This is a genomic window from Cupriavidus sp. 291-E7 (genome assembly GCF_057798835.1).
On record NZ_JBYOJV010000009.1, the window covers coordinates 57,672 to 115,208 of the forward strand.

Genomic DNA, 57,537 nt, shown 5'->3' on the forward strand with positions numbered 1-57,537 from the left:
CCCGTCTTGCCTACTTCGCCCTCGATCACCGACATCGTCATCGGCAGGCGATAGCGGTCGAAGATTTCCCGGAGCAGCACGTCGCCGGAGAAGCCGCCGCCCGGTATCTCGGCCTTCGAGGCAAACCCGTCGCCATCGATATGGATCGTCAGCAGGCGGCGCCCGCTCTCGGTGGTGGTGTCGGGTACCGGCATCGGTCGCAGGCGCAATGCCTCGCGCAGGAAGTCGAGCGGCTGCACGATCCAGCGGTCCTGGTCACTGGAGGAATTCTGGCGAATGGCGTAGTTCTGGCGCACCGCGTAAGGGCCGGTCACATAGCCGCCCCACTTAGTAATGGCCGCGGCGTCGTAGGTCACGGCACCCGCGCGCAAGCGCAGCAGCGAGCGCGTGTTGGCGGCCCCGTCCTGTACCTGCACGGCGACCGCCTCGGTGGCATCCGGCGCCACGGGCTGCTCGAAGCCGAGCATCTTGTCCTGCGACACGATCTGCACGGGCCCCGACAGGCGCCCCTTGACCGTCTTCAAACCCAGGTTCCGCAACAGCGGACTGCTTGCGGGCATGCCGAACCCGTTCATGAACGCGACGGGCACGCCCTGCTCGGTCAGTTTTTCAAGCCAGGCCTGGAAGCGGCCCGCGTTGCGCGAGAAATAGCCGTTGGCCCAAACCACCACGCCCGCGTAGCGGTCCGGCGTGATCTCTGGCAGCGGATCTCTCGTCTCGGCAAAATCGACGCGATAACCAAGGTAGTTGAGCGGCATCGACACAAAGCGCACACCCTCGCTGTTATCGATCGACACGCCCGGCTGGCTTTCCTGCAAGACCAGCACGCGGCGCGGCATTACCTCGATCTGGCCCACGCCCACGGTCTGCAGCCCGGAATCGGTCACGTACGGCGTAATGCCGAGCGCACGGATGCGGCGCGCGGCATCGCGCTGGCATTTGCGGTCGGCCGGCGGGCAATAATCGATCGAGATAACCGGCAGCTTGTACTGGTCACGGATGATGCGGGCCTGGTTCAGCAGCCAGTCGCGGTCCTGCTGGCTGACCTCGGTGTAGGCGCCCTGCGCCTGGTTCCAGCCCCGGAACAGCGATTCGAACACCACGCCATAGGCCAGCGAATGCACCTGCGGCAGGATCTCGAAGCCTCGGTTGAACAACAGCTTCGCGTCGGGATAGCGCGCCTTGATCGCCTGGATCACGCGCACCATACCGGCTTCCTGCTTTGCGCGGTCGGCGTCGGTCTTGGCTACCAGGTGGTACGAATCCATCGTATCGATGAAAAAACCACGGTAGCCGCGGTCCCACAGCGGCGCGATGACCTTATCGACGTAAAAGGCGGGCCAGCCTTCGGCGGCCTGGTCAACCACGCGGGCATTCCATGCGTCGTTGCTGCCAGTGAGCCACGCCTTGGGGATGTCCTTGAAGTAGGCGCGGCTGGGCAGCACCTCGCCCAGGCTCACGTAGGCGAACCAGGCGGTATTCGGGGTCTTGGCCTTGCGCGGGTCGAAGCCGCTGTCAGGCTCGACGACAGCCACGTCGAACGCCTGCAGCAGGTCGACGGGCGGCTTGCTGCCGTAGTGGAAGGCCACGTTGGGAGCGGCCGGCGCCTGAACCGCCGGGGCCTGAACCACCGGGGCCGGGGCCTGGGCCAGGGCATCGGCCGAGGGCGTCAACGCGCCCAGCACGACCGCACCCAGCGATGCGACGACCGCGACAGCCAGCATCGCATGGCGGCAAGCATGCGATGCCGCACGCCCTGGCGCATGGTTGCCAACTTCATGGAAAAGCCCCCGGAAAGAACGCTGCAATCGCTTCACTCGCTGTTGTCCGCTTTTTTTCGGTGTTGGTTTGGCGCGCGGTTGTGCTGCGCGTCCGGACGCATCCGCCTGTGCGGCTCGCGCCCCGCATTATGCCGTCTGCCCGTATTCGAACTAGTGTTTTCGCTAATTCACGAGCAGGTCGGATGCTAGGTCATTCGCCACGGAGAGATTGTCAAAAATTGTGCCGAATGGTCCGTGACATATGCAGGACATGGGCGAGTGCTATCACGCCGGGTATTGGCACGGCACGAACCTGACCACTGCAGGAAAATGCGGCTGCAAGAATCGCCGGCGCAATACCGGCGGCGGGCGCCGCGGCCCGCGTGTCGCCATTTCTGGCTACAAATGCATGGACATTGGATTCCCCGTTCTATCGTTCGGCGCATGCGACGCCGCGTTTTCCGGCATGCGCGCGCATTCACGCGGCTGCCGGGTTGTGGTTATTGGCGCATTGTCATGGCATCACCCATTGGTAGCCATAGTCCATATGGAGTAGTCTTGCGCGGCCGAATCTGTGGCAGCGATGAAGCGTGCGCGGACCGGCGTTACCGGATCGTACGAACTGTCGGTACCACAGATATCGAAATGCGTGTCATGTGATCGGCTGGATTTGGTCTGATGTCCGACAAATGCTGAAATGATCTAGAAATCTCTAATATCTGCTGTTCGCATGCCGAAATACCGTTAGGGGCTAAGTCTGATTGACACGCGAAAAAAAACCGGCAGAATGGCTGCTCGCATGTGCACCGGCCTGTAGCGTTTTTGCTCCGGTTCGTTTGGGCAACATGCTTGGTCGGGCAATCACGCTCATCTGAAATTCAAGGTTGGATAGATATATGGAAACCGGTACCGTTAAGTGGTTCAACGACGCCAAGGGCTTTGGCTTCATCACCCCGGACGCAGGCGGCAACGACCTGTTCGCGCATTTCTCGGCGATTGAAGGCAATGGCTTCAAGTCGCTCAAGGAAGGCCAGAAGGTCCGCTACGTGAAGGCGATGGGCCAGAAGGGCGAGCAGGCCACGAAGATCCAGGCCATCTAAGCCTGAATCGCCGGGCCAGTTATCGGCCTGGGAAGCCCCGCTTCGGCGGGGCTTTCTGCTTTTATGTGGATCGATAATGTATTGCCTTGCTGACGTTTTGACCGCCCGGTCGATTAACTCGCGAATGGCATGGATTGTCGGGATTCCGCTTGTCGGCATATATATATGCGCGACAGAAGTTGCACATGCTCAATCGCTGAGCAACTTTGGCAACGATCCGTTTGCGCGGGTTTCTCATGCCATTGCCGACTGCCCCGAGCCGGCCGGACCGAGGGTTTCCGAGGCTGAATGGAAACGCGAGGCGCATCACCGCATCGAGGAAGGCAACCACTGCTATGCGGAAGGCCGTTGCCGTCTGGCCAACTCCTATCAGTACGACAAGGGCATTGCCGACGCCCTGCAACGGCGGTTGGCGGACCTGCGCCGGACCATGCCCGCCTGGCAGAACAGTTCGCTATGGATCATGGTGCGCGGGCGTTGGCTGACCGTGCAGGGTTGCGTGCCGGCGGATTTCAAACGCGCGACGTTCCTGTCGGCCCTGCGTGAAATCCCCGACGTGGAAAAGGTGATCGACCAGACCACCGCCACACCGGAACGTGGCGTGCCGTACGCAAGATACCCTGCTCCAGGTAATGTTTTCGGCACAAATCCGTCCAATCGGTGAAGTTGCTATAATCGCCCGACTCTAAAAACCCCGAAACCAGGCGCTTCCGCTTTCATATGGAGCCGCCTGTTATCAAGCGTGCCGAGGAAACCCGTGGCCGGTACTGAAATCGCAACGCCTGGCGCCCCGCCCGCCGGACCCGCCGTGTCTTCCGGAAGTTCGTTCCATACGGCCATGCGAATCCTGCCGCCGTCGCAGCGGCAGGCCATGTTCGAGATTTACGCGTTCTGCCGCGCCGTGGACGACATCGCCGACGGCGATACCCAGCATGCCGACCGCCTGGCAGCGCTGGAAGACTGGCGCAAGGACATCGCCGCCTGCTATGCGGGCAATGCGCCTGCCGCGCTGCGCTCGCTCGACGAGCAGATCAGGACGTTCAATCTCCAGCAGCAGGACTTCTCCGCCGTCATCGACGGCATGATCATGGACGTCGTGGCGACCATCGTCGCCCCCGACGCGGCCACGCTCGACCTCTATTGCGACCGCGTGGCAAGCGCCGTCGGGCGCCTGGCCGTACGTGTGTTCGGTCTGGAAGAAAAGCCCGGCATCGAACTGGCCCATCATCTGGGCCGCGCGCTGCAACTGACCAATATCCTGCGCGATCTGGACGAAGACGCCGAGATCGGCCGGCTCTACCTGCCCGCCGAGGCACTGGCCGCGGCCGGCATTCCGGTGAGCACGCCGCGCGCCGTCATCGACCACCCCGCGATCGACACGGTCTGCCGCGGCATCGCCCGCGATGCGCAGGCGCATTACGACGCATCGGCCGCCATCATGGCGCGCTGCCCGTCGCGCGTGGTGCGCTCGCCGCGCATCATGTACGAGGTCTATCACGAGATCCTGACGCGCCTGCTGACCCGTGGCTGGCTGGCACCGCGCACGCGCGTGCGCGTCAACAAGGCCAAGCTTGCCTGGATCGTGCTGCGGCATGCCATTGCATGATCCCCTGTTTTTTGCCGATGTCCGCGGCCCTGGCCGCGGCATCGCCATGAGAGAAGTGCCCCCGAATTGATGAATCAGGCTGCAACGATCACCCGCTCCCATGACGACGCGCTGAACCGGCGCGCCATCGAGGCGTCTCTACCCGATCCGCTCGACGACGGCATCGCGCAAGCCGTGGATGCCCTGCTGGCACAGCAACAGCAGGACGGCCATTGGGTCTACGAACTCGAAGCCGACGCCACCATCCCGGCTGAGTACATCCTGATGGTGCATTACCTGGGCGAGGCGCCCGACGTGGTGCTCGAAGGCAAGATCGCCAACTACCTGCGCCGCATCCAGAATGCCAACGGCGGCTGGCCGCTGTTCCATGCCGGCGCTTCCGATGTCAGCGCCAGCGTCAAGGCGTACTTTGCGCTGAAGATGGCCGGGGACGATCCCGAAGCCGAACACATGCGCCGTGCGCGCGCCCGCATTCATGCGATGGGCGGGGCCGAGGAAAGCAATGTGTTCACGCGCACGCTGCTGGCGCTGTACGGTGTCATGCCGTGGCAGGCCGTGCCGATGATGCCCGTGGAAATCATGCTGTTGCCCGAGTGGTTTCCGTTCCATCTGTCGAAGGTTTCGTACTGGGCGCGCACGGTCATCGTGCCGCTGCTGGTGCTGAACAGCCTGCGTCCGCAGGCGCGCAACCCTCGCAAGATCGGCATCGACGAGTTGTTCGTGCGGCCGTGCCAGGCCGCGCGCCTGCCGCGCCGCGCGCCGCACCAGAGTCCGCTGTGGGTAGGCGTGTTCCGTGCGCTGGACGCTGTGGTCCGGGTGGCCGAGCCGCTGTTTCCGCGCAGCATGCGCCAGCGTGCCATCGAGCGCGCGCGCGTGTTCACCGTCGAACGTCTGAACGGCGAGGACGGCCTGGGCGCGATCTTCCCGGCGATGGTCAACTCGGTGCTGATGTTCGACGTGCTCGGTGTACCGGCGGACGATCCGGACCGCGCGATAGCCCGCAAGTCCATCGACAAGCTGCTGGTGGTGCGCGACGACGAGGCCTATTGCCAGCCCTGCCTGTCGCCGGTCTGGGACACCTCGCTGGCCGCCCATGCGCTGCTGGAAGTGGGCGAGCCGCGCACCATTGCCGCGGCATCGCGCGGGCTGGACTGGCTGGTGCCGCTGCAGGAACTGGAACTGCGTGGCGACTGGACCGTGCGCCGCCCCAACGTGCGGCCCGGCGGGTGGGCTTTCCAGTACAACAACGCGCACTATCCCGACGTTGACGATACGGCCGTGGTGGCCGCCGCGATGGATCGCGCCGAACGGGGCGACTGCTCGAATCGCTACACGCCGGCCATTGCGCGCGCCTGCGAGTGGGTCATCGGCATGCAAAGCGGCAATGGCGGCTGGGGCGCGTTCGAACCCGAGAACACGCATCTCTACCTGAACAACATCCCGTTCGCCGATCACGGCGCGCTGCTGGACCCGCCCACCGCCGACGTGTCGGCACGCTGCCTGGCGATGCTCTGCCAGCTCGGCCAGATGCCTGCCAACAGCGAACCGGCCGCGCGTGCCCTGCGCTACCTGCTGGACGAACAGGAAGCCGACGGCAGCTGGTTTGGCCGCTGGGGCACCAACTATATCTATGGCACGTGGAGCGCGCTGTGCGGCCTCAATGCCGCCGGTATCGGCGCCAACGCGCCCGAGATGCAACGCGCCGCAAAGTGGCTGGCCTCGATCCAGAACGACGATGGCGGCTGGGGCGAAGCGGGCGACAGCTACAAGCTCGAATACCGCGGCTATGAAAAGGCGCCCAGCACCGCGTCGCAAACCGCATGGGCCATGCTGGGCCTGATGGCGGCCGGCGCGGGAGATCACCCGGCCGTCGCACGCGGCGTGGAATATCTGCTGCGCACGCAGGCCAGCGATGGTTTCTGGGATGAGCCGTATTTCACCGCGGTGGGTTTCCCGCGCGTGTTCTACCTGCGCTATCACGGCTATTCGCGCTTCTTCCCGCTCTGGGCACTGGCGCGCTTCCGCAACCTGCTGCGCGACGGCAACCACGCCGTGGCCTGGGGATTGTGAGCACCGTGGCGTCGCCGCAAGCGCCGGTGCTGGCCGTCTGCGGCATGGATTTCGAGGCGCGCATCGCGGCCGGGGCCGGCGTGGAGCCGTTGTACGGCCAGCGCGGCGTGATGCTGGCGCGCGCGCTGGACGTCCGCCTGATGCAAGGTTGCGCCGGCGTGATCAGTTTTGGCGTGGCCGGTGGCCTCGATCCCACACTGCAGCCCGGCACCATCATCGTGGCCACGGCGGTCCGCGGCGGTCAGACGTCGTACAGCACCGCCCCGTACTGGACCGCCGCACTGCGGCGCGCGCTGCCGCAAGCCGTATGCGGATTGCTGGCCGGCTCCGACACCCCCGTGCTGACCGTCGCCGACAAGGCCGCTCACCATGAAGCGCATGGTGCGCTGGCCGTCGACATGGAATCGCATATCGCCGCGCGTGCCGCCCAGGCACACGGCATTCCGTTTGCCGCACTGCGCGTGGTGATCGACCCCGCCGACCGGGCCGTACCGCCGCTGGCGTTCGCCGGCATGGCCGCCGATGGCAGCACCGATGTTGGCGCGGTGATCCTCGGCCTGCTCAAGGCGCCGCACCAGCTCGGCGGCCTGCTTCGGCTGGGACGCGATGCATCGCTCGCCAAGAAGGCACTCGCCGAGGCCCGCCATGCGGTGGGCACGGGATTCGCACTGCCTGCGCCTGTGGACGCCTGAGGCGGCGGCCACGTCTTTCGGCCCTCGCCCCCTCTCCCGCTCGTCGGTCTGATTGCTTGACGATGTTCTCCCCTGTCCCGCGTGCGGGAAAGGGGAGCCAAACATCGGCTGACGTCGCGGCGCTCGAAGTCATCACACGATTGCTCTCCCGCTCGGCCGCCTGACTCTGCCCGACTGTGTTCTCCCCTCTCCCGCGTGCGGGAGAGGGGCGGGGGAGAGGGCCGGCGGCTCAAGTCGAGACAAGTCGCAATTTGAACCTCAACGCCCTCTCCCCCAACCCCTCTCCCGCGCTGCGGGAGAGGGGAGCACACCCACGCCTACGCCTACACCCACGCCCACGCCCACGCACTCGCGCACCCGCACACCACCACACCCACACTCACACCCGCAGCCACACCACCAGCCACTCCCCTCACCAGCTCCCCGCCGAAAAGCGCAGCCTCATCCACGTTCATCCGCCTACGGTTTCCCCCTTCCCACACGCGGGAGACGGGCACCACCCTTTCAAATTCCTTACCCGCTTTCCCACAACTTGACAGCCCTCCCCTTCGCTCCTATTCTCACGATCATTCTTTCTTTAAGATCGATGTTCTGTCTAATAGAACATTAGAAACGGAGACACGCATGACGCCGCGCCGCACTTTCCTTCATTCGCTGCTTGCCCTGGCTGCCGCGCCGGTACTGATGACCGGTGCCATCGCCGCCGACGCCTACCCCGCGCAGCCCATCCGCCTGGTCGTGCCGTTCCCGCCGGCCGGCGGTACCGACGTGCTGTCGCGCCTGGTGTTCAACAAGGTGGGCATATCCACCAAGTGGACCGTTGTGGTGGAAAACCGCGCTGGCGCCGGCGGCAACATTGGCCTCGATCTGGTGGCCAAGGCCAAGAACGACGGCTATACGATCGGCATGGGCCAGACCGCCAACCTGGCGATCAACCCGACCCTGTACCCGAAGATGCCTTACGACGCGGTCAAGGATTTCACTCCCGTGGCGCTGGTGGCATCGCAGCCGGTGGTGCTGATCGTGCGGCAGGACGCGCCGTACAAGAACCTGGCGGATCTGGTGGCCGCAGCGAAGTCGAAGCAACTGTCGATGGCATCGGCCGGCACCGGCACGGTGGGCCACCTGACTGGCGAGATGTTCCAGCGCCGCGCCGGCATCAAGGCGCTGCACGTGCCGTACAAGGGGGCGTCGCCCGCGCTGACCGACCTGATGGGCGGCCAGACCGACTTCTACTTCGCCACGCCGCCCATCGCCATGCCGATGATCAAGGCCGGCAAGCTGCGCGCGCTGGCGGTGACTTCGGCCAAGCGTGTGGCGCTGCTGCCCAACGTGCCGACCGTGGCGGAACAGGGCTATGCTGGTTTCCAGGCTGAAGACTGGAAGGCACTGGTGGCACCGGCCGGCACGTCGGCCGACGTGGTCGCCAAGCTCAACGCCGAAGTCAACAAGGCGCTCAAGGACAAGGACACGATCGCCAAGCTCCACGACGAAGGCAGCGAACCGCGCGGCGGCACGCCGGCGGACCTGGCCACGTTCATCAAGAGCGAGAACACGCGCTGGGGTGCGATCGTCAAGGAATCGGGCGCCCGCGTCGAGTAACCATATCTGGCAGGACCCCATGCAAACGTCGCAGAATTCGCACAAGCCGCTACGCAATATCCGCGTGCTCGACCTCACCAACGTGCTGGCCGGCCCCTTCTGCTGCCACCAGCTGGCGCATATGGGCGCCGAGGTCATCAAGGTGGAAACACCGGGCACCGGCGATCTGGCGCGCCAGTTGGGCGCCGATGCCGAGCTGAACCGCAACCTGATGGGGGTGTCGTTCCTGGCGCAGAACCCCGGCAAGCGATCGATCACGATCAACCTCAAGCACGCGCGCGGCAAGGAGGTATTCCGCAAGCTCGTGCAGAGCGCCGACGTGGTCGTGGAGAACTTCCGCCCCGGCGTGATGACCCGGCTGGGCCTGGGCTACGACGAGCTGAAACTGGTCAACCCGCGCCTGATCTATTGCGCGATCTCGGGCTTCGGCCAGGACGGCCCGCTCTCGGACCTGCCGGCCTACGACCAGATCATCCAGGGCATGTCCGGCGTGATGAGTATTACCGGCGACAAGGAAACCGCGCCGCTGCGCGTGGGCTATCCGGTCTCCGACACCATCGGCGGCATGACGGCCGCGTTCGCGATTGCCGCGTCGCTGGCCGACCGCGATCGCACCGAGGGCTATTTCCTCGATGTGTCGATGCTCGAAGCCACGATGGCCACGATGGGCTGGGTCGTGTCGAACCACCTGGTCGCCGGCAAGAACCCGGTGCCGATGGGCAACGAGAACATGACCGCGAGCCCGTCCGGCACGTTCCGCACCGGCGACGGCCCGCTGAACATCGCCGCCAACAAGCAGGAACAATTCGAAGCCGTGTGCCGCGTGGTGGGCCGCCCCGACCTGGCCAGCGACGCGCGCTTTGCCGAACGCCAGTCACGGCTGGCCAACCGCGCGGCCTTGACCGCCGAACTCGAAGCCGAACTGGCAAAGAAGCCCGCTACCGAATGGTGGCAGCTGCTGAACCAGGCCGGCGTGCCGGCGGGTCCGGTGCTGAACGTGCCCGACGTGCTCGCGCATCCGCAGGTGCGTGATCGCGGCATGATCGGCGACTTTGCCAACGTGCCCGGCGTGGGCCGCGACATCCGCCTGGTTCGCACCGGCTTCAAGGTGAACGGCACCGCGCCGTCGGTCGATACGCCGCCGCCACAACTGGGCCAGCATACCGACGACATTCTTGGCGAACTCGGCTATGGCGCCGACGACATCGCCACCCTGAAACAGGAGCGTGCACTATGAGCGAAGCATTCCCGATGGACGCCGGCCGGCAGGCCTCGCAGGACTGGTGGCGCACGAAGATCATCGACATGAAGCCCGGCGAGATCCGCTACCGTGGCTACCCGATCGAACAGTTGATCGGCAACGTGTCGTTCGCGCAGATGATCTGGCTGATGCTGCGCGGCGAATTGCCTGAGAAACGCGAAGGCGAACTGCTGGACGCGGCGCTGATGGCGGCCGTCGACCACGGCCCGCAGGCCCCCAGCATCGCCATCGCCCGCATGGCCGCCACGTGCGGCGTGGGCCTGAACAATGCGATGGCCTCGGCCGTCAACGTACTTGGCGACGTGCATGGCGGCGCCGGCGAACAGGCCGTCGAGCTGTATCAGGACATCGCCCGCCGCTTCGATGAGGGCGTGCCGTTCGACGACGCCGTGGCTGCCGGGCTGGCCCACTACCGCGACCTGCACGGCAAGTTCGTCTCGGGCTTCGGCCACCGCTTTCACCCGCTCGACCCGCGCGCGCCGCGCCTGCTGGCGCTGGTGGATCAGGCGGCCGACGCCGGCGTGGTCTCGGGCCGCTATGCCGCCATCGCCCGTGCCGTGGAAAAGAAGCTTGGCGAAGGACGCGAGAAGCCGATCCCGATGAACATCGACGGCGCCACGGCCGTCATCTACGCGGAGCTGGGCTTCCCGGCACCGCTGGCGCGCGGGCTGTTCTGCCTGTCTCGCTCGGTCGGCATTCTGTCGCACGCCTGGGAACAAACCCAGCAGGGCGGCCGCAACAAGGGGCCGATCCCACGGCAGTTCCTGTGGACGTACGACGGCGAGCCGCAACGGGATGTGCCGACGGCGTGACAACGGTTGATCTCCCTCTCCCGCATGCGCGAGAGGGAGATCGCACGCGCGCCGGGCGTCAGTGAAAATCCCGACTCCCCACCAGCAGCTTGCCCAGTAGCGGGCTCAAGTCCACCAGTTCCTGCGCCACCAGGTGCCTGACATCGCCCTGCCGCTGCCAGGTGCCGATCACGCCCAGCAACGTGGCACCCAGCACCTCCTTGCGCTGGCGTTCGACCAGGTCGGGCCAGATGATCACGTTCACGGAACCCGTTTCGTCCTCGATCGAGGTAAAGATCGTGCCGCTGGCCGTCGACGGACGCTGGCGTACCGTGACGATGCCGCACGCGCGCACGAGGCGGCCATTCCCCAGGCGGGAAAGCTGTTGCGCCGTGACGTACTTGAGCGCGGACAGCCGGCGCCGTAGCAGCGTCAGCGGGTGGCACTTCAGCGACAGCCCCATGCTCGCGTAGTCGGCCGCCACATCCTCGCCGATCCTCGGCTCCGGCAATGCCAGTGCAAGTTCCTGCGGCGGCGCTTCGTGCAACAGGTCGCGGTGCGCGGTCTGCACGGCGGCGCCGCGCGCATGCCAGCGCGCCTGGCGCCGATGGCCGGCCAGCGAGACCAGTGCATCGGATGCGGCCAGCACATCGATATCGTGCGCGTCCAGCGCGGCGCGGCGCGCCAGGTCTTCCACGCTGATGAACGGCTGCGTCATGCGCGCGCGTTCGATGCGCAGCGCGGCCTCTTCGCGCATGCCCTTTACACGATTCATGCCCAGGCGCACATCCCGATGACGCTGCCCTTCCCTGCGCGGCTCCAGCGAGCTTTCCCACCCGCTGATCGTGACGTCCACCGGCTGCGTCACCACGCCATGCCGGCGCGCATCCTGCACCAGTTGCGAAGGCGAATAGAAACCCATCGGCTGGCTGTTGAGCAGCGCGCACAGGAAGGCATCGGGATAGTGGCACTTGATCCACGCACTGACATAGACCAGCTTGGCAAAGCTGGCCGCGTGGCTTTCCGGAAAACCATACTCGCCAAATCCCTCGATCTGCTTGCAGATGGCCAGCGCAAACTGTTCGGGGTAGCCGCGCGAAGTCAGAGCGCGCACCAGCGCGTCCTGATGTTTCTTGAGATCGCCGCGGCGCCGCCACGCCGCCATTGAACGACGCAGTTGATCGGCCTGCCCCGGCGTGAATCCGCCCGCTTCGATGGCCAGCTGCATCACCTGTTCCTGGAAGATCGGAATGCCCAGCGTGCGGCCCAGCACGCGGCGAATCACGTCGTTGAAGTAAGTCGGCAGCTTGCCGGTGCGGCGCAGGTCTTCACGCCGCTTCAGGTAGGGATGCACCATGCCGCCCTGAATCGGCCCGGGTCGCACGATGGCTACCTCCACGACCAGGTCGTAATACTGGCGCGGCTGCAGACGCGGCAGCATCGATTGCTGCGCGCGCGATTCGATCTGGAACACGCCGATCGTATCGGCCTTGCAGATCATCTCGTAGGTGGCGTCGTCGGTCTCGGGCAGGTCCTCCATGCGCGTGGGCAAGCCCGCGCGCTCGGGCTCGGGATTCGGGATCATCGCCAGTGCGCGGCGAATCGCGGTCAGCATGCCCAGCGCCAGTACATCCACCTTGAGCAAGCCCAGAGACTCCAGGTCGTCCTTGTCCCACTGGATCACGCTGCGGTCCTTCATCGCCGCGTTCTCGATCGGCACCAGCCGCGACAGCTTGTGCCGCGCGATCACAAAACCGCCCACGTGTTGCGACAGATGGCGCGGGAATCCGCGCAACTGTTCGGTCAGGCTGGCCCACTGCTGCACCGCCGGCGAATCGGGATCGAGTCCGTAGCGCGAGATCCGCTCGATAAACGCGGTGCCGCCATCCCACCACGCCTGACCCTTGACCACCTGCTCCACCACGCTCGGGTCGATACCGAGCGCGCGCCCCACGTCGCGCAACGCGCTGCGCGAGCGGTACGTGATCAGCGACGCCGCCAATGCCGCGCGGTGACGGCCGTACTTGTCGTAGATGTACTGGATGACCTCTTCGCGCCGCTGGTGCTCGAAGTCGACGTCGATATCGGGCGGCTCGTCACGTTCACGCGACAGAAAGCGGCCGAACAGCAGGTTGGCCTGCTCGGGGCTGACCTCGGTGATATGCAGGCAGTAACAGACCAGCGAGTTGGCCGCCGAGCCGCGCCCCTGGCACAGGATGCCGCGCTGCCGCGCAAAGCGGACGATATCGTGCACGGTCAGGAAGAACGGCTCGTAATGCTTTTCCTCGATCAGCGCAAGCTCGCCTTCGAGCTGCTTTTCCCACTCGTGCTCCATGCCGTGCGGAAAGCGTTCATGGCGCCCTTTCTCGACCTCCTGCCGCAGATACCCAATCGGCGTCAGGCCATCGGGCACCAGTTCTTCCGGGTACTCGTAGCGCAACGCATCGAGCGAGAACCTGCATTGGTCGGCAATCTTCAGCGTCCGCGCCAGCGTCTCGCGGGGATAAATCCTCGACAGCACCTGCCGCATGCGCAGGTGCGCCTCCGCGTTTGGCGCGAGCGCCATGCCGCATTGCGGCAGCGGCCGGCCCAGGCGGATCGCGGTCAGCACGTCTGAAAGCGGCTTGCGCGACCGCACATGCATATTGACCGCGCCAGCCGCCACCAGCGGCACGCCGGTGGCCCGCGAAACCTCCTGAAGGCGCGTGCGATGCAGCGTCTCGGCATGGCCCTGCAACAGTTCGAGTGCGATCGATACGCGCTCGCCAAACACATCGCGGCACCATTGCGCCTGCGCGTGCAGTACATCGGCATCGGCACAGTAGTCGGGCAACAGGATGGCCTGGCAATCGGGCAGGCCGCGCAGATGGCGCTCGTCGGGCTGCGGGTCCGCGATGTCGGACGGATACAGCAGATAGCTGCCCTTGTCCGCGCGCCGGCGGCCGAGCGTGATGAACTCGCTGAGATTGCCAAAGCCGTCGCGGTTCTGCGCCAGCAGCACCAGGCGCGGCGGCGGCATGGCGTCGTCGGGGGCAGCCGTCAGCGTGAAGCGGCTGCCGATGATCAGGTTGAATCCGTCGGCCGCGGCGGCCAGCGTTTCCAGCATCGCGTGGCGGCGCGCGGCGGCATCGGGATCGTCGCCGAAATCCGCCGGTTCTTCATGCTCCTCGTCGTCTTCCTCGACGAAAGCCACGATGTCGTCGACGTCGTCAATCTCGCCGTCCGCCTGCCCCGCTGCCAGCCGGCGAGCGCTGCGCGCCACCGCCTCCCACATGTCTTCGCGCAGCACCTTGATCGCGTGGTGAGCGCGCGCGGTACCGGCCACGGAGCACTCGTCGGTCAGCGCCAGCCCGCTATATCCGAGCTGGAACGCGCGGGTGATCAGTTCCTGCGGATGCGAGGCGCCGTCCAGGAACGTGAAATTGGAAATGCAGTGCAGCTCGACGTAGTCGGGCAGCGATGGCAGCAATGAAGACAATCCGGGCAACATCGCCAATCCTTCAGGCAAACAGGCCGTGCAGGAACCAGCGGTATTCGCCGCCGTCTTCCTGCCCGTCGCGCATGGGACGGCCGGGGCGTTCGCGATAGACCCAGCAGCGCAACCCGTCGGCGCGTTCGGCAATGAAATAGTCGCGCGTGGCCAGGCCGCCGTCCCACCAGCCGGCCTCGATGCGTTCGGGGCGCGTCAGCATGACCAGCGGCCCCTGATACACGGGACGGTGCTTTTCCACGCGCAGCGGCTGCGGCGATTCCAGCAACCACAGCGGACGTTCCGGCGGCAGCACGCCAGCAGCCGGCGCGCGCGCCGGGGCTTCGCCAACCGGGCACCACTGGTTGGCGCACTCGGGGCGATGGTCGGCCAGCGGTTGTGGCTGCAGCACGTTGTCGCGGCCCAGGCGGGCCACCAGCGTGTCGAGCAGCCGGCCCAGTTCGGCCGGCTCGGCACCGGGTTCCGGAAACAACGAACCGCTCTGCGGCACGCAGGTTTCCATCGTTTCCACACGAAGGCCCAGGCCGCCCACCGGTGCCTGGAAGCGGACCTTGTCGAGCTTTTCACGCAGCAGCTTCGACAGGTGCACCGGATCGCGGCTCGGTTGCGCCAGGGCCAGTGCTACCGGCGTGCTCTCGGTCTCCTCGCCCAGACGGTAGCGCTCGTGTTCCAACACCAGCACGCAGCGCGTGACGCCCGCCTGCTGCGCCGCCAGCCAGCCGGAGAGCGCCAGCAGCAGCCGCTGCGCGCCGGCCAGCACGCCTTCGGCCGATTCGATGCGGCCCGGCAACTCCATGCGCTGCGCAAAAGTGGGCGGTGCCTCGAACCAGGCAAAGCCCGTTGGAGATCTGCCATAGGCCTGGTCCAGCCGTGACAGCAGGTCGGTGCCGATACGGCGCGACAGGCCGGCGCGCGGCAGGCGCCGCACCTGCCCCAGCGTGCGGCAGCCGATGCCTTCGAGCCATTCCGGATCGGTGTACGCATGCAGGCATTCCACGGGCAGCTGGTCCAGCAGCCGCGTCATGCGCGCCGCCTTGACCGCGCGACGGGCGGGCCGGACGATGCCGCGCGGCGTCTTGCGAATGGGCTGGCGCGCCAGCCAGGCCGCACCCTGCGCCGTGGTGCCGCTGCCGATTTGCGCGAACGTGCCCAGTTGCCGCACACGAGTGCGGATCTGCCGGCAAAGCGCGCGATGGCCGTCGAACAGTCGCAGGCTGGCCGTCACATCGAGCATCACCGTGGCCGACTCGGGTTCGGTATCGATCGTCACGGCCGGCGTGAAGTGCAACAGCGTCAGTGCCACGGAGGTCAGCAGGTCCGCTTCGGCTGTCAGGTCGCGCTCGATCTGCACCACATCGGCCGATAACGCCTGCACGCCGCCGCGCCGCATGCCATAGCGCACGCCCAGCGCCATCGCCGGGCCATTGGCCAGCACCACGCGCTCGTGCTCCACCACCGCCACCGGCAGCTGTTGCAGCGTGCCGTTGCCGGGTGTGGCGGGCGCACCGGCCGGCTCAGGCCAGCTCGGCTGCAGCGCGTCCAGCGACAGGCGCGGCAGATGCACCGCGATCCAGTACGTCATCGGCAACATGATCAACGCCCGCGGGCGTGGCAGGCAAAACAACGGGCATGCCCGTGCGCCGCGGCACATGGGCCATGCCTTCGAGCGGCAGGAGCAACGGCGTATCGCGCACCGGGCCGCGCCGCTTGTGAAAATCGATCGACATCAGATTGCCCGGCTGCGGCGACAGCGCCAGCCGCAGCACCGCGGGCGACGATTCATGCAGCACCCGGATCGGGCGCAACACCCACACCACGGTATCGCCGGCTTGCGCCAGCACCTGCAGGCGCCGCATCGCCTCGGGCCGCGCACGGGCCAGCCAGACCAGCACCGCCCCAAACGCCTGGCTGCGCAGCATCTGCTCGGCGGCCCACAGCATGTCCGTGCGCTGCGACGCCATCGTGGCCGCCGCGGGCGGGCGCACCCAGTACAGCTGGCGCGCCGGCAGCCGGCCCTCCGCCAGACTGGCGGCATTGGGCAGGTAAGGCGGATTGATCAGGCCGATGCGCCGGCCACTGGCGGCCAGCGTGCGCAACGCCGGCATCAGCAGGCGCATTTCGCCCGCGCCGTGCTGCGCCAGCAGCAACTCCGTCACGGCACCGGCCGGCCAGCCACCGCCAGGCAGCTCGGCGGTCAGCGCGTCATAGCCCGTCGGACACACCGGCAGCCGCCCGGCACGGCCCAGTTGGCCCGCGCGCCACAGGCCGGGGTAACGCTGCTCGAGTTCGCGCACCGATTCGCGGAGCGCATCGGGATGCGTTCCGGGGTGCGGCATGGTGGATGGGGGCACATGGTCCTCCGCCAGAAGCGGCGGCTGCCCATGCGGAAATGCGGTCATTGGTGGCAATCGGTCCGCGCTGCGGTCGGCGGCGCGGATATGGGATTTGATCGAATACTGTATGTTTATACAGTATCAGGGCGAGCGCAAGAGACAGCTCACCCAAGTGCCTGTTTCAACGCTTTTCAGCGGATTTTTGCGCGCTTGCCACAGTTCCAGGCGGAGGATTGCAAACAAGTGTCAAGTGTCATTGTGAAGTGTCAGGCAGTGCGGAAAAATGCGCGGCATGAAAAGGAATACGCGCGAATGCGTGCATCTGCTGATCGAAGGCTTGCAGCGTCAAGGCCCATTACGCCGTGACGCGCTGGCGGACGGGTGCGGCCTCACCGCCGAGGAGACCACGCGCGCCCTGAAAGCCGCGCGGCAGATGAGCGTGATCGACCATGTGCCGTATGGGCCGGGCACGCCGCCAGCCGCCGTCTTTTATCAATTGACCGGCCGCCAGCTGCCGGCGGCCCGCAAGAGCACGCGCGTGCCGCCCGCGCCCGATGACCGCTTCCAGCCACTGCTGGAAGCCTGGTGGAACAGCAGCGAACTCGATCGGGCCTGAATCCGGCGGGCCGGCCAGTCAGGCTGGCCGCAAGGTAACCGGCTGCACCGTCACGATGGGAGCCTCGGCCCCATGACAGGCCGCGTAGTGATCGCAGCCCTCGCACGACGGCTCGGGACAGGGATGGATATCCAGCCGCTCACAGACGCGGTGATAGAAGAACTTCTTCCACTTCATATCCGTGGTATTGGCCGCGAAAACCGGCGCAAAGACCTGTTGCAGCAGCGTCGACACATCGTCGCGCCCTGACAGTCCCATGTCCTGCCACAGGTGCGTATGGCCGAAGCAGCCCGATGCCAGCGCGTGCGCGGCCCAGTGGACGTCCGGACCGTACTGCCCGGATGTGTGGCCATCCTCAAGCATCTCGACCAGATCCGCGAATTCGCACGGCAGCGATGCCGGGTCCTGCGGCGGGACATCGGGCTCCCAGCCAGCCGCCGCCGCGCCAGGAAAATGGTGGTCGAGCATGCGGCGGAATTCCACGGGCGGCAAACCCAGCCACTGCGCAAAGCGCGGCAGGCGGCCCGCGCAGGCACTTTCCAGTACGCCCGCCAGCGCCCGCGTGACAGGGTCAGCGGGGTGGGCGGCAAAGGCATCCAGCAACAGTAACGAGCGGTTCATCTTGGGACGGCATGTAAGGCCTTCCCGCGCGGACGGCGGGTATCGCAACGCAATATAGTCTCGTATATAGCGGTGCGTCAATTCACGATTGGTGCCGGGCCGGCGACACTTCACCTCAGCGATGCTCCAGCTCGAATCCGTAAAGCGCGGAGGCATTGCGCCAGCCCACTGCCTCGGCAAGATCGGGGTGCCGGGCAAGCCAGTCCACCACCGCCCTGCACTCCTCGGCTCGCGCCGGCGCTTCGTGGTTGGTCCAGGGCCAGTCGCTGCCCCACAGCAACCGGTCCGGCCCCGCCACCGCCATCCATTGCATGGCCAGGGCGGGCCAGTCCTGCGGCGAAGTCAGCCGGTACGGCGCGCTGATCTTGACCCAGACCTGGCGCCGCGCACGCACCGCACGGGCGCTCTCGAACACCGGATCGCCGACGCCCAGGGGACCTGGCCTGCCGAAGTGATCGAGCACCACCGGTGTCGGCGCATCGCCGAGTGCAAGATCGAGCGCGGACAGTACCTGCGCACCGTCGCCGTTGTCGAAGTGCACCTCGACATGCCAGCCGAGGCTTCCAATGCGCCGGAACAGCGCTTGCCACGGCGCGGTTTCGATGCGGCGCCAATCGGCATCGCCAAACAGGTTGAGCCGAATGCCCCTGACGCCCGCGCCATCCAGCGCGGCAAGCTGCGCGTCGTCGACGGCCGGATCGACCACGGCAACGCCGCGCAACCGGCCCGGCATGCGACCCAGCGCGGCCAGCAACGCCGAGTTGTCGGTGCCCAGGAAACTGGTCTGCACCACCACGCCATAGGGGTCCGGCTGGGCCGCGCCAGACGCGCCGCCCAAGGTGCCAACCATCGCCAACCAGTCACCCAGCTTCGCCGCATAGGGTGGTCGATAGCGCGCCGAGGCCACGGCCGCGCCGGCATCGAAGATATGGAAGTGGCAGTCCACCAGCGTCTGGCTTGTCGTCATCGACACGATCTCCTTTGTGAGGGTTACCCCTGATTTGGCGGTCTGGCCCGCTCCGGGTACTCTAGTCCTCTATAGGAGTTGAATTTAACACGGACCAGAGATGCCAGACAACGCCATGCGCCAGCCGGGCGCCGCCGCGGCGGGTATGAGCCGCTACGGCCAGATTGCAGCGCAATTGCAGCAGAAAATCGTCACGGGGGAATGGTCTCCGGGCACGGCCATTCCCGCCGAAAGCGCTCTTGCCAGCGAGTTCGGGATCGCACTCGGCACGATCCGGCAGGCCATTTCGGTACTGGTGCAGCAGGGTCTGCTGGAGCGCGTGCAAGGCAAAGGCACTTATGTGCGAACCGGACTCAGCGGCGCCAGCATGATGCGGTTCTTCCGCTTCCGCTCGGAGGCCGATGCAGATGCGGCCCCCACCGCGGTGCCACGTTCGGAAATCCTGTCCTGCCGCAGCGTGCGGCTGGACAAGGCCATGAGCAGCCGCTTCGGACTCGATATCGGCGCGCGCGGGCTGTGCATCTCGCGCCGCCGCTGGGTGGATGACACCCCGCGCCTGCTCGAATCGATCTGGCTGCCCCTGCCGCGCTGCGCGGCGCTGCAGGAAACACCGGTAGCCGCGTGGGGCCAACTGCTCTATCCGCTGCTGCAACAGCGGTGTGGCATCACCGTGCATCGGGCGATGGATGAAGTGACATTCCGGCTGCTCGATGAGCAGGAAGCCGGCTTGCTGTCACTGCCGCCATCGCACCCGTGCGCGATGGTCACCCGCCAGGCATTCGACATCCAGGGCCAGTGCATCGAGTACCGCCTGACGCGGGGCGATGCCTATGCCTTCCGCTACACGGCAGAGATCCGCTGACCACCGCACCCTTCACAATCGATGGAGACATCCCTCATGCGTTCCCCAACTCGCCTCGCATTCGCCGTCACCGGCGCGTGCCTTGCCCTGCAGCCCGCGCTGGCGCGCGCCGCTGACCCCGCCGCGTCCTGGCCCACGCGCCCCGTGACGATCGTCGTCACGTATCCGCCGGGCGGGGGCGCCGACCTGATGGCCCGGCTGATCGCACCGGGGCTTGGACGCGAACTCGGCCAGACCGTGATCGTGGAAAACCGCCCCGGCGCCGGCGGCCAGATCGGGGCATCCTATGTGGCCAAGGCCGCGCCCGACGGCTACACGCTGATGGTGGACGCATCGTCCTACGCGGTGAACCCGAGCCTCTATCCGCGCCTGCCCTACGATCCCGCCAAGGCCTTCCGGGCAATCGGCGTGCTGGCGCGCTACCCCAATGTGCTGGTGGCCAATCCATCCTTTCCGGTGGCTACCGTCAAGGATGTGCTGACGCTGGCGAAACAGAAGCCGGGAACCGTGGCGTTTGCATCGTCCGGCAATGGCTCCGCGCAACATCTGTCCGGCGTGTTGTTCGAGCAGCGTGCCGGCGTGGATCTGCTGCACGTGCCTTACAAGGGCGGCGGCCCCGCGATGACCGATGTCATCGCCGGACAGGTGCCGCTGTTCTTTGCCAACGTGGCCTCAAGCCTGCAGCACATCAAGTCCGGCAAGCTGCGGCCGCTGGCGGTGACCAGCCATACGCGCACGTCGGCGCTGCCGGCGGTGCCGACAATGGCCGAAGCGGGCGTGGCGGGCTACGAGGTCTACGAATGGAACGCGGCGTTCCTGCCCGCCAATACGCCGGACGCCATCGTGGCAAAGCTTTCCGATGCCATGCAGAAGGTCATGACCAGCCCGGAGATCCGGCAGCGCGTGGCCGAGCTGGGCGGCGAAGTGGTAGCCGCTCCGCCAGCCGAGGCGGCCCGCTTCATCGATACCCAGACGCGGCTCTGGGCCAAGGTCATCAAGGACGGCAACGTCAAACCCGAATAACAACGTGGCGCCCGCACCGGGGCACCCTCAACAAGATCAGGAGACTCCAATGAATACGTTCGATTTCTCTCGCCGTGACATGCTCAAGCTGGCCGCCGCGCTGGGCGCCGGGGCATTGGCGCCAACGCTGGCGCGTGCACAGGCCTGGCCGTCCAAGCCCATCCGGCTGGTGGTACCGTTCGCGCCGGGCGGCAGTTCCGAGATCGTCGCGCGCTCCACGGCGGCCGAGCTGACCAAGCTGCTCGGCGTATCGGTCTTCGTCGAAAACAAGCCGGGAGGCGCGGGCAATATCGCTATGGCCGAAGTCGCGCGGGCCGACGACAACCACACGCTGATCCTCGGCCACATCGGCACGCTGGCGGTTAATCCCTATATTTTCCCGAAGCTGTCGTATGACCCGATCAAGGATTTCCGGCCGATTTCCCTGCTGTCGAAGGTGCCCAGCCTGTATGTGGTGCACCCCGATGTGCCCGCGAAGAATCTGAAGGAATTCATCGCGCTGGCCAAGAGCAAGCCGGGCAAGCTGAACTACGGCTCGGCTGGCAACGGCAGCGCCGGCCACCTGGCATTCGAGTACCTGAAAGCCACCACGGGTACGTTCATCACGCACGTGCCGTATCGCGGCAGCGGTCCGCAGATTACCGACCTGCTTTCAGGGCGGCTCGATGCGGCCGCCGTGGGCGCGCCCGCCATCCTGCAATTCATCAAGACAGGCAAGGTGCGTTGCATTGCCACAGGCACCGCGCAGCGCATTCCGCAATTGCCTGATACACCCACGGTGGCCGAGCAAGGCTACCCAGGGTTCGAGATGACGCAGTGGTACGGCCTGCTTGCGCCGGCGACGTTGCCGCAGCCGGCGGCAGCCAAGCTGGCCGAGGCCACGATCAAGGCGATAAGGAGTCCGAGTTCCGTGGAACGGCTCAGTGCCGATGCGGCCCTGGTGGCCGGCAGCACGCCCGAAGAATTCGCGCGCTTTATCGCGGCGGAACAGCTGCGCTGGAAGCCGATCGTCGCACGCGCCGGAATCAAGCCGGACTGACGCTTCATGGCACCGCTCGCTCACTGCCGGCGCGGCATCCCCGCGGGCAGTGAGCGGCCACCGGCCGCCCCGCCCTGCCACGCAAGGCCCGGGCGGCGAAGGTGGTATGATTCGGCCTCCCTGCCATTTGCCGACGCCCCGTCGGCATCAATGCGCCGGCTGCAAGACATCACCGAAAACGATGTTTGCGGCCCATCGGGCGTACACCCGATTCTTTCAAGGCGACATCGCCTGCAACCCACCTGACCGGCGGCACGTCCGCTCCGCAACCGCCGCACATGTACCTGGACGTCGGCTTGTGCAGGCACGGTCCACTTCACGTCAGCCACTTTTCTGCCGACGCGCGGGACATGACGTTGACTTTCGCAATGATCCCCCGATCGCGATGCAAGCACGCGCCTTTCAGGTCAAGGCCGCGAAACGAAGCTTTCCGGATTCAAGCGGGCACGCCGTGGGCAGCCCTGCCGGAGTCCGATCACAGGAGAACAGGTTCAGCATGCCGAACAATGAAGAATGGGAAGAACTGCACTTGACGCCGGACGGATGGATTGCCGGCAGTTATCGGCACACGCCCTGGCAGGCAGTCAGCGTCGCGCAACCGGACGCCAGCGTGCTGACGGTACGCCGCCACGTCACGGCGATATACGGCGGCCCCTCGCGCGCCATCGAAGACCGCACTCCTCAAACCGAGGACATGGGACTGATCGAATCGCTGCTGACGCGCTTTGGCAATCCCGAGTTCAAGATCTAGCCGCAACAGGCAGGGCAGCGCCACATGAGAGACGAAAGCCGATAGCCGCCAACCGCCAGCCGTGCCTGGCTATCGCGCCCGCGCCCTGCCCGGCGCCGTGCCTACGGGCTTGAGCTCTCCGTCCCAAGGCGTGGCATTCGGGTCCAGGACGGCATCGCCTTCCTTGGCTTTCTCGTAGAGATGATCCCGGATCGCCTGCCCGATCGCCAGCCGGCACAGTGCCTCGCCGCTTGAGGCGATCCCGCCCTCCAGCGATGCTTCATCGGTCAGTATGCCGAACGCACGCCTGCCGGCGCCTACAAAACTCGTAAAGCGAACGCCTGTGGGATGATCGGCATCGGCGAAGCTGACGGCGACGTGGTACGCAATGCCTGCGCCGCTGGCCGGCAACGTGCACAAAAAGCTGAATGGCGCGGCAACGTTGTCATACCCCTTGTAAGTTGCAGTCGGAAAAGCATCCATAAACACGCTCCGGGGTCTTTGCAGTCTGTCGCCACTCTACACTCACTGCACGGCCGGTAGCGTCTTTATTTCACCGGCGGCGTCCAGGCTCCCGGTGCCAGCGCAGCGTGGCGCCGCCCCATCCCCCTATGCTTCGCGGCGATAACGGGCCTGCATGATCTGGTTCCACGAGCCGTCATCGGCCTGCATGAACGACGTGAGCGTGCGATTGTTGTCGTCCTGGAACGCGATGACATCGCGGTACTTCGCCATCTTGCCCGGCACCACGGTGCCATCCGGGCCAAAGGCCGGACCGTCGGCGCGCAGCGTCAATGTCTTGCCGTCGGCCTCCAGGTCTCCTTCGTACACCCACATATGGGTCATCATCGAGCCGATGAACGTACCCACGAAGTGCTTGCGCGCCGGGTCATAGCCCAGCGTCATGACGGTGGCGGCAGGTCCGCAGCCGGGGAAATCGCCCTCCGAGCGCGTCTGTACCCAGACATCACCTACCTTGTCGACCTGCTCGGGAATCTTCCACTTCTCGGTCGGGCCGTCCGGGCCCATCTGGGCCTCGCCTTCGGCCATCCAGTTGCCAACCAGCCGGTGCAGCCAGCGGTGTTCGTTGGTGGTTTCGATGTTCATGCAAACGTCTCCAGTTGATGCTTCGGGGTTCATCGCTCAACACTTTTCGCTGTCTTGTGTACAGCGTACACAAAGCGTAGGCGACGATCTGGTCGATGTCCACATTCGCATGGCCGGATGACAGAAATTTAATGTTGCGCCCCACGCATCACATATCGATAACGATCGACTGGCGGCCGGATTGAGACGGCCGAGCAAGACATTGAGTCGTGCGCGTCTGCAGTCACGCCCATGTCTGCGTACTATCTGATGCATCAACGAAAAACCATCACGAGCAGACTATGGGCGCCCCCACCCCAACCCCCGCTTACAGAACGATTCCACTCTCTTTCTTCGGCATCGCCGTCGGCATCATCGCGCTGGCCAACGTCTGGCGCGGTGCCGTGCAGGTCTGGGCGCTGCCCACGCTGCCGGCCGTCGTGCTGACCTGGCTGGGCCTGGGCATCTGGATCTCGCTGCTTGCCGCCTATGTGCGCAAGTGGCGCGTGGCCCCCGACGCCGCCCGCGCGGAAATGGCCGATCCGGTGCAATCGTCGTTCGCGGCGCTGATACCGACGTCCACGCTGCTGGCCACGCAACTCGTGCATCCGTACGCGCCGAATGTGGCGGCCGTCCTGTTCGGCGCCGCCACGATCGGACAACTGGCGCTGGGCGCCACGTTGCACGGCCGGGTCTGGCAAGGTGGCATCCCGGCCGGGGCGATCACGCCCGCGGCCTACCTGCCGGCCGTGGCTCCCGGCTTTGTCGGCGCCACCACGGCTACGCTGTTCGGATGGCACACGCTGGGCATGCTGCTGTTTGGCGCCAGCCTGCTGTCGTGGATCGCAATCGAATCGATGGTGCTGAACCGTGCCGCCGTCAACGCACCGCTGCCCGAGGCGCGCCGCGCGCTGCTGGGCATCCAGCTTGCGCCGCCGGTGGTGGGCGGCACCGCCTATCTGGCGCTGACGCAGGGACAACCCGACCTGTTCGCGTATGCGTTGCTGGGGTATGGCCTGTACCAGGGACTGGTGTTGCTGCGCCTGCTGCCGTGGATCGGCACGCAGCGTTTTTCGCCGGGTTACTGGGCGTTCAGCTTCGGCGTGGCCGCGCTGCCCGGCATGGCGATCCGCATGGTCGCGCGTGGCGGCGACATGCGGGAAGTGGCGTTCGGCCTGTTCGTCGCCGCCAATCTGATCATCGGCCTGCTGGCCTGGAAGACGGTCGTGCTGCTGCTGCGCGGCAACCTGCTGCCGGCAGCGCCGGCCGCGGCGCAATCGCCGCGCGGCACTGAAGCGGCGTAAGGAACGTAGGCGACGGAAGCGACGGAAGCGTCCGCGATACCGATCCCGAAAACCGCCGCGGATTTACTGCGGCAGCCGGATCTTCGGCACGATGAACTGGTTGCCCGGTGCGCGCATGACGTCGCACTGGGCCTCGCCCTTGCGTGCTTCGCCGGCCTGATTCACATACTCGACGGTGCCCACCACGCTGTAGACGTCTTCGGCCACACGGCGCGTGGTGCCGCGCACCCAGCGGAACTGATCCGGGTTGGGCATCTTCGCCTTGATCGCTTCCATGCAGGCGCCCGGCGCCTCGGGTGCCTCGGGCTTGCCGCCACGTTGACCCAGCTCGATGTTGACAGGGGCGTCTGCCGCCGATGCGATGACCGGCAGCGCCAGGGTGGTCACGAAAGCGATAGCCGCTACCCGTTTGCGGCGCGCATGCGTTGTCATGGGAATTCACTCCAAACAAAAACGGCCGGCACGCGCGATGCATGCCGGCCGGTTGCCATTGTACTGCGGCTGATAGCCTGACGCGCTTACACGGACATATCGCGCTGCTCAGGCTTGCGGTCGTCGAACCAGCGGTACAGCGTCGGCACCATCACCAGCGTCAGCAGTGTCGACGTGATCAGCCCGCCGATCACCACCACGGCCAGCGGCCGCTGCACCTCGGAGCCCGGTCCGTCCGAGAACAGGAACGGCACCAGGCCCAGCATGGCGATCGTCGCGGTCATCATCACCGGCCGGAACCGCTGCGTGGCGCCGCGCACCACCGCGTTACGCAGCGACATGCCTTGCTCGCGCAGCGTGCGGATGTATGACACCAGCACCACCCCGTTCAGCACCGCCATGCCCCACAGCGCGATGAAGCCCACCGATGCCGGCACCGACAGGTACTCGCCGGTGACGAACAGGCCGATGATGCCGCCGATCGATGCAAACGGCAGCACCGTAATGATCAGCGTGGCAAAGCGCAGCGAATTGAACAGCAGGAACAGCAGGAAGAAGATCGCGGCAATCGTGATCGGCACGATCAGCTTCAGATGGCCCATCGCACGCTCCATGTTCTGGAACTGGCCGCCCCACTCGTAGTAGTAGCCCTCCGGCAGCTTGACCTTGCTCTCCGTGGCGGACTGCAAATCTGCCACGAAGCTGCCCAGGTCACGGTCCTTCACGTTGATCATCACCACCACGCGGCGCTTGGCCATTTCGCGGCTGATCTGCGCCGGGCCATCGCTGACCTCGATCTTTGCCACGCTCTGCAGCGGCACCTGCACCCCGTCGGGCGCCTGCACCAGCAGATTGCGGATCGACTGCACGTTGTTGCGGAACTCCTCCGGCAGACGCACCGCCGCCGCAAAGCGGCGCTCGCCCTCGAAGATGTCCGTGGCACGCTTGCCGCCGATGGCGATCTCGATGATGTCGTGGATATCCGATACGTTCAGCCCGTAGCGCGCAATCGCCTGGCGATCGATCTCGATCGACAGGTATTGCTGGCCCGAGATGCGCTCGATACGGATGTCCTGCGACCCCTTGATGCCGCCCGCCACGCGCGCGATTTCACCGGCGAGGTCGCGCAGCTTGTCGAGGTCGTCGCCGAAGATCTTCACGGCGATGTCCGAGCGCACACCGCTGACCATTTCGTCCACGCGGTCCGAAATCGGCTGCGCCATCACGATCTGCACGCCGGGAATGGCCTTGAGCTTGTCGCGGATGGCGTTGGCGATGTCGTCCTGCGTCCAGCCATCGGGCCACTCGTCGCGGTCCTTCAGGCTGGCGATCGGCGTCGATTCGTTCTGGCCCTGCGGGTCGGCCGGGCTTTCGCCACGGCCCACACCGGACACCACCGACTTCACACCCGGCACTTCCAGCACCAGCTTGTTGGCTTGACGCTCCAGCTTGATGGACTCTTCCAGCGAAATATTCGGCACGCGGTCCAGCGCCGGCACGATCGAGCCTTCCTTCATTTCCGGAATGAACGATGTGCCAAGCATCGGCACGATCAAAACCGTGGCGACGAACAGACCAACCGCGGACAGCACCGTTTTCTTGCTGTTGAGCAGCGCCCAGTGCAGCATGCGCAGGTAGTGGCGCTTCATGAACGCGATGATGCGCGTGTCGTGCTCGGCACCGCCCTTGAGCAGATACGACGACAGCACCGGCGACAGCGTCAGCGACAGAATCAGCGAAATCGCCAGCGCAATCGAAATGGTGATGGCCAGCGGCGCGAACATCTTGCCTTCCATGCCCTGCAGCGTCATCAGTGGCAGGAACACCAGGATGATGATGCCCACGCCCACGATCACCGGCGTGGCCACTTCCTGCACGGCCTTGACCAGGATCTCGGTGCGCGTAAGGCCGCTCTTGTCGGCATGCCCCAGCCGTTCGAACGCGTTTTCCACCACCACGACCGAACCGTCCACCATCAGGCCGATGGCGATGGCCAGCCCTCCCAGTGACATCAGGTTGGCGGACAGCCCGATCCGGTTCATCACGATGAAGGTCAGCAATGGCGTCAGCACCAGCGTGGCCAGCACGATGACCGACGAACGCACATCGCCCAGGAACAGGAACAGCACGATCACCACCAGCACCACGCCTTCGAGCAGCACCTTGGTGACCGTCCACAATGCGGCGTCCACCAGTTCGCTGCGGTCGTAGTACGGCACGATCTGCAGGCCGCCGGGAATCATGCCCTTGTCGTTGATCTCCGCGACGCGCTTCTTGACCCGGCTCACCACTTCCTTGGCATTGCCTCCGCGCATCATCATCACGATGCCGCCAACGGCCTCGGTCTGCCCGTTCTTGACCACGGCACCCTGGCGCACCTCATGGCCGATCGTCACCTGCGCCACGTCGCGCAGATAGACCGGCGTGCCGTTGATCTCCTTGAGCACGATGCTGCCGATGTCTTCCACGCCCTTGGCCAGGCCCACGCCGCGGATCAGGTACTGCTCGGCGTAGTGCGGCAGCACGCCACCGCCCGAGTTGGCGTTGTTACGCGCCAGCGCCTGGTACACCTGCTGCAGGTTGACCTCGTAGTGGCGCATGCGCTCCGGGTTCACCAGCGCCTGGTACTGGCGCACGTAACCACCCTGCGAGTTGATTTCCGCCACGCCCGGAATCGAGCGCAGCAGCGGACGCACCACCCAGTCCTGCGCGATGCGGCGCTCGGCCAGTTCCTCCTGCGTCAGTTCGCGGTTGCCGTCGTCGGGGCGATCCAGCGTGTACTGGTACACCTCGCCCAGACCCGTCGACACGGGACCAAGCACCGGCGCCACACCTTCCGGCATGCGGCCGCCCACCTCGATCAGCCGCTCCATGACGAGCTGCCGCGCAAAGTAGACGTCGGTCTTGTCCGTGAACACGAGCGTGATCAGCGACAGGCCGGCCTTGTTCAGCGAGCGCATCTCTTCGAGTCCTGGCAGACCCGTCATCGACATTTCGATGGGCACGGTGACAAAGCGCTCCACTTCTTCCGGCGAGCGTCCGGCGGCTTCCGTGGCGATCTGCACCTGGACATTGGTCACGTCCGGGAAGGCATCGACCGAAAGCTTGCCGGCCGCGCGCAGGCCGAAGAAGAACAGCACCACCGCAATCACGCACACCACCAGCCGCTGCTTGATCGCGGCTTCCACAAGCGATGTCATCATGGCGGCTTACCCCTGTTCCAGGCGCTTGCGCTCGTTGTCGAGGTGGAACGCGCCCTCCACGACAACGCGGTCGCCCGCCTTGATGCCGCTCTGCACCACGCGCATGCCGTCGCTTTCCGAGCCGAGCTTCACCTTGGTCAGGCGGTACTGGCCGGGCGCCGTTTCCACGTAGACCTGCTCGTCATTGCCGTCCCGAACCACGGCGGAACCAGGCACCACCAGCGTGTCGATCGGCTTGCCGGCGATCAGCATGCTGGCCAGCATGGCAGGCTTCAGCCGTCCTTCTTTGTTTTCCAGCTCGGTGCGCACGAGCACCGTGCGCGATTGCGGATTCACGGTACGGCCCACGTAGATCAGCTTGCCCGTAATGCGGCCGTTGCTGTTCATCAGCGACGGCACCTCGATATCGACGGCCTGCCCCTCGGCCACCTGAGCGGCCTGCTGCTCGGGCACCTCGGCCACGACCCAGACGCGCGACAGGTCGGCCACCGTGTACAGCGCATCGGCGGGCTGCACGACCTGGCCCTGCGCCACGTTACGCTCGACCACCGTGCCGCTGATGCTGGAGAACACTGGCGAATAGGAATCGATGCTGCCGTTCTTGGCCAATGTGGAGATGGCCTGCACCGACATGCCCAGCACGCGTAACTGGTCTCGATAGGCGCGCATTTCGGCGGCGGCAATCGCGTATTCGCTCTGGCGGCGCTGCAGCTCCGCACGGCCGATCACATCGGCATCGAACAATTGACGCGCGCGTTCGGCGTTGCGGGCCTGCAGCTCGTTCTGCGCTTCGGCCTTCAGGAAGGCCATCTGCGCCGCTCCCAGCTCGCTGCTGTGCAGGCGGGCCAGCACCTGGCCGGCCTTCACTTCCTGGCCAAGGATGGCGTACAGGTCGGTCACGCGGCCGGTCACAGTGGCGCCGATACGCGACACGCGCTGTTCATCGAAATCGACACGGCCCGCCACGCGCAGCATTTCGCTGAACGGGGACGTGGCCACGGCGGATACCTTGAGGGTTTTCTGGAGGTTTTCGGCGGGCTGGACCACGCCGGGTGCCAGCTTGGGCGCTTCGGCCTCGGGCTCGGGCTCCTTGGAGCAGCCGGCCAGCGACATCGCCATCACAACGGCGGCGGCAATGGAAAGCAGGGAATGTGTGGGGCGCATGTTCAGTTCAGATTCGGGGAAACGGGCATGGAAGGCATTGCGCCGGTGGGTGCACCTGGCGTGGCCGACATGAGCTTTTCAATCTGGATGGCGGCGATCTGCAGCTCGTATTGCGCGTTGATCAGTTCACTGCGCGCATTGCGCAGCACGCGCTGGGCATCGAGGTAATCGAGAATGCCGCGCTCGCCAAAGCGGTAGGCGGATTCCGCCACGCCCAGTGCCGATTCGGCTTCACGCACGATGCCCGATTCGAGCGCCGTGACCTGGGCCTGCGTGATTTCATATTGCTGGTACGCGGCGTCCAGCTCCTGCGCGAGTTCGAACTCGCGTGCCTCAAGCGCCGTGCGCGCCTGCGTGGCCTGTGCCGTGGCTTCGCCCACCGGGCCACTGCGCCGGTCCCACAACGGGATCGTCATCACAAGGCCGATCTGCGAAACGTTGTTGTCCGGCTGGCGATCGGTGCTGGCGCGCACCGATACTTCGGGCCACCGCAGCGAACGCTGATAGTCCACGCCCAGGCGGGCACGTTCCAGTTCGCTGCGGCGCTGGCTCAGCTCGGCGTTGTTGGCCTGCATGTTGTCGCGCAGCACTGCCAGGTTCGGCACGTCGGGCGTATTGGCCAGGCTGCCGTCCAGCGCATAGCGCACCGGCATGGCGCCGCCGACCTGCTGGCGCAGCGTGGCCTTGGATTGTTCGACGCGCAGCTCGGCCGTCTGCAGTGTCTTCTGCGCGGCCAGCAGCTCGGTATCGGCCTTGATCAGCTCGTAGCGCGGCGCCTCGCCCACATCCACGCGCACCTTGGCGCGCTCCTGGATCTGGCGCGTCAGGCTCAGGTCCTCACGCGCGGCGGCCAGTTCGGTCTCACGGCGCAGCACCTGGAAATAGGCGGTCTTCACGCGCGCGGCCAGTTCGGCGCGAAAGGTCTGGCGCTGTGCTTCCGAGGCTTCCAGGCCACGTCCGGCCATCTGCTGGCGCAGGTTGCGCTGGTTCGGATAATCGAATTTCTGGACGACGGCATACGACGGAGCATTGCCGCTGGCCACGCCCGGCTGCTTGCCGGACAGGCGCCCGTACATCACTTCCACCTGCGGGTTCGGATATGCGCGGGACGTGGTGACGGCGGACGTTGCCGCATCCACATTGGCCTGCGCCGCTTCCACGCCCTTATTGGTCGATTGCGCAAGCTCCAGCAGCTGGGGCAACCCAAAGGTCTCGGCAGCGGGGGTGGTGGCACGCGGCATGGGCCTGGCGGCCAGTTGCTTCGGGGCCGGCGGCGCGCCGGCTCCGGGCTGGGTCTTCGCCGCGTTGGGGCTGGCCGGAAGGGGCTGCGCGGCCCAGGCCGGCGCGGCCACAAACGACAGCGACGCGACCCAGGTCAACGTTTTCTTGGTCTTCATGTCGGATTGGTTCAATCGGTACGGCTGCCCGGCGACCCACGACATTGGCGCCGAGTGCGTGCCGGCGTCAGCTAGGGACACCGGGGGCAAGCGGCAAACGCAACAGGCCGCGACGCATATCGGTCGCGGACTTTTTCGGGGCGCAAGGGCAAGGGAAGCGCTCCGCCGGACAGTCGGTCCTGGCGGAGGCCTGGAGACTCAGGCGAGCAGATTGGGCGGCCGGAACAGGCCTTCGGACTCGAACGTGGTGCGCGCGGCGGGCGCCTGGAACAGGTCGCTCACGGACTGGGCAAGTTCGAAGTTGGGTAGCACGAACAGTGCGCTGGTTTCATCGACCGCGTCGAACAGGTCGAGCGGATCGAGCAGGTCGGCCGACCAGATATTGCAGTAGCCGGGCGGCGGGCCGTCATCGACGGCGGCGTCGTCGGCACCGAAGTCCGGATCGCCGGGCAGCACGAGCTGGGCAAGGTCGTCGCCGGTGGCCAGCATCGCGTAGTCGGGCCCATCCACGTTCTGTACGGCCCGTTCCGCCTGCGGGGCGTCCGCGCGCACGTTCGCGGCTGCCGTAAAGGACAGCGCGGACAGGCACAAGGCGGTCAGCAGGAAGAGGACGAAACGTAACAAGATGGGGGTGCGATAGCGGACATTTGCAGACAATGCCAGACAGGCATTGCTGCGGCACAGCATTGTAACCGAACGTCACAATTGACTCGGGAAACGGCTATGAGTTCCGCGATGGCAGCGGTGACCGCACCCGGCGGCCAGCCCCGCCGGCATGACGCTGGCCAGTAGCCAGCGTCATCGGTGTGAATCAGCCGCCTTCGCCCTGCCCTGAAGCGAGCCTGTCCGAGGGCAGCAACAGGACGACCAGGGCGGTGCAGGCGGCGATGCAGGCCATCCCCAGAAACAGCGAAGCAAAGCTCGAAGCCTTTACGACCGGCCCCAGGAGCCACACCGCCAGCGAACTGATGCCAAATGAGACGGCCAGGCGCATGCCGGCGACGCGGGAGCGCACGCTATCGTCCACATACCGAACGATCATCGCGTCCGTGAACGGAATACTGCCGAAAATGCAGATCATCGCCCCGAGCAGGGCGACGAACAGCCACCATCCACTGGCCAGCGCGGCTAGCGTCAGCCACGGGATCTGCGCCAGCACCAGGCCAAGGTAAAGCCGCTTGAGCGGCACCCTGTCGATGAGCTTTCCGACGATGACCTGGGTAAAGGACGCCAACGTATAAATGACGGCCAGCAACAGGCCGATCATTGCCGGATCGTGGATCAGTCCGTCGAACCGCTCGGTCAGGAACTGGGTGTTGCCGTTGGTGGTGAAGTTGAAAAGAAGGCTGCCGGTGACCGCCGCCGCCGTCATCACCACCAGCGCGCGCGCCAGAAGCCGGGGTGGCAACACTACCTGCGGCGGCTTGCGGCCACGGCCGGGCGCCTGACCCTGCGGCGCACAAAGAAGGACAAACGCGACACCGCACACGATGGAAATGGCGCCGGGCACTGCAAATGCGGCGCGCCAGCCCCACGCCTGAACCAGAAAGCCGGTCAGCAGCGCTGCACCCGCCACGCCGAGATTGCCTGCCAGCCCGTTGAGTCCGATCGCCGAACCAGGCCGGCTGGCGCGCTGCACCAGCATCGGAATCCCGACGGGGTGGTAGATCGACGCAAACAGCCCGATCAACGCCAGCCCCGCCGCCAACTGCCACGGCCCCTGTGCCAGTGCCGTAAGCAGCGCAGCGACGCCGAGCCCGAAAAAGAACACGATCATCATCTGACGGCGTCCCCACAGGTCGCCAAGCCGGCCGGAAGGCACCGACCCCAGACCAAACAGGAAGAACGCCCCCACGCCGTAAGGCATCAGGTCCTCCCATCGGGCAAAGCCGAATTCGGCCCCGATGGTTCCTACCGCCGTGGCAAAGATCAGCAGGAACAGATGGTCGAGCGCATGGCCGACATTGAGCAGCAATACAACCTGCAGCGGATGATCGTGGGTGGCAGCCTGACCCAACTGCGGCGGCGGCGAAAGCTTGGTGTTCATCGTGGGTGTCTCCCCCTGAGGATTCCGCGCCTTCTTGTATGTCATCTTCGAAGCGCGACACCGTAGTCTGCCGGATGTCCAACGGGACGTCCTTCGCAATTTGTCAGGCGACTATCGCGAAACGGACACCCTGACAGCGCAGACGCCACGTTGAGTCCGACAGCGTCTAGCTGTGTCGGACTCAACGATTTCCCGCGCGCTTCAGGCTGCCTTGGCCGCCAATACCGGGTAGTCGGTCAGGCCATGTGCCCCGCCGCCGAACAGCGTATTGCGATCGTGCAGGTTGAGCGCCGCGCCGGTACGCAGGCGCTCGGGCAGGTCCGGATTCGCCACGAACGGTCGGCCAAACGCAATCAGGTCAGCCCAGCCCTCGCGCAGCGCAGCGTCGGCACGCTCCGCCGTGTACTTGCCGGCGTAGATCAGCGTGCCCGGAAACACCTCGCGCAGACGCTGCTTGAAGGCCAGCGGCATGTGTGGCGCATCGTCCCAGTCCGCTTCGGCGATGTGGATATAGCCCACGCCGAGTTCACCGAGCAGTTTCGCCGCGGCGGTATAGGTGGTTTCCGGATCGGCGTCGACGCAGCCGTTCAGCGTGGTCAGCGGCGCCAGCCGGATGCCGACGCGGTCCTTGCTGCCCGTGCCTTCAATCAGTGCCTGGGCCACTTCGCCAAGAAAGCGCAGGCGGTTTTCCAGCGCACCGCCGTATTCGTCCGTGCGGTCGTTGGCCTCGGAGTCGATGAACTGGTTGACCAGGTAGCCGTTGGCGGCGTGCAATTCCACGCCATCGAAGCCGGCCGCCATCGCGTTGCGCGCGGCCTGGCGGTATTCGTCGACGATGCCGTGAATCTCGGCCACCGTCAGCGCGCGCGGCTGCGATGCCTGCACAAAGCCCGGCGTGCCATCGCGTTCCGCCACAAACACATTGACACCCTTGGCCTGGATGGCGGACGACGATACGGGCGAATGGCCATCGAGCAAACTGACATGGCTGAGGCGGCCAACATGCCAGAGCTGCGCGAAGATGCGGCCACCGGCCGCGTGCACAGCGCTGGTGACCTTGCGCCAACCGGCCACCTGCTCGGGCGTATGAATGCCGGGCGTCCACGCATAGCCCTTGCCAAGCGGCGAAATCCACGTGCCCTCGCTGACGATCAATCCGGCGCCTGCGCGCTGTGCATAGTAGTCGGCCATCAGGTCGTTGGGTACATCGCCGGGCTGACTGGCGCGCGAGCGCGTCATCGGCGGCATGACGATGCGGTTGGGAAGCGTCAGCTCACCCAAGGCATGTGGCTGGAACAGCGGTGCTTGCGAATCCTTGCCGATCGAGGGAATGCTCATCGGAAACTCCTGTGTAGTCCTTCGGAATGCGCTCGACGGCTTAGTCCCACGCAGGCGCGAGGCCATCCGGGCTGACTTCACGGCCATTGCGTTCCAGTGCGGCAATCGCGGCCATATCGTCGGCATCGAGCTTGAGGTCGCGCGCCAGCAGGTTGCTGGCCAGATTCTCGCGCCGCGTGGACGACGGAATCACCGCGTAGCCAAGCTGCAATGCCCAGGCCAGTGCCACCTGGGCCACGGTGGCCTGATGCTTGTCCGCAATGCGCGCCAGCACCGGATCTTTCAGCACCTTGCCGTAGGCGAGCGTCATATACGACGTCACGGCAATGCCTTGCTCCTTCAGAAACGCCGTGAGCTTGCGGTTCTGCAGATACGGACTCAGCTCGATCTGGTTGGTCACGATCTCGCCCTTGCCCACCACTTCCACCGCCTGGCGGGTCAGTTCGATATTGAAGTTCGAGATGCCGATCTGGCGCGTCAGGCCGCGTGCCTTGGCCTCTGCCAGCGCGCCCATGAATTCGGGCAGCGATACGCCATTGCCCGGTGCCGGCCAATGGATCAGTGTCAGATCGACGTAGTCCGTGCGCAGCTTGGCCAGGCTGTCGCGCAGGCTCGGCACGAGCTTGTCGGCCGCGTAGTTCGCGGTCCAGATCTTGGTGGTCACGAACAGCTCGCCGCGCTTGACGCCGCTATCGGCAAGCGCCTGGCCGACATCGGCCTCGTTGCCATAGATCTGCGCGGTGTCCACGGCCCGGTAGCCCAGCTCCAGCGCATTGCGCACCGAATCCACGGCGGCCTGGCCGGTCAGGCGAAATGTGCCAACGCCAAAGGAAGGAATGCTCATCGGTAACTCCTGTGATTTAGCCAACTGGGTTTCAACTTGGAATGACCGCAGTTTGCCGGAGTTACATTTGTCGATTAAGCCATGTATCAGCGAATCACCCTTGAAACGGAATCAACAATCTGGCGCCCCGCCCAGGGCTCATCCCGCATGTTCGACGCGCGTGCGAGGTTGAAGACCGGTTGTGGGGAAAGCGGCGCTCACCATAGTAGCGAGGGCGCCCGCATCGACGTATTTGCCATTTGCGAATCGGGGCTTCGCCTGCGCCAAACGGGGGGCGCTACCCATATTCAATCGCGCGGGTCCCGTGTAACAATCGCGCCCACAAGAACATTCGATTCAGGAGACACCCAGCCATGCAGCCCAGCCCGCAGGGTTCGCGGCGGCAAGATGACGATGGTGCTGGCCTGCCGGCCATCGTCGTGTCGAAACTGGTGCCACCGGCCCGCGCCGGCTCGCACTTGGCCCGCCCGCATCTCGTCGACAGCATGCTGGCCGCGCACAGCGCGCGGCTGGTGCTGATCCGTGCGCCGGCCGGCTTCGGCAAGACCACGCTGATGCAACAATACGTCGCTGCGTGCCAGGCGCAAGGCCACGCCACGGCCTGGATGCGGCTCGATGCCGCCGACAACGACCTGCCGCGCTTTCTTGGCCACCTCGATATGGGGTTGCGGTCCTTGACGCCAGACAGCGGGCACCGCCCCACGTCCGCCGAGCAACTGGCAGCGAATGTGATTGCGATGGTGGCGTCGCTGGAAAACCCGTTTGCGATCCTGCTCGACGATTTCGAATCGATCCAGAGCGAATCCGTGCTGAATTTCGTCCAGTTGCTGCTGGAATCGCTGCCACCGACCGGCACGCTCGTGGTGGCATCCCGCACCACGCCGGCACTGGGCCTGGGCCGCGTTCGCGCACGCGGGCAACTGCTGGAACTGCAGCCGGGCGCGCTGCGCTTCACCCTGCCGGAAGCCACCGAATTCATTCGGGATAAATGCGGCATCGCGCTGGGCGACGCCGATATCTCGCGTCTGCATCGCTATACGGAAGGCTGGGCCACGGCGATCTTCCTGGCAACGCTATCACTGCGGCAACGCTCCGACCACGGCCGCTTTGTCGCGTCGTTCTCGGGTTCGAATACCGAGCTGGCGGAGTACCTGGCCGAAGACATCCTGGGCAGGCAGAGCGAACAGGTGCGCAGGTTCCTGCTCGAAACCAGCATCCTGTCGCAGTTGTCCGCCCCACTCTGCGACGCGATGCTGGGCCGCACCGACAGCCACGCCATGCTGGCCACGCTGGAGCGGGACAATCTGTTCCTGTTCCCGCTCAACGGCGAACACGACGAATACCGCTATCACAGCCTGTTTGCAAGCTTTCTGCAGCACCGCCTGCACCTGATCGATCCCGCACGCGAGACACAACTGCACGCAGCAGCGGCGCGCTGGTATCTCCAGGCGGACCGGCCGGTTCCCGCAATCGATCACCTGTTGCGTGCCGGCATGCACGAAGATGCCATCGCACAGATGGCACTGCATGCCGATGCGCTGCTCAACAACGGACGAGTCAGGCTGCTGTCACGCTGGTTCGATCTGGTCCGAGAAAAACTGCCCGATGCGGACCCGCGTGTACGTATCAGCGCGGCATGGGCGCTGCTACTGAACCGGCGTTTTGACGAGGCCATGTCCGCCGTGCAGCGCATCCTCGCTGACACTGTCGCCGACGCGCAGCGCGAAGCCGTCATGCTTCAGGCCGAAACCCTGCGTTGCGTGCTGTTCGCCATGCGGGACCAGATCGACGCATGCTGTCAGACCGGCTTGCCGCTGCTGGACCGCTTGCCGCCCGACGATTCGTTCCAGTACTGGATGCTGACGAACTCGGTCGCCTACGGACTGGTCTCCGCGCGCCGTCACGACGAGGCACGCAAGGTGCTGGCCCACGCCTGCGCGTGCGGCCGGCCCCAGGGCGCCGCACTGCTGCGCAGCGTGGCCGATTGCCTTGAGAGCATCATCGATCTGATTCACGGCCGGCTGGGCCGCTCGATGGCCCGCCTGCGCACCGCTCAGCAGGCATGGCACGAACGTTCCGACGCCGTCACGGGCGGACGCGCCGCAGCCGGTGTCATCCTCGGGCTACTGCTCTACGAGTCGGACCAGATCGACGAAGCCGCGCGCTTTGTCAACGACACGCTGCCATTTGCCAAGATGACCGGCCCCGTCGATTCGATGACGACCGGGCATATCCTCAGCGCACGCATCGCCCATTTGCGCGGAGACCGCGATCTCTGGCAGCGCCGGTTGCATGAACTCGAAGAACTCGGACGCCAGGTGCAATCGCAGCGCGCGGTCTGCTCGGCGTGGCTGGAACGCGCCCGACTGGCCACACTCGACGGCGCCCTCGACGCCGCCGCGCAAGCGTTGGAAGCCGCCGAAGCACACGGCGCCTGGGAGGCGCTCGACGATGCCGGCTATGCGAATGAAATCGATACCCCGTCCGTGGCACGCTGGCGCCTGCGGATTGCGCGCGGTGCCGACCGTGCCGTATGCGACGCCCTTGCCGGCGCCATCGCCACGGCCGCGGCACAGCAGCGTCATTGGCGCCAGGCCAAGCTTCGGCTGCTGCATGCGATGGCCCTTGATGCCACGGGACAGGAGCGGGCCGCGCTCGATGCACTGACCGAGGCACTGCGGCTATCGAGCCATGAAGGACTGGTTCGGACCTTCCTCGACGAAGGCCCCCGGCTTGCCAGGCTGCTGGCCCGATGGCTTGCCGCCCAGCCCACGGGCACGGCACCGGCCGGCGTGGCCGCAGCCTTCGTGCCGTCTCTACTGGCCCGCCTGGGCGAAAGCGTCGTCGAAACGGCCACCACCGTCGAGACCCAGCCCGTGCCCGACGCCGGTGGCATGGACGCACTGACAGCGCGCGAACTGGACGTCGTGCGCATGCTGTCGCACGGTCACCGCAATCGCGCGATTGCCGAAAAACTGTTCGTGTCGGAACTGACGGTGAAATCGCATCTGCGCCGCATCAGCGCCAAGCTGGGCGCGCAGAGCCGCACCGAAGTGGTAGCCATCGCGCGCGCACGGGGCCTGCTCGACTGACCAGCCGGCGGCCCCGCGGCGCGCTCAGGTGCGTCGCATGCGTCAGAGCGTGCGGGCGATCAGTTCCTTCATGATCTCGTTCGATCCGCCGTAGATCTTGCCGACCCGCGCGTTGACGTAGAGCCGGGCGATCGGATACTCGGCCATATAGCCGTAGCCCCCATGCAGTTGCAGGCATTCGTCGATGATCTCGCAACTCTTCTGCGTGCACCACCATTTCGCCATTGCAGCGGTCTCGGGGGTGAGGTCACCGCGCAGCACCTTGGCCATGCAGTCGTCGACAAAGGCACGCGCGATCGTCGCATGCGTCTTGCACTCGGCCAGCTTGAAGCGTGTGTTCTGCAGCTCGATCAGCGAAGTGCCGAACACCTGACGGTCGCGCACATAAGCCACGGTCTCATCGAGCGCCCGTTCCATCGCGCCCAGCGCCCCGACCGCGATAATCATCCGCTCCTGCGGCAACTGTTGCATCAACTGGTAGAAGCCGCGCCCTTCCTCGTCACCGAGCAGGTTGTCGCACGGCACACGCACGTTGTCGAAGAACAGCTCGGCAGTGTCCTGGCCCTTCTGGCCGATCTTCTCCAGCACGCGACCGCGCCGGAAGCCTTCCAGCCCGGTCGTTTCCGCCACCACGATGGATACGCCCTTGGCGCCTTTGTCGGGAGCGGTCTTGACGACCACGCATATCAGGTCCGCCAGCAGGCCATTCGAGATGAACGTCTTCGAGCCATTGATGACGTAGTGGTCGCCATCGCGCACGGCACGTGTCTTGACGCTTTTTAGGTCGGAACCCGCGCCGGGTTCGGACATCGCAATCGCGCCCACCATCTCGCCGGTGGCCATCTTCGGCAGCCAGCGTTGCTTCTGGGCCTCGGTGCCATAGCGCAGGATGTAGTGCGCCACGATGGCGCTATGCACGTTGGTGCCCAGGCTCGACGCCAGCGCGCGCGACTGCTCGTAGGCGATGATCGCCTCGTGCGCGAAGGAGCCGCCGCCACCGCCGTACTCCTCGGGAATGCTGGCGCACAGCATGCCGATCTCGCCGGCCTTGCGCCAGGTTTCCCGGTCCACGTGCTGCTGCTTGCACCAACGTTCTTCGTGCGGCACCAGTTCGCGCTCGATGAACTTGCGTATGGCGTCCTGGAACATCGACAGGTCTTCCGTAACCCACGGGCTCTGGCTAGTCGGCATGAGATGGCTCCTTGCGTTTACCGGGGGATCAGGGACGGCCGCCGCCCACCACCAGCACCTGGCCGCTGATGTAGTTCGACTCCGGAATGCACATCAGGTAGACAGCCCCGGCGGCCTCGGCCGGCGTGCCGCCACGGCCCACGGGGATCATCGCCTCCACGTTCTTCATCAACTGCGCGTTGACGCCGACCTTGATTTCACGCCCCGCGATATCGATCGTGGAATTGTTCCCATCGCCAGCAACCGCCTCTGTCAGGCGCGTCTTGATCAGGCCAAATGCCACGCTGTTGACGTTGACCTTGTAGCGCCCCCATTCCTTGGCCAGCGCACGGGTAAGCCCGTTGATGGCGGCCTTGGCCGCTGAGTAGTTGGCCTGCCCCGCATTGCCCATCACACCGGATACCGACGAGATGTTGACCACCTTGCGGAAGACCTCCGTGCCTGCCTCGGCTTCCGCCTTGGCCGTCTCCTTGAAGTGATCGGCGGCGGCGCGCAGGATGCGGAACGGCGCGGTGACGTGCACATCCATGATCGTCGACCACTGCTCGTCGCTCATCTTCTGGATCACGTTGTCCCACGTGTATCCGGCGTTGTTGACGATGATGTCCAGCCCGCCAAACTCCCGCAGCGCGGTCTGCACGAAGCGCTGCCCAAAGTCGGCGTCGGTCACGCTGCCCGTGCACGCCACGGCCCGGCCACCGGCTGCCTTGATTTCCTGAACCACGGCGTTGGCCGGTTCGGCATCGAGGTCGTTCACCACCACCGCGGCGCCTTCGCCAGCCAGCTTCAACGCAATCTCACGGCCGATTCCGCGCCCGGATCCCGAAACGATCGCCACCTTGCCATTCAACTTGCTCATTACCTTGTCTCCGTATGATTCAGGCGTCGGGCGCGATCAGCGCCTCGCCGCTCAGTTTGATTTCGCCGTGCTGGTTGCGGGTGGACAGCACGATGCGCACTGTCCGGGTCGTCTCGTCCTTCTCCGTGATCACGCCTGTGCATGAAACGGCGTCGCCCACATGGGTGATGGCCGCGAACCGAACCGAGAATTCGCGGATCGCCCGCTGCGGCACCCAGTTGGTCAGCAGCCGGCCCAGATAGGCCATCGACAGCATGCCGTGCGCGAACACGTCGGGCATGCCCGCCTGCTTCGCAAAATCCAGGTCGACGTGAATCGGGTTGTGATCCCCGGAAGCGCCCGCATAAAGCGCCAGCGCGAGCCGGCTCAGCGGCTCGGCGGTAAAGGTGGGCAAGGTGCCACCCACCTCCAGTACATCGAATGCAATGCTGCTCATCGTGTCTCCTGGCTGTTGCGCACCACCACCACGCTGCGCAGGTCTGCCACGGCACCGCCGCCGGCATCGGTAACGCGCGTCTCGCGCACGACAAAGCCCAGCGCGCCGCCCTTCTTTTCATAGATGTCCGCGATACGCATCTCGAAGTGCAGCCGCTCCCCGGCAAACGCCATGCGGTGGTATCGGAAGCTCTGCTCGCCGTGCAGGATCCGGCCAATGTCGATGCCCAGCAGGTCGATCGTGGCGCGCGGGTTCGGCGCCTCCATTTCCAGGCAGAACAGAAACGTGGGCGGCACCGGCAGGGCCGGGTAGCCCGCCGCCGCGGCCGCGCCGGCGTCCGTGTACCGCACATCGGTCTGGCCCGTGGCCTTGGCAAAGAAGCGCAGGCGGCCCGCCTCGACTTCCGCCGTGTGCCGCGACACCACCGTGCCAATGTGTCTTGTATCGAGCATCGGCACGCTCCTTATTGGCGCTCGTACAGCGTCACCACGCAGGCGCCGCCAAGACCCAGGTTGTGCTGCAGCGCCAGCCGGGCACCAGCCACCTGCCGGTCCTGCGCCTGCCCGCGCAGTTGCCAGACCAGCTCGGCACACTGCGCCAGCCCGGTGGCACCGAGCGGGTGGCCCTTGGACAGCAGGCCGCCGGACGGATTGGTCACCACGCGGCCACCATACGTGTTGTCGCCATCGACGATGAATTTCTCGGCCGTACCTTCCGGCGTCAGGCCCAGCCCTTCGTAGGTAATCAGTTCGTTCGCGGTAAAGCAGTCATGCAGTTCCACCACGTCGATATCGGTCGGTGCCACGCCCGCGGCCTCGTAGACGGCCTGCGAGGCAGCGCGTGTCATGTCATACCCCACCACCTTGCGCATATCCCCCTCATCGAAGGTACTGTTGCGGTCGGTGGTCATCGACTGGGCGCGGATGGCCACGCGCGTATCCAGCGCGTGCTTCCGTGCGAATTCCTCCGAGCACAGGATCGCCGCCGCGGCGCCGCAGGTGGGCGGACAGCATTGCAGCCGCGTCAGCGGATCGAACACGGCTGGCGACGCCATCACTTCTTCGAGCGTAACGGTATTGCGGAACACCGCGAACGGATTGCGCGCCGCATGCTGGCGCGCCTTGACGGAAATCCGGCCGAATGTATCGGGCCGGATGTCGTACTCCTTGATGTAGTCGCGCGCGGCACCGCCAAAGAATTGCGCGGCTCGCGGCGCGGCGTCGTCAAAGCCCTGGATGTCGCGCATCACGTCGACAAAGCGCGCCATCGGCGCGGGCCGGTCCGTATAAGCGCCCTTGAGCGCGCCGGGCACCATCTGTTCGAAACCCACCGCGATGGCGCACTCGATGGCACCACTGGCAACCGCCTGCCGCGCCAGAAACAGCGCGGTCGATCCGGTGGCGCAGTTGTTGTTGACGTTGATGACGGGAATGCCGGTCAGCCCAACGCCGTAGATGGCAGCCTGCCCGGCCGTGGAATCGCCATAGACATAGCCGACGTAAGCCTGCTCCACCAGCGCGTAGTCCAGGCGGGCATCGGCCAGCGCCGCGCGCGCGGCATTGGCGCCCATCACCGGGTAGTCATCGCTTGCGCCGGGCTTGGTGAACGGAATCATGCCGACACCTGCCACCAGTACTTTCCTGCTCATGTTCGTATCCTTGGGAAATGAAATGGGTTCAGCTCACCTGGCGCGCCTGACCGCGCCAGTACTGTTCGCGCAGATCGCGCTTGAGGATTTTTCCGGCCGCCGACAGCGGCAGCGCCGCGCGGAATTCAAAGCTCTTCGGGCATTTGTAGCTGGCCAGCGCCGCACGGCAGTGCTCGCGTAGCGCGGACTCGGACAACGCCTTGCCCGCATGCGGCACCACCACGGCGTGCACCGCCTCACCCCAACGCTCGTCGGGAATGCCGATCACCGCGCAGGTGGCCACGTCCGGGTGCAGCGACAGCACGCTTTCCACTTCCGCCGAATACACGTTCTCACCGCCGGTGACGATCATGTCCTTGAGGCGGTCGACGATGAACAGATAGCCGTCGTCGTCCATATAGCCGCCGTCGCCGGTATGCAGCCAGCCATCGCGCAGCGCCTGCGCGGTTTCCTGCGGCCGGTTCCAGTAGCCCTTGGTGACATTGGCGCCGCGTACGACGATTTCGCCCACGGTGTTGCGTGGCACCTCGTTCCCGGATGGGTCGACGATACGCATCGTCACGCCATACCCCGCACGGCCGGCCGATCGGTACAGGCCGCTGGCGCGTGCCTGCGCACCGTGGTTGGCTGGCGGATTGACCGAGATGACGGGCGATGCCTCGGTCATGCCATAGGCGTGATAGAACGCGATGTCGGGCATCGCGGCCAGCGCGCGGTCGAGCAGCCCGGCGGCGATTGGCGACGCGCCATAGAAGATGCGCCGCACGCTCGACAGGTCATGGCTGCCGAATGCGGGATGATCGAGCACCGCCTGCAGCATCGTCGGCACGAGCAGCAGTTCCTCGATGCGTTCGCGCTCGATCGCCACCAGCACGTCGGCCGGCACGAAACCCGGTTGGATTACCTGAACATCGCCCGCAACGATATGGCCCACGGCGCGTGCCATCGCGGCGGTGTGAAACAGCGGCGCCACGTGCAGCGAAACAAAGGTACGCTGGCCGTCGCGGAACTCGGCCATCCGCGAAACGGCCGACGCCCAGAGGTTCAGGTGCGACTGCATCACGCCCTTGGGCTTGCCCGTGGTGCCGCCCGTGTACATGATCGTGGCCAGGTCTTCGCCACCACGAAACGTGTCATCCACCGGACTGGCCGCCGCGATCAGCGCTTCATAGTCGAGCGTTCCGTCGGGAGCATCTTGCTCGCCCGCATAGATCACGCAAGGCGGGCGCTTTGCGCCGGCGAGAATGCCGGGCACCATCGGCAGGAATTGATCGTCGACGATGAGGATGCCGGTGTCGCAATCGTCGAGCGAATAGACGATCTCCGGCACGCTCCAGCGGATATTGACCGGGTTGAGAACGCCACCGCCCCACCACACCGCGAGCATGTATTCGATATAGCGGTCCGAGTTCAGCGCCAGCATGCCTACCCGGTCTCCGGGTTTCATGCCCTGCGCCTGCAGCGCGCCGGCCAATCGGGCCACGCGATCATGCAGCTCACGGAACGTGCGGGTCCGGCCGCCGGATACGGTGGCGCGGTCATCTGGCGTCTGCTGCATGCAACGATGCAAGCCCTGCGTCAGGTACATTCCTCGTCTCCTTCGTTGTGATGCGAACGCCAGTGCAATGCCCGGCGAGCGATGAAGGTCGACTGTACGGACGTCCCGGTACCGTGTCGTGCGCCAAAAGAACCAATTTGCATGCTGCGGTGCGATTGGTCCGAACGGACCAAGACAGCGCCGGCCATGCGATGGAAGAATCGGCCCGACTTTCGACATCACGGACGAACCGAGCATGAACGGACCGCTGGCAGGGCTGAAGATCCTTGATTTCTCCACGCTGCTGCCGGGGCCTTTCGCCACCCTGGCGCTGGCCGATCTGGGCGCCGAGGTGATCCGCATCGAGGCCCCCGGCCGCAGCGATCCGGTCAGGCGGCTGGCGCCGCAGTGCCAAGGGGTGTCCGCCGCACATGCCTGGCTGAACCGCAACAAGCGCTCGCTGGCCCTCGATCTCAAGCGTCCCGAGGCCATCGACGCGGTGCACCGGCTGCTGCGCACGCACGACATCGTTGTCGAGCAGTTTCGCCCGGGCGTGATGGCACGGCTGGGGCTCGGTTACGCGCAGCTGCGCGAGGCCCATCCGGGGCTGATCTACTGTTCCATCACCGGTTACGGGCAGGATGGTCCCTACCGCGACCGCGCCGGGCACGACATCAACTATCTGTCGATCGCCGGCACGGCCAGCTACAGCGGCCGCGATGGCCCCGCGCCGCTGGGCATCCAGGTAGCCGATATCGCGGGCGGCAGCCTGCACGCGGCGCTGGCCATCCTGGCCGCGCTGACCCATCGGCATCGCACGGGCCAGGGCCAGCATCTCGATGTCAGCATGACCGACGCGGCATTCAGCCTCAACGCGATGTCGGGCGCGAGCTACCTGGCCGGCGCCCACGCCCCGCGCCCCGAATCGGAACGGCTCAACGGCGGCTGCTTCTACGACTACTACGCCACGGCCGATGGCCGGCACTTCTCGGTGGGCAGCCTGGAGCCGCAATTCCTGCAGCGCTTTTGCGATGTCATGGGGCATCCCGAATGGGTGGCGCTGGCTCAATCCGATATGACCGCGCTGAAGCGGCAGATTGCCGCCGCGTTCCGCAGCCAGTCTTTCGCGCACTGGTGCGCGCTGTTTGCCGCCGAGGACTGTTGCGTGGAACCGGTGCTGACGCTGGAGGAATCGGCGGCACACCCACAGTTCGCGGCACGCGGCATGGTGGTCGACGTGCCGGTCCGCCAGAACGCATCGACGCTGCGGCAGATTGCGCACCCGGTGCGCTATTCCGCGACGCCGCCGGTCTATCGCCATGCTGGCGAAACACTCGGCCGGCACAGCCGCGAGATCCTGAAGACGATTGGCTACGACGACGCACAGGTGGCAATGCTGGCGGCCGACGGCGTGACCACGCTCGACGAATCGCCAGACGAAAGCACTGACTGAGGAGACAGATATGCAATATGGCAGGAGACGCTGGTTCGGGCAGGCGGCAGCCCTGGGTTCGGTCGCGGCGCTGGCCAGTTGGCCCGCGCGCGGCGATAACGCTTATCCGAGCCGTCCATTGAGGCTGGTCGTACCCTATCCGGCGGGCGGCGGCGCCGATACGATCGCGCGCCTGATCGGGCAACCGCTGTCACAGGCGTGGAAGCAGCCCGTGGTGGTGGACAACAAGCCCGGCGCCAGCGGCATTCTTGGCAATGACATCGTGGCGAAAGCCGCGCCGGACGGCTATACGGTGCTGCTGGGCATCACCGCGATGATCCAGTCGCCAAGCCTGTACCGGAAAATGCCGTACAGCGTGGAGCGCGACTTCCTGCCCGTGTCGCTGGTGGCCCGGTCTTCCGATCTGTTCGTGGTGCCATCCAGGGTACCGGCCCGCACGCTGAGCGAATTCATCGCATTGGCCAAGGCCAGCCCCGGCAAACTCAGCTACGGCTCCTATGGCAATGGCACGTCGTCGCATCTGCACGGCGAGCAGTTCAAGATCCGTGCCGGCATCGACATCGTCCATATCCCGTACAAAGGTGCCGCGCCGCTGGTAAGCGACGTGTTGGGCGGCCAGGTGGACTCCGCATTCGTGGATGTCACGTCGGCCAACAGCTATCTTGGCAGCGGCAAATTCCGCGTGCTGGGCATCACCGGCACGCAGCGCCATGCCGCCCTGCCGTCCGTGCCCACGTTCGCCGAAGCCGGCCTGAGCGGATTCGAGCCGAATGGCTGGTTCGGCGTATTCCTGCCGTCCGGCACGCCGCGCCCCATCGCCGAGCGGTTGTCGGCCGAAATCGCCCGGATCATGAAGCAGCCCGAGGTATCCCAGCGGCTCACGGCGATGGGCCTGCAGCCCGTGGCATCGAGTCCGGCGGAACTGGCCACCGTGGTCAGCAACGACACCCCGAAATGGGCGGAAATCGTCCGTACTGCCGGGATCCAGCTCGATTGACAGCGCCGGAGCGGGGCCGCGGGCAGTTATCGCTTCATCAAAGGCCACCTTCAGGAAATGCAAATTGCCCGGCAGGCGGGCATGCCGCAAAGTCTCCCCCGACAACACCCTGATAAAGAAACAGGAGGAGACGATGCTGCGAATCATGCTCGCCGGCGCGCTACTGGCGCTGGCCCACGGAACGGCCCTGGCCGACACCTACCCTTCGCGCCCGGTGCGGCTGCTGGTTGGCTACGCGCCGGGCGGCCCGGTGGACACCGCCGCGCGCATCTATGCCGACTACATGGGCCGCGTGCTCAAGCAGCCCGTCATCGTCGACAATCGCGCCGGTGCCAGCGGCGCCATTGCGGCGGGCATGACCACCAGCGCCAAGCCGGATGGCTACACGCTCTACTTCGTGGCCAGCCCCACCATGACGATGACGCCGCTGATCCAGAAATCGGTCAGCTTCAAGCCGGCGCAGGACTTCACCTATGTGGGCCTGATCACCGACTACACCAATGTCCTGCTGATCAACAAGGACTTCCCGGCCAAGAACGTCGATGAACTGGTCTCTTACGCACGCAAGCATCCGGGCGAAGTGAGTTTCGGCTCGGCCGGCATTGGCGCGTCGAACCACCTGTCGGCGGAACTGCTCGCGCAGATGACCGGGGTGAAAATGCTGCACGTGCCGTATAAAGGCAATGCACCGGCGATGGCCGACGTCACGAGCGGCAAGGTCACGTTCATGTTCGACATCACCGGCACCGCCATCGGCCATATCCAGGGCGGCAAGGTACGCGCGCTGGCCGTCACCTCCAAGACACGCAACGCCGCGTTGCCGACGGTGCCGACGCTGGTGGAATCGGGCCTCAAGCAATACGATCTGACCGGCTGGTACGGCCTGGTGGGGCCGCTTGGCATGCCCGCCGATGTGGTGGATCGCCTGGTCAAGGCGCAGCAGGCCGTGGGCCAGGACCCGGCCTTCCGCGCGCGCATGACCGATGGTGGCTACGATCTCAACATCACCGGCCCCGCGCCGTTGCAGGACCGCATCAAGAAGGAGCTTGCTCTCTGGGGCAACGTCGTCAAGACGGCGCACATTGAGGTGGAGTAACGGCGCGGCCGGTGCAGGGTCCAGACGTTCCGCGCCGGCGAAGCACCGCTTTCCCGATCACGAATTGCGCGGCCCCTGTCCTGCCCATACACTGCGACATGCCGGATGGTTTCCGGCCTCACCGAACCCGAATCCACTCTGCAAAAGGACTTGAGCGAGATGCCGCAGGACCGAGCCATCGCGAATCGCATCAGCGACATTCCCCGCCACTGGGCGGCACATGCGCCCAACAACGTGGCCGTGTACGAAGGCGAACGCACGGTGACGTTTGCGCAGCTCTGGGAAAACGTCGGCCTGGCAAGGCAGTATCTTGAGGCGCAAGGCGTCGCCGCCGGCGACCGCGTGATGATCACCGGCGAAAACTGCCTGGCGGTGATCACGCTGGTCTTTGCCCTGTCCGAGCTTGGTGCGTGGCCCGTTGTGACCAATGCCCGGCTCACCGCGCGCGAGATCGAGGAGATTCGCACGCACTGCACGCCCCGCCTGATGCTGTTCACGCACGCCGCGTCGCCCGACGCCTTGCGCCACGGCCTGCGCTACCGTGCCCGCGAAATCGCGCCGCCGGGACTGGGGCCGCTGATGGCAGCGGACGTCGACGCGGGCAGCGAGCGTGAACCGCGCGAGCTGGCCAGCGAAGTTGCGGCGTTGATCTACACATCGGGCACCACGGGCCAGCCCAAGGGCGTGATGGTCACGCATCGCGGCCTGCTGCACTATGCGCGCGTCACCGCTGAAACCCGTGGCATCGGCCCCGGAGACTGCGCCTATGCGGTAATGCCGATGTCGCATATCTTCGGGCTTGCCACGCTGCTGCTGGCCACGTTTCAGGGTGGCGGCAGCCTTTATCTGGTGGCACGCTTCAACGTCAACGACGCCTGCGCCGCGCTGCAACGCGAGGCGATCTCGATACTGCAGGGCGTGCCGGCGATGTTCAGCCGCATCCTCGCCCATCTGCAGAAGCAAGGCATCGCCACGCTGCATCCGCAGCGGCTGCGTTATCTGTACACGGGCGGCGGGCCGCTGGAGCCAACGCTCAAGCGCAATGTCGAAACGGTATTCGGCCAGCCGCTGCATCATGGCTATGGCATGACCGAATATGCCGGATCGCTGTTCATCACCCGTCTGGACCGCCCTCGCAGCGACTGCGCCGCTGGCGAGATCGTCGAGGGCGCCGAACTGCGTATCGTGGGAGCAGGCGGCGAGGCCGTGCTGCAGGGCACGCCGGGCGAACTGTGGGTGAAAGGCCCCGGCGTCATGCGTGGCTACTATCGCGCGCCGGCGCAAACGGCCGAGGCACTGCGCCCGGATGGGTGGCTCAACACCGGAGATATCGGCCGGCTGGGTCCCGACGGCGCGCTGTACATCGTCGGCCGCACGCGCGATCTGATCATCCGGTCGGGCTTCAGCGTGTATCCGATCGAGGTGGAGTCGGTCATCAACTCGCACCCGTCGGTGCGGTTGTCCGCCGTGGTTGGCAGGCCAGCGGCCGACGGCAACGAGGAAATCGTCGCGTTCGTCGAGCTACGCGAAGGCGAGACATTCGATGCCGCGGAACTGCATGCCTATCTGGCCGAGCGGCTGTCTCCGTACAAACGCCCGGCCCAGATCGTGCGCGTGTCCGCCATTCCCACCACGGCCAGCGGCAAACTGCACAAGCATCAGCTACGCGGCATGATTGCCGAGTTGGTCTAGGCAGCGTCCGGGCACGCAGGCGCCGTCAGGCCGGGTTGCCGGTGCCGTCTTCCACAAGCAGGTCCACCAGCTTGCGCGCGAAAGCGGGCAGCGCATCGAGGTCTGCCACGCAGATCTGCAGCTTCCGTTCGGCCCAGTCGTCCTCGATCTGCACGATGTTGAGCGCCATCGTCTGCGCATGGCGGCGTGCCGTGCTCTCCGGCAGAATGCCGATGCCGACGTTGGCTTCGATCATGCGCCCCGCCGTCTCGAAGTTACTGACCTGAATGCGCCAGTGCAGCGTGCGTTGCAGATCGGCCGCGGCACGCTTCAGGAAGTTGTGGATCGCGCTTTCCTCGGGCAGGCCGATGAAATCGTAGTCGAGCGTCTCGACAAAGCGCACCCGCTTGCGCTGCGCCAGCGGATGGCTCAGCGCGGTGGCCAGCACCAGCCGGTCAAGCCGGTAAGGCATCACCTCCAGCCCTTCCATGTTCACGCCGCTGGCCGCAATGCCGATATCGACCATGCCTTCCTGCACGGCCCGGACGATATCCGGGCTAAGCCGCTCACGGATATCGACGGTCACATCGGGATGGTTGACCAGGTACGTGCGCAGCACCCCCGGCAGGAATTCGCTCATCGCCGTGGTATTGGCAAACACCCGGACGTGTCCCTTGATGCCCGACGCATACTCCTGCAGGTCGCCGCTCAGTTGCTCGATCTGTCGCAGCACGCGACGCGCGTGGGCCAGCAGCGTTTCTCCGGCCGGCGTGACCTTGACGCCCTGGCTGCTACGGCTCAGCAGCTTCACGCCCACCTGCTCTTCCAGGTTCTTGATGCGCGTGCTGGCCGCCGGCAGCGACAGGTGGCAACGTTCTGCACCGCGGGTCAGGCTGCTGGCTTCCGCAATATGCGTGAAGAGGTTCAGATCGACCAGATCGAAGCGCATGACGTTGTCTCCCGAGTAGTCGGTGATTATCCCCCGAACCGCCGCATTTTTTCCATTCTCGCAACTACGGGGGGGACTTCATTGCAGGCGAATGCCGGATTCAAAACATCGAAATAGCCGCGCGGCGGCACATCGTTCAAGCTGTGCCATCGAACCCGCATGGAGACAAGGGATGACCGAAGAGAACACCCTGCTGGTGGACATTGTGGACGGCATTGCGACGCTGACCCTGAACCGTCCGCAGCAGAAGAATGCACTGAACGCCCCCATCCGCGACGCGCTGCGCGAAGTGGTGCAACAGATCCGCGCCGACCGCACGGTGCGCGCCGTGGTGCTGCGCGGCGCGGGCACCGACTTCTGCTCCGGTGGCGATATCCGCGCGATGAACGTCACCGACGCCGATTCCGGCCGCAACCGCATGGACGACCTGCACGGCTGGATTGCGATGCTCGTCGACCTTGACCGCCCCGTCGTGGCGGCGGTGGACGGCGTGGCCTATGGCGCCGGCTTCAGCCTGGCCCTGCTGGCCGACTTTATCGTGGCCACGCCACGCGCACGCTTCTGCATGCCATTCATGAAGGTTGGGCTGGTGCCCGATTGCGGCGCGCTGTACACGCTGCCCCGCGTGGTGGGCATGGCTCACGCCCGCGACCTGATATTCAGCGCCCGCGAAATCGGCGCGGAAGAGGCAAAGCGGATCGGCGCCGTGTTCGAGATCGTGCCTCAGGACGGGCTATATGCGCGCGCCGACCAGCTCGCGCGCGGCCTGGCCGGGGCGTCGCCGGTGGCCTTTGGCCTGACCAAGCGTGCGCTGAATCAGTCGATCGGCAGCGACGTGCGCGGCATGCTCGAACTGGAATCACTGGGTCAGGGCATTGCGTTCACCACCGGCTACCACCGCGAGGCCGTGCGCCGCTTCAAGGAAAAGGAACCACCGCTGTTCCAGTGGCCTACTTCGGCTGATTGATGTTTCTTGGCTTGCTCCCCCACCCCTCTCCCATTGCATGGGAGAGGGGTGCGCATATCCGATGGCGGAGGCTTTGGTTCAGGCGCCGGCTCAACCCGCAGTGATCCCCGCCGTCTGAATCACCTTCCGCCACTTCTCGATTTCGCTGTGCAGGCGCTGGCGCATCTGCTCCTGCGTGCCGGCGTCCGCTTCCGCTCCAGCCTGCAACAACCGCTGCTTCACGCCAGCGTCCTTCATCGCCACATTGAAATCGGCGTTGATCTTGTCGAGAACCGCCTTGGGCGTCTGTGCCGGCGCAAACAGCGCCGCCCAGGAATAGGCCTCGTAGCCGGGCAATCCCGATTCGGCGACGGTGGGCACATCGGGCAGCATGCCCGACCGCTTGCGGCTTGCCACGCCCAGCACCTTGATACGTCCCGACTTGATATGTTGCAGCGCCGTGGGCGCATCGCTGAACATCAGTTGCACCTGGCCACCCAGCAAATCATTCATCGCCGGGCCGCTGCCCTTGTACGGAATGTGCTGCAGCTTGGTGCCCGCTTCCATATTGAACAGCTCGCCAGCCAGGTGCGTGCCGCCGCCGTTGCCCGACGAGCCGTAGGCCAACGTATGGCCGCTCTTGGCGTATGCGATCAGTTCCTTGATGTTGTTGGCCGGGACCGACGGATGCGCAACCACGAACACCGGGAACATAGCCGCAAAGCTGATCGGCGCGAAATCCTTCTCGATGTCGTACGGCAACTTGCCCATCAGTGACGGATTGACGGCATGATGGATCGACCCCAGGAACAGCGTGTAGCCGTCAGGCACTTCCTTGGCCGCGATGGCGGCGCCGATGGTGCCGCCCGCGCCAGCGCGGTTATCGATCACGATCGGATACTTCCACATCTCGCCAAGCTTCTGGCTGAAGATGCGCGCGGTACTGTCCACCGGACCGCCTGGCGGAAATGGCACGATCAGGCGCACGGGCTTTGTGGGCCAGGCGTCGGCGGCCAGCGCGGCAAACGGCTGCGCCACGGCACTGAACAGGCCGGCGGCCATCAACCGTCTGCGCATGGCGGACGGCACGGCGGAAGAGCGGGTCATGCTGGGTCTCCTTGGGTCAACATCGAGCCGGCCTGCTCCTGCAGCACACGCTTGAGGATCTTGCCGTTGTTATTGGTAGGCAATTCGCCGAGCGCCACGATGCGCGCCGGTCGCTTGTACGGGGCCAGCCGGTCCCGCAGATGGCTGTGCAGCGCTGGCAGGTCCAGTTGGGCGCCGGGACGCAACTCCACGAACGCCACGATTTCCTCGTTGCCATCGCTTTCAGGGCAACCGACCACCGCCGAACGCTGAATGCTCGGGTGGGCATTGAGCACGGTTTCCACCTCGGCCGGATACACGTTGAAGCCCGAGCGGATGATCATCTCCTTGAGGCGGCCGACCACAAACAGCGCGCCGTCCGCGTGCATCTCGCCCAGGTCGCCGCTCGCGTACCAGCCCCCCTCGCGCATGACCGCCGCGGTGGCAGCGGCATCGCGGAAGTAGCCGGGCATCAGCCCCCTGCCACGCAACCAGAGTTCGCCGCGCTCACCGAACGGCAAAGCCTTGCCGGTCGACGGGTCCGTCACCTGCACCTCGGCTTCGGCCACCGCGTGGCCCGCGCTGGTATCGGGCCGCTGGTCGCCAAGGCGCGTCACATGGACCGATCCGGCGTATTCGGAAAGCCCATAGCCATGATGCAGGGCCATGCCGAACATCGCTTCCACACGCTTCTTCAGCGACAGATCGAGCGGTCCGGCCCCGGTATAGAGGTAGCGCAGTGCCGGCGCCACCGGCTGCGCAATGCCCTGTTCCTGCAGATAACCCAGCAGCCGCGAGAACAGCGTGGGCGGCCCCTGCACCTGCGACACCCCGTGACGCGCCAGCGCATCGAGCAGGTCCGCCGGATCGAACTGCGGGCGCATCACCAGTTGCGCGCCGGCCAGCAGCGAGCTGAGCAGCACCGTACCGAGGCCGAAAATATGGGTCATCGGCACAAACGCATAGCTGCGATCCGCGGGACCGAGCGCACGGGCATCGCGCGTCACGCGCGCGAAATGGATCAGCGCGTCGTGCGTGAGCATCACGCCCTTCGGCTCACCCGTCGTGCCCGAGGTGAAAATCAGCGCGGCAACCTGGTCGCGCAAGGGCTGAGGCTCGGGGATGGCATCGGCACGCACGGCGGCGCGCTGCATGCCGTCCAGCGCCGACGCCACGGCATTGAAACGCGCCGCGTGCGCAGCAGCCGCGCGCGAGGCCGACGCCGTGAAGTACACCACGCGGGCGTCGGCCTTGACCGCAAAAGCGTCGATTTCGGCCGGCGCCATGCGGGCGTTGACGCCGCACGACCAGGCCCCCAGGCGGCTGCAGGCCAGGATCAGCGCGGCATGCTCGGGACAGTTTTCGGCCACCACCATCACGCGGTCGCCGGGTCTGACCTCCAGCGCGCGCAATTCGGCTTCCGCCACGGCGGTCAGCGCGCCCAGATCGGCAAAGCTCAGGCTGCGGCCGTCCGGCAAGTGGATGAACGGTTGATCGGGAGCCTCGGTCAACCAATGATCAAGCAGCTGATGAATCCGCGTAGTCACGCCTGGCGTCCTTATGCAAATACGATGAAGAGGTCCGCGCAGCATGATCCCAAAGACTGGGCGGCGCCATTCGTAAATCACAAGGGGCGGCTTCGACGGCCTGAAAGCGCGCCCTCCCCGCACCGGACACGCATTTTGCGATCCAAAAGGCTGGATTCGGCAATCTCGAACCAGCGTGACGCCCACGCCCATAGAATCGGATTCACTGATCGGAGACAGTTCATGGACCTGCGTTTCACAAGAGAAGAAGAAGCCTTCCGCGAAGAAGTTGGCGCCTTTGTCAGGCAGCACTTGCCCGCCGACATCCGCGACAAGGTACTCGGCCATCGCCGCGTCGAGAAAGACGACTATGCGCGCTGGCACCGCATCCTGCACGCGCAAGGCTGGGGCGCGCCGACCTGGCCCACGGAATGGGGCGGCACGGGCTGGAACGCGCTGCAGCGCCTGATCTTCGAAATCGAGACGTTCCGCGCCGGTGCGCCGCGCATGCTGCCGTTCGGCCTCACGATGATCGGCCCGGTGCTGATGAAGTACGCCAGCGCCGAGCACAAGCAACGGTTCCTGCCGCGCATCCCGACCGTGGATGACTTCTGGTGCCAAGGCTATTCCGAGCCGGGCGCCGGCTCCGACCTCGCATCGCTGCGCACCAAGGCCGTACGCCGGGGCGACAAATACATCGTCAACGGGCAGAAGACCTGGACGACGATGGCGCATTTCGCGGACTGGATCTTCTGCCTCGTGCGGACAGACTCCGAAGCCAAGGCGCAGGAAGGCATTTCGATGCTGCTGATCGACATGAAATCCCCCGGCGTGACCGTGCGCCCGATCAAGACGCTCGATGGCGGCCACGACGTCAACGAAACCTGGTTCGAGGACGTGGAAGTACCCGTCGAAAACCTGCTGGGCGAAGAGAACAAGGGCTGGACCTACGCCAAGTATCTGCTCGGCCATGAACGCACCGGCATTGCCGGTATCGGCCACTGCTATCGCGAGTTGCGCCAGCTTAAGCACTACGCCGCGGAATCCACCGACGGCCGCGGACGTCCGCTGATCGAGGACGTGCGCATGCGCGACAAAATCGCCCGCGTCGAAATGGACCTGATGGCGCTGGAAATGCTGCTGCTGCGCGTGGCCACGCAGGCGGCCGGCACTCCCGGCCCCGAGGCATCGATCGTCAAGATCCGTGGCTCCGAGCTGCAACAGGACATCGCCATGCTGCAGATGGAAGTGGCCGGGCCGAACGGCTGGCCCTATTCGCCCGACTGGATGGAGCCTGGCGCCCCGCAGCCCGTCAGCGGCCCGGACTGGGCAGCGCCGGCGGCATCCACCTACTACGACATGCGCAAGACCACCATCTACGGCGGCTCGACCGAAGTCCAGAAGAACATCATCTCCAAGATGATCATCGGCTTTTAAGAGAGGACGACAGGCATGGATTTCACCTACAGCGAAGAACAGCAGATGCTGGCCGACAGCCTGCGCCGCTTTGTCGCCACCGAATACACGTTTGAAAACCGCCGCCGCAATGCGCGCGAACAGGGCAGCTTCAACCGCGCCGCCTGGCAGCAGCTTGCCGAGATGGGCGTGCTCGGCCTGTGCGTGCCGGCCGACCACGGTGGCTTTGGCGAAGGTCCGGCAAGCCAGGTGGTGGTGCAACGAGAACTCGGACGCGGGCTGGTGCAGGAGCCCGTGATTCCGGCCGCGGTCATCGCCACGGCCATCCTGGCCCGCTACGCATCCGCCGCGCAGCAGGCCGAATGGCTGCCGGCCATCGCCGATGGCAGCAAGGTGCTGGCACCGGCCTATCTGGAGCCGGGCACGCGGTATCGGCTGGAAGCAGCGCAGACCGTTGCGTGCCAGCGTGAACCGAACGGCTATACGCTGACCGGTACGAAATCGGTGGTGTGGCACGGCGATGCGGCCGACACTTACCTGGTTTCCGCCCGGCTCGATGGCGCGCTCGGGCTGTTCCTGGTGAACCGCGATGCGCCCGGCCTGACCGTCACCGCTTATCCGACCATCGATCGCCTTGCCGGCGCCGACCTGAAGCTCGCCGACGTCCCGGCCACGCTGGTCACGACGGAGGGCGTGGACGCGCTGGAATTCGGCATCGACCACGGCATCGCCGCGCAATGCGCCACGGCGGCCGGCGCGATGGAGCGGCTGATCGAAATCACCGCCGAGTACCTGGGCGCCCGCAAGCAATTCGGCAAGCCGCTGGCGTCGTTCCAGGCCCTGCAGCACCGCATGGCCGACATGCTGCTGCAAAAGGAACTGGCGCTGTCGATGGCCTATGTGGCCGCGCAGGGGCTGGATGCCGGCGATGCCGCCGAGCGCCGCCGCAAGGTATCCGCCGCAAAGGTCGTCACGGCCCGTGCGGCACGCTACGTTGGCCAGCAGGCCGTGCAGCTGCATGGCGGCATGGGCATGACTGACGAACTCGAAGTGGGCGATTATTTCAAGGCGCTGACGATGATCGATGTGCTGCTTGGCGACACCGATCTGCACATGGAACGCTACACCGAAGCCATGACGGCCTGACCAGACACCAGAAGGAAGACACACCCATGACAATCAACGGCAAGGCATATATCGTCGGCGCCTACGAGCATCCGACCCGCAAGGCACCGGACAAGACGGTGCCACAACTGCACGCGGAATGCGCCAGGGGCGCGCTGGAAGATGCCGGCCTGACGCTGGCCAACGTCGACGGCTACTTCTGCGCCGGGGATGCACCGGGTCTCGGCATGGTCAACATGGTCGACTACCTCGGCCTCAATGTGCGCCACGTGGACTCCAGCGAGATGGGCGGTTCATCGTACATCGCCCACGTGTCGCATGCCGCGCAGGCCATCGCCGCCGGCAAGTGCAACGTGGCCCTGATCACGCTGGCCGGACGCCCGCGCTCCGAAGGGTCCAGCGGCACGCAGGCCCGCAACTGGGGCGCGAACCTGCCGGACCAACCGTTCGAAGCGCCGTTCAACCCGGTCACCGTCAACCTGTATGCGATGGTGGCCCAGCGCCATATGTACGAATTCGGCACCACGCCCGAGCAACTCGCGTGGATCAAGGTTGCCGCGTCGCATCACGCCCAGCACAACCCCAACGCGATGCTGCGTGAAGTGGTGACCGTCGAGGACGTGGTGAACTCGCCGATGATCTCCGACCCGCTGCACCGGCTCGATTGCTGCGTCGTGTCCGATGGCGGTGGCGCCCTCATCGTCGCGCGACCCGAAATCGCGGCGAAGCTCAAGCGGCCGAAGATCAAGATTCTCGGCGCGGGGGAACATGTGAAGGGCCTGCTGGGCGGCGAAGTGGACCTGTCGTGGTCCGCTGCGCGCGTCTCGGGCGCAGCCGCATTCGCGGAAGCCAGGGTCACGCCATCCGACATCCAGTACGCATCGATCTACGACAGCTTCACCATTACCGTGCTGATGCAACTGGAAGACCTCGGCTTCTGCAAGAAGGGCGAAGGCGGCAAGTTCGTGATGGACGGCAACCTTATCTCGGGCGTCGGCAAACTGCCGTTCAACACCGATGGCGGCGGCCTGTGCAACAACCATCCGGCCAACCGTGGCGGCATCACCAAGGTGATCGAGGCCGTGCGCCAACTGCGCGGCGAGGCTCACCCGGCCGTGCAGGTAAAGAACT

48 protein-coding genes (2 of these 48 running past the window's edge) are annotated in these 57,537 nt (G+C 65.7%); 23 read left to right on the forward strand and 25 right to left on the reverse strand.

Going from position 1 to position 57,537, the window contains the following annotated elements:
• Positions 1-1,724, reverse strand: the 5' portion of a protein-coding gene (locus AC3FLX_RS17050) for a bifunctional glycoside hydrolase/polysaccharide deacetylase family protein (RefSeq protein ID WP_488698459.1). 1,180 nt of this gene lie to the left of the window's left edge; only the first 1,724 of its 2,904 coding nucleotides appear in the window; its start codon is at positions 1,722-1,724; its stop codon lies off the left edge, out of view.
• A gap of 932 nt (positions 1,725-2,656) precedes the next feature.
• On the opposite strand from AC3FLX_RS17050, the gene AC3FLX_RS17055 reads away from it, so the two are divergent.
• From AC3FLX_RS17055 to AC3FLX_RS17090, 8 genes are all read left to right on the forward strand, one after another.
• The gene (locus AC3FLX_RS17055; protein ID WP_008650922.1) at positions 2,657-2,860 is read left to right on the forward strand and encodes a cold-shock protein; all 204 of its coding nucleotides are present in this window, start codon (positions 2,657-2,659) and stop codon (positions 2,858-2,860) included.
• Between the two features lie 124 nt (positions 2,861-2,984).
• Complete coding sequence (locus tag AC3FLX_RS17060) at positions 2,985-3,524, forward strand: BON domain-containing protein (RefSeq protein WP_488698699.1); 540 nt, start codon at positions 2,985-2,987, stop codon at positions 3,522-3,524.
• A 93-nt stretch (positions 3,525-3,617) separates the two neighbouring features.
• A complete protein-coding gene (hpnD, locus tag AC3FLX_RS17065) occupies positions 3,618-4,466 on the forward strand; it encodes a presqualene diphosphate synthase HpnD (protein ID WP_488698462.1) in 849 nt (282 codons plus the stop codon).
• Between the two features lie 69 nt (positions 4,467-4,535).
• Entirely contained in the window at positions 4,536-6,536 is a 2,001-nt protein-coding gene (shc, locus tag AC3FLX_RS17070) for a squalene--hopene cyclase (RefSeq protein WP_488698464.1), read from the forward strand.
• 5 nt (positions 6,537-6,541) lie between these two features.
• Positions 6,542-7,228, forward strand: coding sequence for a phosphorylase (locus tag AC3FLX_RS17075; RefSeq protein WP_488698466.1), 687 nt, complete (start codon positions 6,542-6,544; stop codon positions 7,226-7,228).
• A 624-nt stretch (positions 7,229-7,852) separates the two neighbouring features.
• Complete coding sequence (locus tag AC3FLX_RS17080; RefSeq protein WP_488698468.1) at positions 7,853-8,830, forward strand: Bug family tripartite tricarboxylate transporter substrate binding protein; 978 nt, start codon at positions 7,853-7,855, stop codon at positions 8,828-8,830.
• 19 nt (positions 8,831-8,849) lie between these two features.
• Positions 8,850-10,067 (forward strand): CaiB/BaiF CoA transferase family protein, encoded by a 1,218-nt coding sequence (locus AC3FLX_RS17085; protein WP_488698470.1) that lies wholly within the window; start codon positions 8,850-8,852, stop codon positions 10,065-10,067.
• The gene (locus AC3FLX_RS17090; protein WP_488698472.1) at positions 10,064-10,903 is read left to right on the forward strand and encodes a citryl-CoA lyase; all 840 of its coding nucleotides are present in this window, start codon (positions 10,064-10,066) and stop codon (positions 10,901-10,903) included. The genes AC3FLX_RS17085 and AC3FLX_RS17090 overlap by 4 nt, the downstream gene beginning before the upstream one ends.
• Before the next feature lie 58 nt (positions 10,904-10,961).
• Here AC3FLX_RS17090 and AC3FLX_RS17095 read toward each other — a convergent pair whose 3' ends face one another.
• The 3 genes from AC3FLX_RS17095 to imuA are packed head-to-tail and all read right to left on the reverse strand — an operon-like array spanning position 10,962 to position 16,771.
• The gene (locus AC3FLX_RS17095) at positions 10,962-14,372 is read right to left on the reverse strand and encodes an error-prone DNA polymerase (protein ID WP_488698474.1); all 3,411 of its coding nucleotides are present in this window, start codon (positions 14,370-14,372) and stop codon (positions 10,962-10,964) included.
• A gap of 10 nt (positions 14,373-14,382) precedes the next feature.
• Positions 14,383-15,954, reverse strand: coding sequence for a Y-family DNA polymerase (locus tag AC3FLX_RS17100; protein WP_488698700.1), 1,572 nt, complete (start codon positions 15,952-15,954; stop codon positions 14,383-14,385).
• On the reverse strand, positions 15,887-16,771 hold the full coding sequence (gene imuA / locus AC3FLX_RS17105) for a translesion DNA synthesis-associated protein ImuA (RefSeq protein WP_488698476.1): 885 nt from the start codon (positions 16,769-16,771) through the stop codon (positions 15,887-15,889). The genes AC3FLX_RS17100 and imuA overlap by 68 nt, the downstream gene beginning before the upstream one ends.
• Before the next feature lie 226 nt (positions 16,772-16,997).
• On the opposite strand from imuA, the gene AC3FLX_RS17110 reads away from it, so the two are divergent.
• Complete coding sequence (locus AC3FLX_RS17110) at positions 16,998-17,321, forward strand: hypothetical protein (RefSeq protein ID WP_488698478.1); 324 nt, start codon at positions 16,998-17,000, stop codon at positions 17,319-17,321.
• Positions 17,322-17,339: 18 nt separating this feature from the next.
• On the opposite strand, the gene AC3FLX_RS17115 is transcribed toward AC3FLX_RS17110, so the two are convergent.
• A complete protein-coding gene (locus AC3FLX_RS17115) occupies positions 17,340-17,942 on the reverse strand; it encodes a nitrogen fixation protein NifQ (protein ID WP_488698480.1) in 603 nt (200 codons plus the stop codon).
• 115 nt (positions 17,943-18,057) lie between these two features.
• Positions 18,058-18,909, reverse strand: coding sequence for an amidohydrolase family protein (locus AC3FLX_RS17120; protein WP_488698482.1), 852 nt, complete (start codon positions 18,907-18,909; stop codon positions 18,058-18,060).
• A gap of 100 nt (positions 18,910-19,009) precedes the next feature.
• Here AC3FLX_RS17120 and AC3FLX_RS17125 point away from each other — a divergent pair, with 100 nt between their 5' ends.
• The 4 genes from AC3FLX_RS17125 (at position 19,010) to AC3FLX_RS17140 (ending at position 22,584) form a co-directional block, all read left to right on the forward strand.
• Positions 19,010-19,771 (forward strand): GntR family transcriptional regulator, encoded by a 762-nt coding sequence (locus AC3FLX_RS17125; RefSeq protein ID WP_488698484.1) that lies wholly within the window; start codon positions 19,010-19,012, stop codon positions 19,769-19,771.
• Positions 19,772-19,807: 36 nt separating this feature from the next.
• Entirely contained in the window at positions 19,808-20,794 is a 987-nt protein-coding gene (locus tag AC3FLX_RS17130) for a tripartite tricarboxylate transporter substrate binding protein (protein WP_488698486.1), read from the forward strand.
• A gap of 49 nt (positions 20,795-20,843) precedes the next feature.
• Positions 20,844-21,833 carry a Bug family tripartite tricarboxylate transporter substrate binding protein gene (locus tag AC3FLX_RS17135; RefSeq protein WP_488698488.1) on the forward strand — a complete coding sequence of 330 codons (990 nt, stop codon included), beginning with the start codon at positions 20,844-20,846 and terminating at the stop codon, positions 21,831-21,833.
• 496 nt (positions 21,834-22,329) lie between these two features.
• Entirely contained in the window at positions 22,330-22,584 is a 255-nt protein-coding gene (locus tag AC3FLX_RS17140; RefSeq protein ID WP_488698490.1) for a translation initiation factor 1, read from the forward strand.
• Between the two features lie 69 nt (positions 22,585-22,653).
• Here AC3FLX_RS17140 and AC3FLX_RS17145 read toward each other — a convergent pair whose 3' ends face one another.
• Complete coding sequence (locus AC3FLX_RS17145) at positions 22,654-23,046, reverse strand: hypothetical protein (protein ID WP_488698492.1); 393 nt, start codon at positions 23,044-23,046, stop codon at positions 22,654-22,656.
• Between the two features lie 126 nt (positions 23,047-23,172).
• Positions 23,173-23,670 carry a DUF1579 domain-containing protein gene (locus AC3FLX_RS17150; protein WP_488698494.1) on the reverse strand — a complete coding sequence of 166 codons (498 nt, stop codon included), beginning with the start codon at positions 23,668-23,670 and terminating at the stop codon, positions 23,173-23,175.
• 281 nt (positions 23,671-23,951) lie between these two features.
• Between AC3FLX_RS17150 and tehA the strand changes: the two genes are divergently transcribed.
• Positions 23,952-24,953, forward strand: coding sequence for a dicarboxylate transporter/tellurite-resistance protein TehA (tehA, locus tag AC3FLX_RS17155; RefSeq protein WP_488698496.1), 1,002 nt, complete (start codon positions 23,952-23,954; stop codon positions 24,951-24,953).
• 63 nt (positions 24,954-25,016) lie between these two features.
• On the opposite strand, the gene AC3FLX_RS17160 is transcribed toward tehA, so the two are convergent.
• The 8 genes from AC3FLX_RS17160 to dkgB all read right to left on the reverse strand — a co-directional run bounded on the left by AC3FLX_RS17160 (position 25,017) and on the right by dkgB (position 35,378).
• Complete coding sequence (locus AC3FLX_RS17160) at positions 25,017-25,385, reverse strand: DUF2880 domain-containing protein (protein WP_488698498.1); 369 nt, start codon at positions 25,383-25,385, stop codon at positions 25,017-25,019.
• A gap of 86 nt (positions 25,386-25,471) precedes the next feature.
• Positions 25,472-28,588: an efflux RND transporter permease subunit gene (locus AC3FLX_RS17165; RefSeq protein WP_488698500.1), complete on the reverse strand. Its 3,117-nt coding sequence runs from the start codon at positions 28,586-28,588 to the stop codon at positions 25,472-25,474.
• A 6-nt stretch (positions 28,589-28,594) separates the two neighbouring features.
• Positions 28,595-29,752, reverse strand: a complete 1,158-nt coding sequence (locus AC3FLX_RS17170) for an efflux RND transporter periplasmic adaptor subunit (protein ID WP_488698502.1) — start codon at positions 29,750-29,752, stop codon at positions 28,595-28,597.
• Positions 29,753-29,754: 2 nt separating this feature from the next.
• Positions 29,755-31,149, reverse strand: a complete 1,395-nt coding sequence (locus AC3FLX_RS17175; protein ID WP_488698504.1) for a TolC family protein — start codon at positions 31,147-31,149, stop codon at positions 29,755-29,757.
• Positions 31,150-31,347: 198 nt separating this feature from the next.
• Complete coding sequence (locus AC3FLX_RS17180) at positions 31,348-31,773, reverse strand: auxiliary protein of the heavy metal cation-transporting efflux system HmyCBA (RefSeq protein WP_488698506.1); 426 nt, start codon at positions 31,771-31,773, stop codon at positions 31,348-31,350.
• Between the two features lie 187 nt (positions 31,774-31,960).
• Positions 31,961-33,196, reverse strand: a complete 1,236-nt coding sequence (locus AC3FLX_RS17185; protein WP_488698508.1) for an MFS transporter — start codon at positions 33,194-33,196, stop codon at positions 31,961-31,963.
• A gap of 201 nt (positions 33,197-33,397) precedes the next feature.
• On the reverse strand, positions 33,398-34,534 hold the full coding sequence (locus tag AC3FLX_RS17190; protein ID WP_488698510.1) for an alkene reductase: 1,137 nt from the start codon (positions 34,532-34,534) through the stop codon (positions 33,398-33,400).
• 40 nt (positions 34,535-34,574) lie between these two features.
• A complete protein-coding gene (dkgB, locus tag AC3FLX_RS17195; protein ID WP_488698511.1) occupies positions 34,575-35,378 on the reverse strand; it encodes a 2,5-didehydrogluconate reductase DkgB in 804 nt (267 codons plus the stop codon).
• 353 nt (positions 35,379-35,731) lie between these two features.
• Here dkgB and AC3FLX_RS17200 point away from each other — a divergent pair, with 353 nt between their 5' ends.
• Positions 35,732-38,470, forward strand: a complete 2,739-nt coding sequence (locus tag AC3FLX_RS17200; protein WP_488698512.1) for a winged helix-turn-helix domain-containing protein — start codon at positions 35,732-35,734, stop codon at positions 38,468-38,470.
• Between the two features lie 42 nt (positions 38,471-38,512).
• Here AC3FLX_RS17200 and AC3FLX_RS17205 read toward each other — a convergent pair whose 3' ends face one another.
• The 6 genes from AC3FLX_RS17205 to AC3FLX_RS17230 are packed head-to-tail and all read right to left on the reverse strand — an operon-like array spanning position 38,513 to position 44,192.
• Complete coding sequence (locus AC3FLX_RS17205) at positions 38,513-39,661, reverse strand: acyl-CoA dehydrogenase family protein (protein ID WP_488698513.1); 1,149 nt, start codon at positions 39,659-39,661, stop codon at positions 38,513-38,515.
• Positions 39,662-39,689: 28 nt separating this feature from the next.
• Positions 39,690-40,520: an SDR family NAD(P)-dependent oxidoreductase gene (locus AC3FLX_RS17210; protein ID WP_488698514.1), complete on the reverse strand. Its 831-nt coding sequence runs from the start codon at positions 40,518-40,520 to the stop codon at positions 39,690-39,692.
• Between the two features lie 19 nt (positions 40,521-40,539).
• The gene (locus AC3FLX_RS17215) at positions 40,540-40,956 is read right to left on the reverse strand and encodes a MaoC family dehydratase (protein WP_488698515.1); all 417 of its coding nucleotides are present in this window, start codon (positions 40,954-40,956) and stop codon (positions 40,540-40,542) included.
• The gene (locus AC3FLX_RS17220; RefSeq protein WP_488698516.1) at positions 40,953-41,408 is read right to left on the reverse strand and encodes a MaoC family dehydratase N-terminal domain-containing protein; all 456 of its coding nucleotides are present in this window, start codon (positions 41,406-41,408) and stop codon (positions 40,953-40,955) included. Before AC3FLX_RS17220 ends, AC3FLX_RS17215 begins: the two co-directional genes overlap by 4 nt.
• Positions 41,409-41,419: 11 nt before the next feature.
• Positions 41,420-42,604, reverse strand: coding sequence for a lipid-transfer protein (locus AC3FLX_RS17225; protein ID WP_488698517.1), 1,185 nt, complete (start codon positions 42,602-42,604; stop codon positions 41,420-41,422).
• A 28-nt stretch (positions 42,605-42,632) separates the two neighbouring features.
• Positions 42,633-44,192, reverse strand: a complete 1,560-nt coding sequence (locus AC3FLX_RS17230) for a long-chain-fatty-acid--CoA ligase (RefSeq protein WP_488698518.1) — start codon at positions 44,190-44,192, stop codon at positions 42,633-42,635.
• Positions 44,193-44,397: 205 nt separating this feature from the next.
• Here AC3FLX_RS17230 and AC3FLX_RS17235 point away from each other — a divergent pair, with 205 nt between their 5' ends.
• The 4 genes from AC3FLX_RS17235 (at position 44,398) to AC3FLX_RS17250 (ending at position 49,379) form a co-directional block, all read left to right on the forward strand.
• Entirely contained in the window at positions 44,398-45,594 is a 1,197-nt protein-coding gene (locus tag AC3FLX_RS17235) for a CaiB/BaiF CoA transferase family protein (protein WP_488698519.1), read from the forward strand.
• A gap of 10 nt (positions 45,595-45,604) precedes the next feature.
• Positions 45,605-46,591 (forward strand): Bug family tripartite tricarboxylate transporter substrate binding protein, encoded by a 987-nt coding sequence (locus AC3FLX_RS17240; protein ID WP_488698520.1) that lies wholly within the window; start codon positions 45,605-45,607, stop codon positions 46,589-46,591.
• 133 nt (positions 46,592-46,724) lie between these two features.
• Positions 46,725-47,687 carry a Bug family tripartite tricarboxylate transporter substrate binding protein gene (locus tag AC3FLX_RS17245; RefSeq protein ID WP_488698521.1) on the forward strand — a complete coding sequence of 321 codons (963 nt, stop codon included), beginning with the start codon at positions 46,725-46,727 and terminating at the stop codon, positions 47,685-47,687.
• Between the two features lie 159 nt (positions 47,688-47,846).
• Positions 47,847-49,379, forward strand: coding sequence for a class I adenylate-forming enzyme family protein (locus AC3FLX_RS17250; protein ID WP_488698522.1), 1,533 nt, complete (start codon positions 47,847-47,849; stop codon positions 49,377-49,379).
• Positions 49,380-49,404: 25 nt separating this feature from the next.
• Here the strand turns inward: AC3FLX_RS17250 and AC3FLX_RS17255 are convergent, their stop codons facing one another.
• Positions 49,405-50,307, reverse strand: a complete 903-nt coding sequence (locus AC3FLX_RS17255; RefSeq protein WP_488698523.1) for a LysR family transcriptional regulator — start codon at positions 50,305-50,307, stop codon at positions 49,405-49,407.
• A gap of 172 nt (positions 50,308-50,479) precedes the next feature.
• Between AC3FLX_RS17255 and AC3FLX_RS17260 the strand changes: the two genes are divergently transcribed.
• Entirely contained in the window at positions 50,480-51,274 is a 795-nt protein-coding gene (locus tag AC3FLX_RS17260; protein ID WP_488698524.1) for an enoyl-CoA hydratase/isomerase family protein, read from the forward strand.
• 90 nt (positions 51,275-51,364) lie between these two features.
• Here AC3FLX_RS17260 and AC3FLX_RS17265 read toward each other — a convergent pair whose 3' ends face one another.
• Positions 51,365-52,330, reverse strand: a complete 966-nt coding sequence (locus AC3FLX_RS17265) for a tripartite tricarboxylate transporter substrate binding protein (RefSeq protein ID WP_488698701.1) — start codon at positions 52,328-52,330, stop codon at positions 51,365-51,367.
• A 26-nt stretch (positions 52,331-52,356) separates the two neighbouring features.
• Positions 52,357-53,886 (reverse strand): class I adenylate-forming enzyme family protein, encoded by a 1,530-nt coding sequence (locus tag AC3FLX_RS17270; protein ID WP_488698525.1) that lies wholly within the window; start codon positions 53,884-53,886, stop codon positions 52,357-52,359.
• A 222-nt stretch (positions 53,887-54,108) separates the two neighbouring features.
• Between AC3FLX_RS17270 and AC3FLX_RS17275 the strand changes: the two genes are divergently transcribed.
• The 3 genes in view from AC3FLX_RS17275 to AC3FLX_RS17285 are tightly spaced (at most 26 nt apart) and all read left to right on the forward strand, a layout consistent with a single transcriptional unit that may run on beyond the window.
• Positions 54,109-55,302, forward strand: a complete 1,194-nt coding sequence (locus AC3FLX_RS17275; protein WP_488698526.1) for an acyl-CoA dehydrogenase family protein — start codon at positions 54,109-54,111, stop codon at positions 55,300-55,302.
• A gap of 15 nt (positions 55,303-55,317) precedes the next feature.
• The gene (locus tag AC3FLX_RS17280) at positions 55,318-56,427 is read left to right on the forward strand and encodes an acyl-CoA dehydrogenase family protein (RefSeq protein WP_488698527.1); all 1,110 of its coding nucleotides are present in this window, start codon (positions 55,318-55,320) and stop codon (positions 56,425-56,427) included.
• A gap of 26 nt (positions 56,428-56,453) precedes the next feature.
• A protein-coding gene (locus AC3FLX_RS17285) for a thiolase domain-containing protein (RefSeq protein ID WP_488698528.1) crosses the window boundary here: on the forward strand, positions 56,454-57,537 show its 5' portion. Its footprint extends 83 nt past the window's final position; the window shows 1,084 of its 1,167 coding nt (coding positions 1-1,084); it begins with the start codon at positions 56,454-56,456; its stop codon lies beyond the right edge, outside the window.

Excerpts from the sequence above, each read along its gene's own strand:
- AC3FLX_RS17205 (WP_488698513.1), bottom strand. The coding sequence starts at position 39,661 with ATGCCGACTAGCCAGAGCCCGTGGGTTACGGAAGACCTGTCGATGTTC.
- AC3FLX_RS17275 (WP_488698526.1), top strand. The coding sequence starts at position 54,109 with ATGGACCTGCGTTTCACAAGAGAAGAAGAAGCCTTCCGCGAAGAAGTT.
- AC3FLX_RS17135 (WP_488698488.1), top strand. The coding sequence starts at position 20,844 with ATGAATACGTTCGATTTCTCTCGCCGTGACATGCTCAAGCTGGCCGCC.
- AC3FLX_RS17245 (WP_488698521.1), top strand. The coding sequence starts at position 46,725 with ATGCTGCGAATCATGCTCGCCGGCGCGCTACTGGCGCTGGCCCACGGA.
- AC3FLX_RS17265 (WP_488698701.1), bottom strand. The coding sequence starts at position 52,330 with ATGCGCAGACGGTTGATGGCCGCCGGCCTGTTCAGTGCCGTGGCGCAG.
- AC3FLX_RS17200 (WP_488698512.1), top strand. The coding sequence starts at position 35,732 with ATGCAGCCCAGCCCGCAGGGTTCGCGGCGGCAAGATGACGATGGTGCT.
- AC3FLX_RS17095 (WP_488698474.1), bottom strand. The coding sequence starts at position 14,372 with ATGTTGCCCGGATTGTCTTCATTGCTGCCATCGCTGCCCGACTACGTC.
- AC3FLX_RS17115 (WP_488698480.1), bottom strand. The coding sequence starts at position 17,942 with ATGAACCGCTCGTTACTGTTGCTGGATGCCTTTGCCGCCCACCCCGCT.
- AC3FLX_RS17110 (WP_488698478.1), top strand. The coding sequence starts at position 16,998 with ATGAAAAGGAATACGCGCGAATGCGTGCATCTGCTGATCGAAGGCTTG.
- AC3FLX_RS17220 (WP_488698516.1), bottom strand. The coding sequence starts at position 41,408 with ATGCTCGATACAAGACACATTGGCACGGTGGTGTCGCGGCACACGGCG.
- dkgB (WP_488698511.1), bottom strand. The coding sequence starts at position 35,378 with ATGAGCATTCCTTCCTTTGGCGTTGGCACATTTCGCCTGACCGGCCAG.
- AC3FLX_RS17230 (WP_488698518.1), bottom strand. The coding sequence starts at position 44,192 with ATGTACCTGACGCAGGGCTTGCATCGTTGCATGCAGCAGACGCCAGAT.
- AC3FLX_RS17260 (WP_488698524.1), top strand. The coding sequence starts at position 50,480 with ATGACCGAAGAGAACACCCTGCTGGTGGACATTGTGGACGGCATTGCG.
- AC3FLX_RS17150 (WP_488698494.1), bottom strand. The coding sequence starts at position 23,670 with ATGAACATCGAAACCACCAACGAACACCGCTGGCTGCACCGGCTGGTT.
- AC3FLX_RS17130 (WP_488698486.1), top strand. The coding sequence starts at position 19,808 with ATGCGTTCCCCAACTCGCCTCGCATTCGCCGTCACCGGCGCGTGCCTT.
- AC3FLX_RS17240 (WP_488698520.1), top strand. The coding sequence starts at position 45,605 with ATGCAATATGGCAGGAGACGCTGGTTCGGGCAGGCGGCAGCCCTGGGT.
- AC3FLX_RS17225 (WP_488698517.1), bottom strand. The coding sequence starts at position 42,604 with ATGAGCAGGAAAGTACTGGTGGCAGGTGTCGGCATGATTCCGTTCACC.
- AC3FLX_RS17100 (WP_488698700.1), bottom strand. The coding sequence starts at position 15,954 with ATGACGTACTGGATCGCGGTGCATCTGCCGCGCCTGTCGCTGGACGCG.
- AC3FLX_RS17170 (WP_488698502.1), bottom strand. The coding sequence starts at position 29,752 with ATGCGCCCCACACATTCCCTGCTTTCCATTGCCGCCGCCGTTGTGATG.
- imuA (WP_488698476.1), bottom strand. The coding sequence starts at position 16,771 with ATGACCGCATTTCCGCATGGGCAGCCGCCGCTTCTGGCGGAGGACCAT.
- tehA (WP_488698496.1), top strand. The coding sequence starts at position 23,952 with ATGGGCGCCCCCACCCCAACCCCCGCTTACAGAACGATTCCACTCTCT.
- AC3FLX_RS17060 (WP_488698699.1), top strand. The coding sequence starts at position 2,985 with ATGGCATGGATTGTCGGGATTCCGCTTGTCGGCATATATATATGCGCG.
- AC3FLX_RS17145 (WP_488698492.1), bottom strand. The coding sequence starts at position 23,046 with ATGGATGCTTTTCCGACTGCAACTTACAAGGGGTATGACAACGTTGCC.
- AC3FLX_RS17185 (WP_488698508.1), bottom strand. The coding sequence starts at position 33,196 with ATGAACACCAAGCTTTCGCCGCCGCCGCAGTTGGGTCAGGCTGCCACC.
- AC3FLX_RS17090 (WP_488698472.1), top strand. The coding sequence starts at position 10,064 with ATGAGCGAAGCATTCCCGATGGACGCCGGCCGGCAGGCCTCGCAGGAC.
- AC3FLX_RS17080 (WP_488698468.1), top strand. The coding sequence starts at position 7,853 with ATGACGCCGCGCCGCACTTTCCTTCATTCGCTGCTTGCCCTGGCTGCC.
- shc (WP_488698464.1), top strand. The coding sequence starts at position 4,536 with ATGAATCAGGCTGCAACGATCACCCGCTCCCATGACGACGCGCTGAAC.
- AC3FLX_RS17125 (WP_488698484.1), top strand. The coding sequence starts at position 19,010 with ATGCCAGACAACGCCATGCGCCAGCCGGGCGCCGCCGCGGCGGGTATG.
- AC3FLX_RS17160 (WP_488698498.1), bottom strand. The coding sequence starts at position 25,385 with ATGACAACGCATGCGCGCCGCAAACGGGTAGCGGCTATCGCTTTCGTG.
- AC3FLX_RS17120 (WP_488698482.1), bottom strand. The coding sequence starts at position 18,909 with ATGACGACAAGCCAGACGCTGGTGGACTGCCACTTCCATATCTTCGAT.
- AC3FLX_RS17215 (WP_488698515.1), bottom strand. The coding sequence starts at position 40,956 with ATGAGCAGCATTGCATTCGATGTACTGGAGGTGGGTGGCACCTTGCCC.
- AC3FLX_RS17210 (WP_488698514.1), bottom strand. The coding sequence starts at position 40,520 with ATGAGCAAGTTGAATGGCAAGGTGGCGATCGTTTCGGGATCCGGGCGC.
- AC3FLX_RS17175 (WP_488698504.1), bottom strand. The coding sequence starts at position 31,149 with ATGAAGACCAAGAAAACGTTGACCTGGGTCGCGTCGCTGTCGTTTGTG.
- AC3FLX_RS17190 (WP_488698510.1), bottom strand. The coding sequence starts at position 34,534 with ATGAGCATTCCCTCGATCGGCAAGGATTCGCAAGCACCGCTGTTCCAG.
- AC3FLX_RS17055 (WP_008650922.1), top strand. The coding sequence starts at position 2,657 with ATGGAAACCGGTACCGTTAAGTGGTTCAACGACGCCAAGGGCTTTGGC.
- AC3FLX_RS17165 (WP_488698500.1), bottom strand. The coding sequence starts at position 28,588 with ATGATGACATCGCTTGTGGAAGCCGCGATCAAGCAGCGGCTGGTGGTG.
- AC3FLX_RS17255 (WP_488698523.1), bottom strand. The coding sequence starts at position 50,307 with ATGCGCTTCGATCTGGTCGATCTGAACCTCTTCACGCATATTGCGGAA.
- AC3FLX_RS17140 (WP_488698490.1), top strand. The coding sequence starts at position 22,330 with ATGCCGAACAATGAAGAATGGGAAGAACTGCACTTGACGCCGGACGGA.
- AC3FLX_RS17085 (WP_488698470.1), top strand. The coding sequence starts at position 8,850 with ATGCAAACGTCGCAGAATTCGCACAAGCCGCTACGCAATATCCGCGTG.
- AC3FLX_RS17280 (WP_488698527.1), top strand. The coding sequence starts at position 55,318 with ATGGATTTCACCTACAGCGAAGAACAGCAGATGCTGGCCGACAGCCTG.
- AC3FLX_RS17250 (WP_488698522.1), top strand. The coding sequence starts at position 47,847 with ATGCCGCAGGACCGAGCCATCGCGAATCGCATCAGCGACATTCCCCGC.
- AC3FLX_RS17235 (WP_488698519.1), top strand. The coding sequence starts at position 44,398 with ATGAACGGACCGCTGGCAGGGCTGAAGATCCTTGATTTCTCCACGCTG.